This is a genomic window from Borreliella americana, assembly GCF_032595795.2.
GTDB lineage: Bacteria > Spirochaetota > Spirochaetia > Borreliales > Borreliaceae > Borreliella > Borreliella americana.
Genome location: NZ_CP132449.1, coordinates 692,057 through 749,727 on the forward strand (window position 1 = coordinate 692,057; position 57,671 = coordinate 749,727).

At 28.4% G+C, this 57,671-nt stretch carries 57 protein-coding genes, 3 tRNA genes and 1 pseudogene (2 of these 61 running past the window's edge); 48 read left to right on the top strand and 13 right to left on the bottom strand.

Features of this window, described 5'->3' with window-relative positions; all coding sequences use genetic code 11:
• The 3 genes in view from secD to QIA00_RS03300 are tightly spaced (at most 25 nt apart) and all read left to right on the top strand, a layout consistent with a single transcriptional unit that may run on beyond the window.
• A protein-coding gene (secD, locus tag QIA00_RS03290; protein WP_316257447.1) for a protein translocase subunit SecD crosses the window boundary here: on the top strand, nt 1–793 show its 3' end. 968 nt of this gene lie to the left of the window's left edge; only the last 793 of its 1,761 coding nucleotides appear in the window; its start codon lies beyond the left edge, outside the window; it ends in the stop codon at nt 791–793.
• A complete protein-coding gene (gene secF, locus QIA00_RS03295) occupies nt 777–1,676 on the top strand; it encodes a protein translocase subunit SecF (RefSeq protein ID WP_316257448.1) in 900 nt (299 codons plus the stop codon). Before secD ends, secF begins: the two co-directional genes overlap by 17 nt.
• Nucleotides 1,677–1,701: 25 nt before the next feature.
• Nucleotides 1,702–2,844 (top strand): hypothetical protein, encoded by a 1,143-nt coding sequence (locus QIA00_RS03300; RefSeq protein ID WP_316257449.1) that lies wholly within the window; start codon nt 1,702–1,704, stop codon nt 2,842–2,844.
• Here the strand turns inward: QIA00_RS03300 and QIA00_RS03305 are convergent.
• A complete protein-coding gene (locus QIA00_RS03305; protein WP_316257450.1) occupies nt 2,841–3,671 on the bottom strand; it encodes a DnaJ domain-containing protein in 831 nt (276 codons plus the stop codon). The two genes, QIA00_RS03300 and QIA00_RS03305, sit on opposite strands and share 4 nt — an antisense overlap.
• Before the next feature lie 108 nt (nt 3,672–3,779).
• Here QIA00_RS03305 and psgB point away from each other — a divergent pair, with 108 nt between their 5' ends.
• Nucleotides 3,780–4,913 (top strand): HemN-related non-iron pseudo-SAM protein PsgB, encoded by a 1,134-nt coding sequence (psgB, locus tag QIA00_RS03310; RefSeq protein ID WP_316257451.1) that lies wholly within the window; start codon nt 3,780–3,782, stop codon nt 4,911–4,913.
• Here the strand turns inward: psgB and rpiA are convergent.
• Nucleotides 4,900–5,586: a ribose 5-phosphate isomerase A gene (rpiA, locus tag QIA00_RS03315; RefSeq protein WP_316257453.1), complete on the bottom strand. Its 687-nt coding sequence runs from the start codon at nt 5,584–5,586 to the stop codon at nt 4,900–4,902. The two genes, psgB and rpiA, sit on opposite strands and share 14 nt — an antisense overlap.
• A 145-nt stretch (nt 5,587–5,731) precedes the next feature.
• Here rpiA and gpmA point away from each other — a divergent pair, with 145 nt between their 5' ends.
• On the top strand, nt 5,732–6,478 hold the full coding sequence (gpmA, locus tag QIA00_RS03320; protein WP_316257454.1) for a 2,3-diphosphoglycerate-dependent phosphoglycerate mutase: 747 nt from the start codon (nt 5,732–5,734) through the stop codon (nt 6,476–6,478).
• Between the two features lie 68 nt (nt 6,479–6,546).
• Here the strand turns inward: gpmA and lysS are convergent, their stop codons facing one another.
• Nucleotides 6,547–8,112: a lysine--tRNA ligase gene (gene lysS / locus QIA00_RS03325; protein WP_316257456.1), complete on the bottom strand. Its 1,566-nt coding sequence runs from the start codon at nt 8,110–8,112 to the stop codon at nt 6,547–6,549.
• Nucleotides 8,113–8,194: 82 nt separating this feature from the next.
• Complete coding sequence (gene era, locus QIA00_RS03330) at nt 8,195–9,067, bottom strand: GTPase Era (RefSeq protein WP_316257457.1); 873 nt, start codon at nt 9,065–9,067, stop codon at nt 8,195–8,197.
• Nucleotides 9,068–9,171: 104 nt separating this feature from the next.
• On the opposite strand from era, the gene QIA00_RS03335 reads away from it, so the two are divergent.
• From QIA00_RS03335 to QIA00_RS03345, 3 genes are read left to right on the top strand one after another with little or no spacing between them, the layout of a single operon-like run.
• Nucleotides 9,172–9,528: a hypothetical protein gene (locus tag QIA00_RS03335; RefSeq protein WP_316257458.1), complete on the top strand. Its 357-nt coding sequence runs from the start codon at nt 9,172–9,174 to the stop codon at nt 9,526–9,528.
• A gap of 9 nt (nt 9,529–9,537) precedes the next feature.
• The gene (locus tag QIA00_RS03340) at nt 9,538–9,948 is read left to right on the top strand and encodes a hypothetical protein (protein ID WP_316257459.1); all 411 of its coding nucleotides are present in this window, start codon (nt 9,538–9,540) and stop codon (nt 9,946–9,948) included.
• A 19-nt stretch (nt 9,949–9,967) separates the two neighbouring features.
• Nucleotides 9,968–10,417: a DUF192 domain-containing protein gene (locus QIA00_RS03345; RefSeq protein WP_316257460.1), complete on the top strand. Its 450-nt coding sequence runs from the start codon at nt 9,968–9,970 to the stop codon at nt 10,415–10,417.
• A gap of 8 nt (nt 10,418–10,425) precedes the next feature.
• Here QIA00_RS03345 and QIA00_RS03350 read toward each other — a convergent pair whose 3' ends face one another.
• Nucleotides 10,426–11,097 carry a hypothetical protein gene (locus QIA00_RS03350; RefSeq protein WP_316257662.1) on the bottom strand — a complete coding sequence of 224 codons (672 nt, stop codon included), beginning with the start codon at nt 11,095–11,097 and terminating at the stop codon, nt 10,426–10,428.
• Nucleotides 11,098–11,154: 57 nt separating this feature from the next.
• Between QIA00_RS03350 and QIA00_RS03355 the strand changes: the two genes are divergently transcribed.
• The 8 genes from QIA00_RS03355 (at nt 11,155) to QIA00_RS03390 (ending at nt 19,796) form a co-directional block, all read left to right on the top strand.
• Nucleotides 11,155–12,114 (top strand): glycosyltransferase family protein, encoded by a 960-nt coding sequence (locus QIA00_RS03355; RefSeq protein WP_316257461.1) that lies wholly within the window; start codon nt 11,155–11,157, stop codon nt 12,112–12,114.
• Nucleotides 12,098–13,105 carry an N-acetylmuramoyl-L-alanine amidase gene (locus QIA00_RS03360; protein ID WP_316257663.1) on the top strand — a complete coding sequence of 336 codons (1,008 nt, stop codon included), beginning with the start codon at nt 12,098–12,100 and terminating at the stop codon, nt 13,103–13,105. The genes QIA00_RS03355 and QIA00_RS03360 overlap by 17 nt, the downstream gene beginning before the upstream one ends.
• Nucleotides 13,095–13,646 carry a flagellar filament outsheath protein gene (locus QIA00_RS03365; RefSeq protein ID WP_316257462.1) on the top strand — a complete coding sequence of 184 codons (552 nt, stop codon included), beginning with the start codon at nt 13,095–13,097 and terminating at the stop codon, nt 13,644–13,646. The genes QIA00_RS03360 and QIA00_RS03365 overlap by 11 nt, the downstream gene beginning before the upstream one ends.
• A gap of 79 nt (nt 13,647–13,725) precedes the next feature.
• Entirely contained in the window at nt 13,726–14,736 is a 1,011-nt protein-coding gene (gene flaA / locus QIA00_RS03370) for a flagellar filament outer layer protein FlaA (RefSeq protein ID WP_316257463.1), read from the top strand.
• An 80-nt stretch (nt 14,737–14,816) separates the two neighbouring features.
• Nucleotides 14,817–17,411, top strand: a complete 2,595-nt coding sequence (locus QIA00_RS03375; RefSeq protein WP_316257464.1) for a chemotaxis protein CheW — start codon at nt 14,817–14,819, stop codon at nt 17,409–17,411.
• A 7-nt stretch (nt 17,412–17,418) separates the two neighbouring features.
• Nucleotides 17,419–18,819, top strand: coding sequence for a CheR family methyltransferase (locus QIA00_RS03380; RefSeq protein WP_316257466.1), 1,401 nt, complete (start codon nt 17,419–17,421; stop codon nt 18,817–18,819).
• A gap of 11 nt (nt 18,820–18,830) precedes the next feature.
• Nucleotides 18,831–19,316: a chemotaxis protein CheX gene (locus QIA00_RS03385; protein WP_002557258.1), complete on the top strand. Its 486-nt coding sequence runs from the start codon at nt 18,831–18,833 to the stop codon at nt 19,314–19,316.
• Nucleotides 19,317–19,355: 39 nt separating this feature from the next.
• A complete protein-coding gene (locus QIA00_RS03390) occupies nt 19,356–19,796 on the top strand; it encodes a response regulator (protein WP_002557259.1) in 441 nt (146 codons plus the stop codon).
• Between the two features lie 40 nt (nt 19,797–19,836).
• Here the strand turns inward: QIA00_RS03390 and QIA00_RS03395 are convergent, their stop codons facing one another.
• From QIA00_RS03395 to QIA00_RS03410, 4 genes are read right to left on the bottom strand one after another with little or no spacing between them, the layout of a single operon-like run.
• On the bottom strand, nt 19,837–20,352 hold the full coding sequence (locus tag QIA00_RS03395; protein WP_316257468.1) for a hypothetical protein: 516 nt from the start codon (nt 20,350–20,352) through the stop codon (nt 19,837–19,839).
• Nucleotides 20,349–21,395, bottom strand: coding sequence for a hypothetical protein (locus QIA00_RS03400; RefSeq protein WP_316257469.1), 1,047 nt, complete (start codon nt 21,393–21,395; stop codon nt 20,349–20,351). The genes QIA00_RS03395 and QIA00_RS03400 overlap by 4 nt, the downstream gene beginning before the upstream one ends.
• Entirely contained in the window at nt 21,389–22,252 is an 864-nt protein-coding gene (locus QIA00_RS03405; RefSeq protein WP_316257471.1) for a hypothetical protein, read from the bottom strand. The genes QIA00_RS03400 and QIA00_RS03405 overlap by 7 nt, the downstream gene beginning before the upstream one ends.
• Nucleotides 22,249–22,911 carry an HAD family hydrolase gene (locus QIA00_RS03410; protein ID WP_316257472.1) on the bottom strand — a complete coding sequence of 221 codons (663 nt, stop codon included), beginning with the start codon at nt 22,909–22,911 and terminating at the stop codon, nt 22,249–22,251. Before QIA00_RS03410 ends, QIA00_RS03405 begins: the two co-directional genes overlap by 4 nt.
• A 258-nt stretch (nt 22,912–23,169) precedes the next feature.
• Here QIA00_RS03410 and QIA00_RS03415 point away from each other — a divergent pair, with 258 nt between their 5' ends.
• From QIA00_RS03415 to QIA00_RS03435, 5 genes are all read left to right on the top strand, one after another.
• Nucleotides 23,170–24,780, top strand: coding sequence for an ABC transporter ATP-binding protein (locus QIA00_RS03415; RefSeq protein ID WP_316257474.1), 1,611 nt, complete (start codon nt 23,170–23,172; stop codon nt 24,778–24,780).
• Nucleotides 24,781–25,932 carry an ABC transporter permease gene (locus QIA00_RS03420; protein ID WP_316257476.1) on the top strand — a complete coding sequence of 384 codons (1,152 nt, stop codon included), beginning with the start codon at nt 24,781–24,783 and terminating at the stop codon, nt 25,930–25,932.
• A complete protein-coding gene (locus QIA00_RS03425; RefSeq protein WP_316257478.1) occupies nt 25,904–26,830 on the top strand; it encodes an ABC transporter permease in 927 nt (308 codons plus the stop codon). Before QIA00_RS03420 ends, QIA00_RS03425 begins: the two co-directional genes overlap by 29 nt.
• Nucleotides 26,831–26,984: 154 nt before the next feature.
• On the top strand, nt 26,985–29,249 hold the full coding sequence (locus QIA00_RS03430) for a methyl-accepting chemotaxis protein (RefSeq protein WP_316257480.1): 2,265 nt from the start codon (nt 26,985–26,987) through the stop codon (nt 29,247–29,249).
• Between the two features lie 30 nt (nt 29,250–29,279).
• Nucleotides 29,280–31,181 (top strand): methyl-accepting chemotaxis protein, encoded by a 1,902-nt coding sequence (locus tag QIA00_RS03435; RefSeq protein WP_301427433.1) that lies wholly within the window; start codon nt 29,280–29,282, stop codon nt 31,179–31,181.
• Nucleotides 31,182–31,222: 41 nt separating this feature from the next.
• On the opposite strand, the gene mnmA is transcribed toward QIA00_RS03435, so the two are convergent.
• Entirely contained in the window at nt 31,223–32,290 is a 1,068-nt protein-coding gene (gene mnmA / locus QIA00_RS03440; protein WP_316257483.1) for a tRNA 2-thiouridine(34) synthase MnmA, read from the bottom strand.
• Between the two features lie 93 nt (nt 32,291–32,383).
• Here mnmA and QIA00_RS03445 point away from each other — a divergent pair, with 93 nt between their 5' ends.
• From QIA00_RS03445 to mvk, 6 genes are read left to right on the top strand one after another with little or no spacing between them, the layout of a single operon-like run.
• Nucleotides 32,384–33,607 (top strand): hydroxymethylglutaryl-CoA synthase, encoded by a 1,224-nt coding sequence (locus QIA00_RS03445; protein ID WP_316257485.1) that lies wholly within the window; start codon nt 32,384–32,386, stop codon nt 33,605–33,607.
• Nucleotides 33,591–34,655, top strand: coding sequence for a type 2 isopentenyl-diphosphate Delta-isomerase (gene fni / locus QIA00_RS03450; RefSeq protein ID WP_316257487.1), 1,065 nt, complete (start codon nt 33,591–33,593; stop codon nt 34,653–34,655). Before QIA00_RS03445 ends, fni begins: the two co-directional genes overlap by 17 nt.
• A complete protein-coding gene (locus QIA00_RS03455) occupies nt 34,645–35,913 on the top strand; it encodes a hydroxymethylglutaryl-CoA reductase, degradative (protein ID WP_316257489.1) in 1,269 nt (422 codons plus the stop codon). Before fni ends, QIA00_RS03455 begins: the two co-directional genes overlap by 11 nt.
• Nucleotides 35,897–36,835 carry a diphosphomevalonate decarboxylase gene (mvaD, locus tag QIA00_RS03460; protein ID WP_316257491.1) on the top strand — a complete coding sequence of 313 codons (939 nt, stop codon included), beginning with the start codon at nt 35,897–35,899 and terminating at the stop codon, nt 36,833–36,835. Before QIA00_RS03455 ends, mvaD begins: the two co-directional genes overlap by 17 nt.
• Entirely contained in the window at nt 36,826–37,779 is a 954-nt protein-coding gene (locus QIA00_RS03465) for a GHMP family kinase ATP-binding protein (RefSeq protein WP_316257492.1), read from the top strand. Before mvaD ends, QIA00_RS03465 begins: the two co-directional genes overlap by 10 nt.
• Complete coding sequence (gene mvk, locus QIA00_RS03470) at nt 37,769–38,665, top strand: mevalonate kinase (RefSeq protein WP_421114408.1); 897 nt, start codon at nt 37,769–37,771, stop codon at nt 38,663–38,665. The genes QIA00_RS03465 and mvk overlap by 11 nt, the downstream gene beginning before the upstream one ends.
• An 8-nt stretch (nt 38,666–38,673) precedes the next feature.
• Here the strand turns inward: mvk and QIA00_RS03475 are convergent.
• Nucleotides 38,674–38,747: transfer RNA gene (locus tag QIA00_RS03475), tRNA-Val, on the bottom strand.
• A gap of 42 nt (nt 38,748–38,789) precedes the next feature.
• The gene (locus QIA00_RS03480; protein WP_316257495.1) at nt 38,790–39,257 is read right to left on the bottom strand and encodes a BB0689 family surface lipoprotein; all 468 of its coding nucleotides are present in this window, start codon (nt 39,255–39,257) and stop codon (nt 38,790–38,792) included.
• A gap of 84 nt (nt 39,258–39,341) precedes the next feature.
• On the opposite strand from QIA00_RS03480, the gene napA reads away from it, so the two are divergent.
• From napA to rnc, 14 genes are all read left to right on the top strand, one after another.
• The gene (gene napA, locus QIA00_RS03485; protein ID WP_316257496.1) at nt 39,342–39,878 is read left to right on the top strand and encodes a neutrophil-activating protein NapA; all 537 of its coding nucleotides are present in this window, start codon (nt 39,342–39,344) and stop codon (nt 39,876–39,878) included.
• Between the two features lie 73 nt (nt 39,879–39,951).
• Complete coding sequence (fusA, locus tag QIA00_RS03490; RefSeq protein WP_316257497.1) at nt 39,952–41,961, top strand: elongation factor G; 2,010 nt, start codon at nt 39,952–39,954, stop codon at nt 41,959–41,961.
• Nucleotides 41,962–42,238: 277 nt separating this feature from the next.
• Nucleotides 42,239–43,447, top strand: a complete 1,209-nt coding sequence (gene badR, locus QIA00_RS03495; protein WP_301427443.1) for a host adaptation transcriptional regulator BadR — start codon at nt 42,239–42,241, stop codon at nt 43,445–43,447.
• Between the two features lie 62 nt (nt 43,448–43,509).
• Nucleotides 43,510–44,844 (top strand): signal recognition particle protein, encoded by a 1,335-nt coding sequence (gene ffh, locus QIA00_RS03500; RefSeq protein WP_316257499.1) that lies wholly within the window; start codon nt 43,510–43,512, stop codon nt 44,842–44,844.
• A gap of 12 nt (nt 44,845–44,856) precedes the next feature.
• Nucleotides 44,857–45,117, top strand: coding sequence for a 30S ribosomal protein S16 (gene rpsP / locus QIA00_RS03505; RefSeq protein WP_316257500.1), 261 nt, complete (start codon nt 44,857–44,859; stop codon nt 45,115–45,117).
• On the top strand, nt 45,118–45,366 hold the full coding sequence (locus tag QIA00_RS03510) for a KH domain-containing protein (RefSeq protein WP_002557283.1): 249 nt from the start codon (nt 45,118–45,120) through the stop codon (nt 45,364–45,366). It abuts the gene before it with no gap.
• Nucleotides 45,367–45,369: 3 nt separating this feature from the next.
• Entirely contained in the window at nt 45,370–45,870 is a 501-nt protein-coding gene (gene rimM / locus QIA00_RS03515; RefSeq protein ID WP_316257501.1) for a ribosome maturation factor RimM, read from the top strand.
• Complete coding sequence (gene trmD / locus QIA00_RS03520) at nt 45,867–46,586, top strand: tRNA (guanosine(37)-N1)-methyltransferase TrmD (RefSeq protein ID WP_316257502.1); 720 nt, start codon at nt 45,867–45,869, stop codon at nt 46,584–46,586. Before rimM ends, trmD begins: the two co-directional genes overlap by 4 nt.
• Nucleotides 46,564–46,929 carry a 50S ribosomal protein L19 gene (rplS, locus tag QIA00_RS03525; RefSeq protein WP_002557286.1) on the top strand — a complete coding sequence of 122 codons (366 nt, stop codon included), beginning with the start codon at nt 46,564–46,566 and terminating at the stop codon, nt 46,927–46,929. The genes trmD and rplS overlap by 23 nt, the downstream gene beginning before the upstream one ends.
• Before the next feature lie 370 nt (nt 46,930–47,299).
• Nucleotides 47,300–47,839 carry a hypothetical protein gene (locus QIA00_RS03530; RefSeq protein WP_316257504.1) on the top strand — a complete coding sequence of 180 codons (540 nt, stop codon included), beginning with the start codon at nt 47,300–47,302 and terminating at the stop codon, nt 47,837–47,839.
• A gap of 1 nt (nt 47,840) precedes the next feature.
• On the top strand, nt 47,841–48,332 hold the full coding sequence (gene coaD, locus QIA00_RS03535) for a pantetheine-phosphate adenylyltransferase (RefSeq protein WP_316257505.1): 492 nt from the start codon (nt 47,841–47,843) through the stop codon (nt 48,330–48,332).
• Between the two features lie 63 nt (nt 48,333–48,395).
• Nucleotides 48,396–48,578: a 50S ribosomal protein L32 gene (rpmF, locus tag QIA00_RS03540; RefSeq protein ID WP_231014686.1), complete on the top strand. Its 183-nt coding sequence runs from the start codon at nt 48,396–48,398 to the stop codon at nt 48,576–48,578.
• Between the two features lie 23 nt (nt 48,579–48,601).
• Nucleotides 48,602–48,844, top strand: a complete 243-nt coding sequence (gene acpP / locus QIA00_RS03545; protein ID WP_004789379.1) for an acyl carrier protein — start codon at nt 48,602–48,604, stop codon at nt 48,842–48,844.
• On the top strand, nt 48,844–49,581 hold the full coding sequence (rnc, locus tag QIA00_RS03550; RefSeq protein WP_231014685.1) for a ribonuclease III: 738 nt from the start codon (nt 48,844–48,846) through the stop codon (nt 49,579–49,581). The genes acpP and rnc overlap by 1 nt, the downstream gene beginning before the upstream one ends.
• On the opposite strand, the gene QIA00_RS03555 is transcribed toward rnc, so the two are convergent.
• Nucleotides 49,552–50,787: a CCA tRNA nucleotidyltransferase gene (locus QIA00_RS03555; protein WP_316257507.1), complete on the bottom strand. Its 1,236-nt coding sequence runs from the start codon at nt 50,785–50,787 to the stop codon at nt 49,552–49,554. The two genes, rnc and QIA00_RS03555, sit on opposite strands and share 30 nt — an antisense overlap.
• Before the next feature lie 115 nt (nt 50,788–50,902).
• Between QIA00_RS03555 and QIA00_RS03560 the strand changes: the two genes are divergently transcribed.
• The 7 genes and pseudogenes from QIA00_RS03560 to rpoD form a co-directional block, all read left to right on the top strand.
• Nucleotides 50,903–52,675, top strand: coding sequence for a hypothetical protein (locus QIA00_RS03560; protein WP_316257508.1), 1,773 nt, complete (start codon nt 50,903–50,905; stop codon nt 52,673–52,675).
• 5 nt (nt 52,676–52,680) lie between these two features.
• Nucleotides 52,681–53,004, top strand: a complete 324-nt coding sequence (locus QIA00_RS03565; protein WP_301427453.1) for a hypothetical protein — start codon at nt 52,681–52,683, stop codon at nt 53,002–53,004.
• A gap of 87 nt (nt 53,005–53,091) precedes the next feature.
• A tRNA-Thr gene (locus QIA00_RS03570) sits at nt 53,092–53,165 on the top strand.
• A 5-nt stretch (nt 53,166–53,170) separates the two neighbouring features.
• A tRNA-Tyr gene (locus QIA00_RS03575) sits at nt 53,171–53,252 on the top strand.
• A 211-nt stretch (nt 53,253–53,463) separates the two neighbouring features.
• A complete protein-coding gene (gene mltG, locus QIA00_RS03580) occupies nt 53,464–54,495 on the top strand; it encodes an endolytic transglycosylase MltG (RefSeq protein ID WP_316257509.1) in 1,032 nt (343 codons plus the stop codon).
• A gap of 5 nt (nt 54,496–54,500) precedes the next feature.
• Entirely contained in the window at nt 54,501–56,282 is a 1,782-nt protein-coding gene (dnaG, locus tag QIA00_RS03585; RefSeq protein ID WP_316257510.1) for a DNA primase, read from the top strand.
• Between the two features lie 3 nt (nt 56,283–56,285).
• Nucleotides 56,286–57,671: pseudogene (gene rpoD / locus QIA00_RS03590) on the top strand (RNA polymerase sigma factor RpoD) (it continues 509 nt past the right edge of the window).

The following is a 57,671-nucleotide window of genomic DNA, read 5'->3' on the forward strand; positions in this document are numbered from 1 at the left end:
TGATGTTGATGGAAGCGAAAAATTTTTTAAATTTACTCAAAAAAATGTTGGAAAGTCTTTGGCTGTTGTTATGGAAGGTAAAATTAAGTCTGTGGCAGGAATTGGTTATGCTATTACTGGGGGCAATGTTTCAATTCAAGGTGATTCTTTTGATAAAAAGGAGGCCTTAGATCTTGCCTTGGTGTTTAAAACTGCAGCGTTTCCAGTTGATATTAAAATTGATGATTTGAGAATAATAGGGCCTACTCTTGGTGCTAGGACTATTGATCTTGGCATTAAAGCTTCTGCGCTTGCTCTTTGTTTGGTTTTTTTGTTCATGTGCTTTTATTATGGTTTGAGTGGCGTTGTAGCTGGATTTTCACTTGTTATTTATAATGTATTTTTAATTTTAGCAATATTGTCGGCCTTTAATTTTACTTTAACTTTAACAAGTATTGCAGGTCTTATTTTGACAATGGGTATGGCTGTTGATATAAATATAGTTATTTATGAGAGAATTAAAGAAGAAATTAGAGAAGGCAGAAGATTTGAAAATGCTTTTGAAGATGGTTTTAAAAAAGCATTTTTATCAATTATGGATGCAAATATAACGACATTTATTGCGGTGCTTTTTTTAACTCTTCTTGGGACAGGAGTTATTCAAGGTTTTGCGTGGTCTCTTTCTGTTGGAATTGTGGCATCTCTTTTTAGTAGTTTGATTTTTTCAAGATTTATTTTGGAATTTATCATATCTGTTAGAAAAAGCAAATTTATAAGTATATCTTGGAGTTCAAAATATGCAAAGAGTAATTAATTTTTCAAAATATGGAAGCAATGTTTTAATTGTTAGTTCCGTTTTGATTTTGGTTGGGCTTATTTATACTTTTTTTTATCATGGTGGATACAATTGGGGAATAGATTTTTCTTCTAGGGTTAATATTAATATTTCAATAGAAAAATCAAATATTAAAGAAAATGAAATTAAAGAAATATTCTCTCCGATTTATAAAACTTTAGATGTTAATAGCATTTTTTCACCAAATCAGAATAAAAGTGAATTTTCTATTATGGTAAAGTCTGATGTCATTGATTATGCTTTTAAAACAGAAGTTCAAAAAACAATATTAGATAAACTTAAAAAAACATTTGATGCTAATATTGAAGTTTTGGATTCTTATTTTATTGATTCAAGTTTTTCTTCTACTTTGAGAATTAGGTCAATATTTTTAGTATTAGGAACATTTATCTTAATTTTGATTTATATAACTTTAAGATTTAAACTAAGTTATGCTATTGCTTCCATACTTTCAATATTTCATGATATATTTTTTATAGTTGCTTTTTTAGGGGTATTTAGAATAGAGATTAATAGCTATATTATTGTGGCAATATTGACCATTATTGGATATTCTTTAAACGACACAATAATTATTTTTGATAGGATTAGAGATAATGTTAAGCGATTAACCGATAACACATTTTTAAATGTATTAAATATAAGTATTAGTCAAACTTTATCAAGAACTGTTTTGACGTCAGTTACAACATTTGTTGCAGTATTTTCTATTTATGTGTTTACTGAAGGATCTATAAAAGATTTTTCTTTGATATTTATGGTAGGGGTAATTGTTGGAACTTATTCTTCCGTATTCATAGCGTCTCCAATACTTTTAAATTTGTATAAAAAGATAAAGTAGATCTTAAATGAGATGATATTGTGGCATGAAATTTTTTGATTTTGGTTCATTAGGATTTTATAGATTTTTTGATTTTCAAAAATATCTTAATTTTAGTATTTTTAGGTATAGTTTAATAAATTATTATTCTTATCGAGAGCAGTCAAGCCTTATTAACGATGCTAATTTACTAAAAGATAAGCTTGTGTTTTTGGATAAGATTTATAGAGATTTTAATCCCAGTATTAATAAATCTTGGGGCGCCAATAAAGCTGTTTTTTTAGATACTTTACTTATTATTAAAAATTTGATTAGAAAATATCATCCCAATTCCCAATTTTTAGACATTCATGAAGATGAATTGTTAGAAGATGTTTCATATTTTAATAAATTTTTAGACAAGCTTAAATATTTAAATTTTAGAGTAGATCTTAAACAAAAAATTGAAAATTTTGAAAAAAAGAGCAAAGCTCCATTTTCTTGCATAAGAATCGCTACATTCTTTATTCAAGAAGAATTTTTAGATCGACTTAGTAATTCATTAGATTTTTTCTCCAATGAGGCCAATAGTAATAATTTAGATGTAATTAATAAAGAAATTAATGATTATTATGAAAAAGTAGAGCAAATTAAAAAAAGTAGCAATATTAAAGAAACCCATAAAAAATTTATCATAGATCACACAAAAGAGAGAATTGATAAAATCATGAAAGATCATAGTCTTGACATTTCTAAACTGCTTATAAAAATTGCTTTGCTTGAAATTACAATTCAATGTTTTGATAGCTATTATTTAAATTTATTAGAAATTTTACAAATTCTTTTATCTATTAATAATATAATTGAGATTGGTTTAAACGAATTACCAGACGCTATTTTTAATGAGTGGAATGAGCTTATTTATTTACGAAGAAAAGAGTTTCAAAAATTTGTTTTAATCTCCGATTATGTTTTCCAAAAAAGGATTGTATCTACTATAAATTCTGGAAATTGGAAATTTGCCTTTTTTACTCTTGCTCCCAGACAAGGAGATGTTTTTCAGTTTTCAGTGGATATTGCTAAGAATTTTGATAATATTGAGGATGGAATCAAAGAATATGAATCTAAAATAAATAAATTTAATGAATATAGGTCGGGTTGGGAAGCAAATTTAAAAAATTTTGGTCATTTATTTTCAGAAACACTTTAGCTGTATATCTCTTTTAATCTTTCGTAAATAGTTTTTACTTCATTATTTATTATTTTTGGAATTTTTACTATCAAAGTGACTTTAAGATCCCTTTTTGAACTGCTTCCAATTATGGGCATTCCCAATCCCTTTAAGTTCAAAATTTCTCCATTTTTTGCATCTGAAGGAATTTTAAGTTTTATTTTTTTTCCTTCAATTGTTTCAAATAACTTTTCGCAACCCAAAGCTATTTCCCATGGGTAAACCTCTATTGCTGTTTCTAGGGTTTTTCCATTCAACTTAAAATTTTTATAACTCGATATATTAAATTTAACTATTAAGCTTCCTTTTATTCCGGAAATTGGATTAATAGGACCTTTGTTGTTTATTTTTATTTTAGTTGTTTCTAATGTTCCTTTTGGGATTATTATCTCGATTTTTTTGTTGTTTATAAGTATTATTTTTTTACTTCCCATATAAGCATCATAAAGTGAAATATTTACAGTTATTTCTCTGTCTGCTGTTTTTCTTGAAGATCCTCCAAAGATTTTGGAAAAAAAATCTAAATCTTCAAAATTGCCAAATCTTGTGCTGCTAAATTCTCTTTCAAAATGGTCGCTGTTGTCATTAAAATTGGTGCTACCCAAAGAGTCGTAATTTCTTTTTTTTTCAGGAGAAGATAAAATTTCATAAGCCTCGTTTATTTCTTTAAATTTTTCTTCAGCTATTTTATTTCCCTTGTTTTTGTCTGGGTGATATTTTATTGCCAATTTTTTGTAAGCTTTTTTTATTTCTTCATTACTAGCATTTTTTTGTATTCCAAGTATATTGTAATAGTCTTTGGTCATTAAAAAATCTCCTTCAAATCTCCCTTATTTATTATATTTTTTAAATATGTTTTAATATTTGTACTTTATATATGTTATAATTAAACCTAAATTTTTAAAAGACCAATTATGAGAGTAGATCTTTTACCTCTTATCGAGTTAAGTCTTTATATTGATTTTTCATTTTGCTGTAAAGATTTTAACATTTTTAATAGAATTTTAGAGGAATTAAAACATAATTTAACCTTGTTAGGTCATCCAATTGTAAAAACACTTTACATTAAGCACGTAGATTTTTGTTTATGTAGGCAAGATAATTTAAAATTTATTTTCACTTCTTTGTTTCAATTTATTAATTTGGCTTTATTAGAAGAATTTACTTTAGAAATTATTCCGGGTTATGTTAATTTTGAAAAATTCAAACTTTTGAATGAATTTTGTGTTACTAGAATTAATCTTAATGTTCAAAGTTTTTCTTTAGAGTTTAGGAAGATTATGGGGATGCCCGAAATTTCTTATGAAAAATTAAATATTTTGATTAACAATATTAGAAAGTTTTCTTTTGATTTAAATATTGACATGACTATCAATATGCCTTTGCAAAAAAAATCTCATCTTAAGCGAGATTTGAAAGAATTGCTTTCATATATGCCCGAGCATATTTGTTTTAGCGATTTTATATGTGAAGAGGAAGGCTTTATCTTGAGAGATTTTTATAACGGTGTTGATTCTGAAAAGCTGTGGTTTTATGCCCTAGATTGCTTAGAATCTAGTGGCTACATTAATTATGAAATTACTAATTTTGCATTAAAGGGGCATGAGAGCAAACATAATAAGCTAAATTGGGAGTTGAAACCGTATTTAGGATTAGGATCGCATGCTGTAAGCTTACTTTTTTGCAGTGACAAGAATAATAATGTAAGAGCTTTGATTAGAAAAACTGGCAGTTTTGTTAAAGCAAATAATCATTTAGTAGCGTTTGAATTGTTAGAGGATTTGGAGTTTTTTGTTTATCATTTTATTCAAGGGCTTGGAACCATTCAAGGTGTCAGCTTGAGGGCTCTTAGGCTTAGATTTGAGTATAATGAAAAACAATTTTTGCAGTTTATTAATTACTGCTCGACTTTAAGTAGAAAATTTGTTTTTGATGATAATATTATACTATTAAGAGGAAGGGAAAGGTTTAAGTTAGATTTTTATTTAGTAAAAATTATAAACTATTTTAATGATAACTTTTTTAAAGTTAAGTTTAGGCTTCCTTAATTTGTTTGTCTTGATAATAAACTATTTTTGTGTTTTTATGGTTGAATATTCCAATCTCAAGTATACCTGGAAATAGTTTGAAGTATTTTTCTGTTCCTTCAGGATTTTCCACATGCATTTTTACATCTAAGATATAATTATTGTTATCAGTTATGGTGGGTCCTTTTTTCTCTTTACAAATTCTTAAGGTTGTCTCTAAATTCATTTCTTCAAGTCTAGTCATAATAAATCCAACAGCATTTTGGGCAACTTCTATGGGAATAGGTATTTTTGTTCCTAATTTTTTAACAATTTTTGTTTCATCTGCTATTATTAGCAATGTTTCTGAATTGTAGGCTATTACTTTTTCCATTAGATGAGCACCCCCCATTCCTTTTATTAAGCTTTTTTTTCCTAATAAGATTTCATCAGCTCCATCAATTGCAATGTCTAGATTTTTGTTAAGTTTTGAAAAATTTGATTCATAAGGAATTTGTTCTTTTGAGAGTAAATATTTTGTATCATTACTTGTTGTATAGAATTTTAAATTTTTTAAGCTACCCGATTTGATCTTTTCGCTTAAATATTTTATTGCATAATAAATGGTTGTGCCTGTTCCGATTCCAAGGTTCATATTGCTTTTGATGTAGTGATCAATTGCATATTTTGCTACCAAAATTTTTTGATTTTCCATAAATTCTTTTCCTTGCTTGATAACATTAAAGCTTAATTTATTTTAAAGTATATCATTATTTAATTAAGGTTGAAATCTTGACTAGATTTTATGCTAATTTATAATTATTAGTATTGGTAAATAAAATAATATGCTAGGAGATTTTATGTATAAATTAGTTTTAGTAAGACACGGAGAGAGTGAGTGGAATAGAGAAAATCTTTTTACTGGTTGGACAGATGTTAAACTTTCTGACAAGGGTATCGACGAGGCTGTAGAGGCGGGCTTGCTTCTCAAACAAGAAGGCTATTCTTTTGATATTGCTTTTAGTTCTTTGTTGTCAAGGGCTAATGATACTTTAAATATTATTTTGCGAGAATTGGGACAGTCTTATATTAGTGTAAAAAAAACCTGGAGATTAAATGAAAGGCACTATGGGGCTTTGCAAGGTTTAAATAAGTCAGAAACAGCTGCAAAATATGGGGAAGATAAGGTTTTAATTTGGAGACGTAGTTATGATGTGCCTCCAATGTCTTTAGATGAGTCTGATGACCGGCATCCAATAAAGGATCCAAGATATAAAAATATTCCCAAAAGAGAACTTCCTTCAACAGAGTGTCTTAAAGATACTGTTGCAAGAGTTATTCCTTATTGGACTGATGAGATTGCAAAAGAAGTTCTTGAAGGTAAAAAAGTTATTGTTGCTGCTCACGGCAATTCTTTAAGAGCGCTTGTTAAATATCTTGACAATTTAAGTGAAGAAGATGTTTTAAAGCTTAACATTCCTACAGGCATTCCTTTAGTTTATGAATTAGATAAAAATTTAAACCCCATTAAAAATTACTATTTAGGTGATGAAAGCAAAATTAAAAAGGCAATGGAATCTGTTGCTAGTCAAGGAAAGTTAAAGTAACGATTTATTTGTATTAAAGTGTTAATAAGTCATATAATTATGACTTATTTTTTTATTAATTTTAAGTCTTAAATGTATTTACTTATAATCTTTTCAAAGCGATCAATGCCAATTATTTTGATAAATCCAGCTAATTTGGGCCCTTTTTCTTTGTCGATTAAAATTTTATAAATTTGTTTAAAAAACAAAGCGGGCTCTATATTATTTCCTCTTGAAATTTTATATATTTCGTTTTGAATATCTTGTTCTGTGGCAATTTCAAAATTTTTCTTTAAAAAATCCAAAAGTTCATTAATTCCTTTTTTGCTATTTTCTTCTAGTATTTCTATATTGTCAAATTTAGATCTTAATGAAAATTTGAAATCTTCAGGTGCAAAATCTCTTATCCAATTAATTGCACAGTTTATTTTATTTATTAGCTTATCTTTTTGATCTTCTTGAATGTTTTTCAAGTAATTTAAAATTTTATTTACGTTATTTTCAAATATTTGGCAAATTACACTTAAATGTCTAAATCCGATTTGATAAGGGATTCTTTTGCTTGGCATGTATGGCTGAGATAGTTCGTAAATTCTTTTAAATGCTCTTTTTTTTTCTTCTTTTATATCTTCTACTCCATAGTAGATTCTTTCAAACTTGTCATAATCTTCATATATTTTAATCACGTCAAGATCAAATGAAATTGAAAATTCAGTATTTGGTTTTGTAGCGACAAATAAAAATCTTGTGACTTCGGGTGTGTAGATCTCAAGAACATCTTTAAGTGATATGACATCTCCTGATGAGGATGATATTTTTCCACCACGTCCTTTTATTGAAATAAAGTCATATTGAAATGTTACAGGAGGGCTGCCTTGAAAAATTTTTACAATATTTTTAGATGTATCAAAGCTGCCGCCACTGCTGTGGTGGTCTTTTCCTGCAGGCTCAAAGTCAACTTTTTCATATTTCCATCTCATAGGCCAATCTATTCTCCAAGGAAGTTTAATAGCCCATGTAGTTCTTATATCTAGAGATTCTTGATTTCCACACTCACAGGAGTATTCAACAGAGTAATGATTGTCATAATTATTTACAGTTGTTGTGTCTCTATTGCACTTTGTGCAAAATATACTGATTGGATACCAATTTTCTTCAAGCTTGGAAGTTCTGTATTCGTTTAATGCTTCAGACAGTTCTTTTTTATGATCAAGTGCAAATTTTATTTGGTTTGCATAAGCGTTGTTAGTATATTGTTTACTTTGGTCAATGAATTCAGGATTGATCCCCACTATAGGCAGATATTTTTCAAATTCAATTTCATTAGCCCTTGCATAACTTGTTTTGTAGCTTCTTGTGTCAGGAACCCTTGTTATTGCTTGCCTTAAATAGGTTGTAAGAAGTTCTTGCTCTGGCATATTTTGGGGAACTTTTCGAAATACGTCGTAATTATCCCAAGAATAAATAAATCTTACTTTTGATCCCGAGTCTCTTAGAGCTCTTGCTACAAGGTCTACCGAGATAACTTCTCTAAAATTGCCAATGTGTACAGTTCCAGATGGAGTAATTCCTGATGCTACTGTGTATAGGTTTTTTGGACCTTTTTCTTTTTTTATTTTTTCTGCGTAAAAATCTGCCCAGTGTGCTGTTTTCACATTTTATTCCTAATTTAAATTTAAGTAAATTTTAGCATTTTGTTTTTTAAGTTTCAAGAATTTAAGAAATTGTAGTTGGATCTTAATTTATAAGTCTTTTTATTAGCTTATCTTCTTTATTCCAATTTTTTTTAAGCTTTACCTGTAAGAATAGGTTGCATTTTGTTTCAAAAATTTTTGCAATTGTTTTTCTTGCTCTTTCTCCTATTGATTTTATTTCTTTCCCGTTTTTTCCTACAATTATTCCTTTTTGACTTTCATTTGCTACAAAAATATTTGCCCTGATAAAAAGACTTCCTTTTTTATTTTCTAAGGTATCAATATCTACATACAAAGAATAGGGAAGCTCTTCTTTTAGGTTTTCAATAGCTTTTTCCCTTATTATTTCACTAATTCTAAAATTTATTTCTTGATCGGTGTAGTATTCTTGTGGATAATAAAGTGGGCCTTCTGAAAAATTTTCATAAATTTTATTTTTTAGTTTTTCCGTGTTAATTTTTTTTTCAGCAGATATTTTAATTATATTGTTATCTTCTATTTCTTTTTCTTTTAGAAATTGCAATATTTCTTTTATTTTTGTATTTTTAAGGTCGATTTTATTAAGTATTACTAAAAATTTGATTTTAGAGTTTTTAATTATTTCTAACATTTTATTTTCTTCCTCACCAGGTTTGTCTTGAGTGTCTATTATGTATAAAATGAGTTCAACTTCTCCTATTGAAGAGTGGATGTTTTTCATCATTGCAATATTAAACTTTTTTTTACTCAAATGAAATCCTGGTGTGTCTATAAAAATAATTTGTCCTCTGTCGTCCGTAAAGATCCCTTTTATTTTATTTCTAGTTGTTTGCGGAATAGGGGATATTATTGATATTTTATGTCCACATATTGAATTTAAAAGGGTAGATTTTCCAGTTGATGGTCTACCAAGTATTGCTGCAAATCCCGATTTCATGCTTTAGTATTCCTTAAATATGTAATATTCATACATTTTTTATTATAATTAATTATATAGTATTTTAAATACTTATTTTTAAGTAAAATTTGAGGAATTTTCGTTTGGCAAAGGTAAATTTTGAAGTTTTTTGCGAGCAATGTGGTGAAAAAGTTGGACTTAATCGATCTATTTGTCCCAACTGTGCTGCTAAGCTTGGTGATATCGAATGTCCAAATTGTAGGCATGTAGGTCCAGTTTCTGCTTTTGGAGAAGGTTGTCCTAATTGTCATTACAGTCCTTTTCAAGAACTTAAAGAAAAACCTTTTAAAAGAAAAGAAAGAGTAAAAATGGTAAGTGATAGATCAACCTCTAAAGTCTTTGTAAGGCTTTTCTATTTTGGGATTAATGTTAATATTTTGCTTTATTTATTTTCAAGTTTTTTATTTATTATACTTTTTCTTTATATTGTTTATGGCTAAAGGCTTTGTATGGGTATTACAGTTTTTTATTTATTTTCTATTTTTACATCTTTTGTTATGGGTTCTAGCATGGAGTCTGTTAAAGAGAATATTCTCAAGAGTACTATTTTTTATTATGATGTTGAAGAAGTTGAATTTCCTTATGCTAAGAGGCAGACTTTACAATTTATTGCTAAAACTCATTTAAAATATGCTGTTTTTAATTTTGACAAAAATAAAATGTTTTCGTACACTTTTGTTTTTGATAAAAAATTAATATCTCAGTATGCAATTTTTATTGAGGTAAAGAAAAAGTTTGGCGAGGCTACACTGGTAACGCCTTTGAATTATTTATGGGATCTTGGTGATTGTATTATTGTTTTAAATAAAAATATTTTAAGAATGACTTTAAAATCTTATGTTTCAAATTATAATAAATGATTTTTAATAAGGCTTATAATTGAAAAAAATTTTAAAACGGTTTTTATTTTTAGTTTTGTCGATGTCTTTTTTATCTTTTACTGATCATTTTTACAATAAAGAAGTTGTAATAAATGGGGTTAAGTTTTTTGTAAAAATAGCATCTAATGAGTTTGATAGGGCAAAGGGCTACATGGGTACCCAAAAAGTTGAATATGGTAATGGAATGCTTTTTGTTTTTAAACAAGAGCAAAATTTATCTTTTTGGATGGAAAATACACCCTTGCTGCTTGAAATAGCTTATATTGATTCAAATGGAATTATTAAAGAGATTTATGATTTAGAACCGTACTCTAGGGTAAATGTTAATTCTCTTTATAAGGCAAAGTATGCTCTTGAGCTTCCAAGAGGCTCATTTTCTAAATTTCAAATAAAAATAGGTGACAAGGTACATTTTTGCTTTGATATTAATTCTTTATTGGTAGAATGATTTTGAAATTATTGAGCTTTGATTTCTTGAAGCTCTTCTTCAATTTGATCTTCTTTAAGGTCATTTTTATTAGATTCTTTTGTTGAATTTGTTTTTTTTTGCTTTAAGGGAGACTGTTCATTTGATTCATTTGTCTTGTTATTTTCTTCATTATTATCAGTGTTTTCGTTGTTGGTTGTTATTATTTTTTTAAAAATATTTATTGTTGAGGCAATCTCATCAATTGCATCAAGCAAAAATGTATCACTTGCAAATTCTTCTGCTTTTACAATATATACTAAAGAGTTTATTCCTCTTTCTGCATTATGAATAATCTCCCATGATCCGAATACTCTGTTATTATAACTATCGCTCATAAGTGAGTCAGATATTTCTTTTATTTTTTGTGTATTTATATCAAATACTTTTACAATTCCAAATATTTCTCTTATCTTTGAATTTTTATATGAGTTTAGTCTTGACCTGATTATTATCTCTTCTTTTTCGTTATTGTTTATATTCTTAAATGCTACAAAGTCATTTTCTGAGTCTATTTTATATTCAATTTTGTTTTTCTCTAAAAATTTTTTAATTCTCTTGTCGTATTGTATATTCTTATGATTACAAGAAATGAGTGTAAAAATGATAATAACCATGCCATAGAATAATGTATTAATATTCATTATTCTTGCAATTAACATTGTATTATGTAACATATGATTATTATAATTTAATTGTAAGGATTTTAAAAGTAATTTATGCGTCTTCCAGGTAGTAGCTATTCATATACTGTTATTCAATCTAAAAATAATTATTCACAAAAATCTTCTTTTGGAATTTCTTTTGTAATATTAAGCAGAGGAACAAAAATTTTTAGAGAAGATTTGTTTGAATTTTTATCAAATTTTGATTTTATAAGAGAAATAATTTCAATTGAAAAACAGAGCAATAGAAGTTCTTTGCAGTTTATCTCAGAAAGTTATGGTAAGTTAAAATTTATTTTACTTTCTGATGATTTAAATTCTGGAGAAAAGGTTAATTTAGCAATGAAAGAATCCAACTGTGATTTTGTTTTTGTTTTGCAAAGTGATATGTACCTGTTAAATCCTTTTTGGATTCCAAATATATTCGATGAAATAGTTAAAAAAAATATTCTTCTTGTTGGAGGTGAGTTTTTTGATAAAGAAGAGGATCTGATTCCTTCGATTTTTCTTCCCAGTATAGATAAAAAACAAAAGTTTAAGGTAATTTTAGTAAATTCTGAGAAAGACTATGAAAAAACTTTGATTACCATGGATTATTGCGGACTTTATTCTAAAGAGAAATTTTTGCAGCTTGGAGGTTTTGATGCAAGGATTAAAAATGAATACTTTCAGAGAATAGATTTTGGACTAAGGGCTGTTTATTTTGGGGAACATGTTTATATTTATAGAAAGCTGAGAATCCAGTATACTGCATTAAATTCACCAGAAAATTTGACCAAAAATAAAAGTTTTGTAATTTTTTTGCTTAAGAATTATGTTCCAATTTTTGTTGGTAATGGTGTTATTTTTTCTTTTTTAAGGTTTTGTAAAATTTGTTTAAAATACAAAATTAATCCTTTTCTCTTTCAAAAAGAATTTAAGGAGATAAAAGGTGAGATTATTAAAAATAGCTTAAGATTCAAAGGAGACTTAAAGAGTGCCATTGAGCTTTGGGAAAATGATATTATTTATTGATTTAATTTTGTTTCCATATTTAAGCTTGTATTCTAAGACCCCCGATTATTTAAATGTTCTTGATTTTTTTGATACTAATGTTTTTAGGTTTGATTTTAACATTGAAAATGATGTTTTTACAATTGAAAATGATAAGGGGTATTTGAAGTTTAGGGTAGGCTTTGAATATGCGCTTACATCTTCTGGTTATTATATGTTTATAGACCCAATTATTGACATTCGTGGAGAAATTTTAATAAGTCAAAAGGTATTAAAACAAATTGAAAATTATTTCAGCTCTCTTAAAGATTATAATAAACCCAGAATTACTTCAATAATCATTGATCCTGGACATGGTGGACATGATACTGGTGCGGTTGTAACTTTAAAGATAAATGGTTATGATGTTGTGCTTCAAGAAAAAGATTTTGCATTAACCTATTCTATATATTTGTCTAAAATTTTAAGTAATTATTTTGTAAATAAAAATATTTTGTTAACTCGTATAAATGACGTTTATTTGACTTTAAAGGAACGTTCGGAATTTGCAAATGCAATAAAGCCAAATTTTCCCAATAATGTTATATTTTTATCCATACATGCTAACGATGCTCCAAACAGTGAAGCTAGAGGAGTTGAGTTTTGGTATCTTCCTAAGGATTCCAAAAGAGAAGTTATTAAAGATTTTAAAGGATATGATATTAAGGGTAATAGATACTTAAGCGAGCTTAATGATATACTAGATATTAAATATAAATATGAATCAAAAAGATTGGCTGAAATTTTGTATAAAGTGTTTAAAAATGAGCTAAACGAAACTAATATTAGGCCAATCAGAGAAGAGCAATGGTTTGTAATAAAAAACAGCAGTATGCCTGCTGTGTTGATTGAAATGGGGTTTTTGTCCAATATTTTAGATGCTAAATTAATTTTGGATTATAATTACATGAGCAAGTTTAATATTCTAATACTTAAAGCTTTAATGGAATTTATAAGTTTTTATGAAAAATAATATTTCGGATGTATTTTTTAAATATAATGCAATGATTTATAAATTTTTTAATTCTAAAAAAGAATATATGGTTAGAGTGCTTTTGGGGCTTTTAGCAGCAAGCTTTTTGTTTTCTATTTTCATGATTTTTTTAAATTATGATAATCTTTTTTCAAAAAAGGTTTTTTATTTTCATTCTAGCAAGGGGTTTGTTTCTAATTTAAGATACTTAAGAGATGAAAAAAATTTGAAAGGTAATTTAGATCTTTTAGTAAAAGATTTCCTTTTAGGAAGCAATGAAGGTTTTTCTTTTGGATTTTTATTAAGTGATACAAGATTTTTATATTCTTTTTTAAAGAATGGAGTTTATTATATAAATCTTTCAAAAGAATTTTATGATTCTTTTAATAATGGTGATTATAATGAATCTTATGAATCTTTTGATGTTAAGATTAATTTTTTTGCTATGTCTTTAATAAAAACAATGCGCTTTAACTATCCTGGTAAGATAAAAAAGCTTGTTATTCTTGTTGAAGGGTGTATCTTGAAGGAGCAAAGTTGATAAATTTAATTTTACTAATAACAACAATTAAAAAACTAAAATTTTATAAAAGATTTATATATATAAGGAGTTGGTTTACATGAAAAGGAAAGCCAAAAGTATTTTATTTTTTTTATTATCCACTGTTCTTTTTGCTCAAGAGACTGATGGATTAGCAGAGGGTTCCAAAAGGCCAGAGCCTGGAGAATTGGTTTTAGATTTTGCCGAGCTTGCAAGAGATCCAAGTTCAACTAGACTTGATCTTACAAATTATGTTGATTATGTATATTCGGGCGCTTCTAGTATTATTAAGCCGGAAGATATGGTTGTGGATCTTGGGATAAATAATTGGAGCGTTTTGCTTACTCCTTCTGCAAGGTTGCAGGCCTACGTTAAAAATTCAGTTGTTGCGCCTGCTGTTGTTAAGAGTGAGTCAAAAAGGTACGCAGGTGATACTATTTTAGGAGTAAGAGTTTTATTTCCAAGTTATTCTCAATCGTCTGCTATGATTATGCCACCATTTAAAATTCCTTTTTATTCGGGAGAAAGTGGAAATCAATTTTTAGGAAAAGGTCTTATTGATAACATTAAAACCATGAAAGAAATTAAAGTATCTGTTTATAGTTTGGGATATGAGATAGATCTTGAAGTTTTATTTGAAGATATGAATGGCATGGAATATGCTTATTCCATGGGTACTTTAAAGTTTAAAGGGTGGGCTGATTTAATTTGGTCAAATCCCAACTATATTCCTAATATATCATCTAGAATAATTAAAGACGATGTTCCAAACTATCCTCTTGCTTCAAGTAAAATGAGATTTAAGGCTTTTAGAGTTTCAAAGGCACATAGTTCAAAAGAGCAAAATTTTATCTTTTATGTTAAAGACCTAAGAGTTCTTTATGATAAGTTGAGTGTTTCAATAGATTCTGATATTGACAGTGAGTCTGTATTTAAAGTTTATGAGACTAGTGGAACTGAATCCCTTCGTAAATTAAAGGCACACGAAACTTTTAAAAGAGTTTTAAAGCTTAGAGAAAAAATTTCTATGCCTGAAAGCTCTTTCCAAAACTTTGTAGAAAAGGTTGAGAGTGAAAAACTTAAAGAATAATCTCCGAAAAATTAGGTTTAAATTAATATGTAAAGCTACCTAAAGGTTGGCTTTACATATATAAGATAATAGGAAATAGTATGGAAATATTAGATTTGGAAAATGAAGAGCTTTTAGGAGTTTTTTTTGAAGAGGCTCAAAATCTTGTAGATATCCTTGAAGAGAATATTATGTCACTAGAGGATGATCCTAATAATTCTGATACTATTGATGAAATATTCAGGGCAGCTCATACTTTAAAAGGAAGCTCTGCTTCTCTTGATATGATGGAGCTATCTGATTTTACTCATATTGTTGAAGATGTTTTTGATGCTATTAGAGATGATAGGGTAAATATAAATAATGATCTTGTTGATCTGCTTTTAAGCTCATTAGATGTTATTAAAGAAATGCTTGCGCTTCGTCTTGATGGCAAGGTTTATTTGAATGACATAAGTGATCTTAAAAGCAAATTAAAGCAATTTTTAGTAATTGATGATCAGGCTTTTATTAAGAGATTTGACGAAAATTCAACTAAGAACAATTTTTGTCTTTCAGAATCAGATCTTGAGGAGATAAGAGAAGGGCTAGGAATTGGACAAAAGGTTTTAAGGATCAGCGTTGTTTTTAATGCAGATAGCGATTTTGAAGTTGAAAATGGTGGACTAAAAATATTTAATATTTTAAAAAATTTAGGATCTGTACTTCATACAATTCCTAAATATGAGCAAATCATAGAGGATAAATTTTTAAAAAGAGTTGATTATTATCTGATATATTCAGATATAGAGAGCGTGAAAAAAAGTTTAGATTCTTTAAGTTTAATTGAAAGCTATTTGGTTGATGAATTTAACGTAAAAGAAGAATTAAAAAAGTTTGCAGATAAGGAGATTAAAGATATTGGCTCAGATTCCAATTTTGTTTTAAATGATAATTTTGATTTTACAGAGGATGAGATTTCTGATTTATTTCTTGAGGTTGAAAATCAAAAATTATTTAAAGTTAGATTGGATTTTGTAAAAGACAATCCTATGGCTACTATTAGTGGGCTTCAAATGCTTCAAGCATTAAAAAGTCTTGGTAAAATTTTTAAGTCTCTTCCAGATTCTAGCGAATTATTGGCAGATAAGTTTTTTGATTTTGTAATATATTACTTAATATCAAATACCAGTGAAGAGAGTATTTCTAAAAAGATTAATTTACCAGATGTTGTTAGTCATTTTGAAATCAAAAATATTAATTTAGAATCTTTGAAGAATGTAAAGCTAAAAGAAAACCATGAAGAACCTCTTAAGGAAAATAAAAATATTAAGAAAAATAGTCCAATTAGTGTTAATTTAATTAGAATAGATAGTAAAAAAATAGATTACATATTAAATCTTGTTAGTGAGGCTGTAATAAGTAAATCATCTTATAATCAAATAAATTCAGAAATGATTACATTATTTTATAATTTTAATTATTTTTATGATTATCAAGAAAGTTTTCAGAGAAACTTTTTAATTGATTTAAAGATAGTTTTCAAAGATGCAGGTTTAACATTAGAAGATGAGATCGAATCACATATTAATTCTTTGATGAGTTCTAAAATGGAAAAGACCCTTAATGATATATCTGAATTGAGAAATTCTTTTTTCAGGCTCCTTCAAAATTTTAAAATGACCTCTGGTCGACTGTCAAGAATAATTACAGATTTGCATGAGAGTGTTTTAAAAACTAGAATGTTGCCAATATCTAATATATTTTCAAGGTTTACAAGAGTTGTCAGAGATCTTTCAAAGAAATTAAATAAGATTGTAAATCTTAAAATGGAAGGAGAAGAAACTGAGCTTGATAAGTCTGTTATAGATGACCTTGTAGATCCTTTGATGCATTGTGTTAGAAATTCAATGGATCATGGCCTTGAAACAGCTGAAGAAAGAGTTAAAAAGGGAAAGAGCAAAGCGGGTACTATAATTTTGCGCGCTAAGAATGAGGGTAATGTAATATCAATTGAGATTGAAGATGATGGGATTGGTATAGATCCAAAGGTCATTAGGCGCAAATTAATTGAAAAGGGAACAATAAAAGAAGATGCAATTTACTCTGATTTTGAACTTATTAACTTAATTTTTTCTCCTGGGTTTTCAACAGCAGTTCAAGTGACAGAACTTTCAGGTAGGGGAGTGGGTCTTGATGTTGTGAAAAAAAGTATTGAAAAGCTTAATGGAACTATTTTAGTGGAATCAAAAATTGGCCTTGGAACAATTTTTAAAATTAAACTACCGTTGACGTTAGTGATTATACAAGGTCTTTTAGTAAAGTCGGGGTCTGAAACTTATGTTATTCCTTTAAATAATGTTCTTGAAACTCATAGAATAACTGAGCATGATATAAAATTGCTTGAAAATTATCATGAAGTTTATAATTTAAGAGATGAGGTCATTTCTGTTCTCAGGCTTGATAAACTTTTTAACATAACAAGAGATGATTCATTAATAGAAAAATTTTTAATAGTTGTTAATACTAGCAACATAAAGACAGCAATTGTTGTAGACTCTATTCTTGGTGAGGAAGATTTTGTAGTAAAGCCTATTAAGGATAAATTTTCATCAAGCGCGGGCATAGTTGGGGCTACTACGCTTGGCAATGGTAAGGTTGTATTGATAATTGATGTTTTTAAACTTTTTGATTTACAAAAGGATACTAAGGAGTGAATCTCTTGTGCAGATAAAAGAAATTTATTTTGGACCCAAAATTTTAGATGATAAAAATTCTAATTCTAAATTGACCAATTTTGATTTTAAAGTTGTTTCTTTTGAGCTTGGTTCGGATCATTATTTAGTAGACATTATGCAGGTTAAAGAAATTAGAAAATCTAGTAATTTTACTTATGTTCCAAATGCTAAAAAGTATGTAGCTGGGCTTGATAATTTACGGGGCGAAATAATTCCCATTATAGATCTTAGAATAATGTTTAATTTAGAATTTAATAAAAAAGATCTTGAAGATATTATGGTTTTAAAAAACGAAGACCTTCTTATAGGGGTAATTGTTGATAAAATTAATAATGTTTTTTCAATAGATTCTAGCCTTATTCAAGATCCGCACCCAGTTTTATCTCAGGATTCTTTAATAAACTATATAAAGGGCATTGTAGATTATAACGAAAAGCTTTATATACTTCTTAATGTTTTTAAAATTTTTAATTATGGTGAAGAAGAAAAGTTGTTAAAACCCGGTCAAAATTTTGTTGAAAAAAGCGACTTTTTAAGCGATTGTGATAATTTAGATATGCTGGAAAATTATAAGAGTGATTTTCTCAATAAGGTTTCTTCAAAAAATGATGACAACAATGAAAATTCAACTCTAAGCAATACTGCAACTTTTAATTTGGAAAATATTAAAAAAAATCTTTTGAAATATTCGTTTAATGCTTCTTTAGTAAATGATGTGTTTTTGGAAAAAGTTGGAGTAAAATTTAATATGGTTGATGCTGATTACTTGCCTTACGATAGTTTTTTAAATGAATTTTATTCAAAATCATCGGGAAATTTGTGGGGAGCTGATTGTTTGGAAGAATTTAAAAATGAAATTGTTATGAGTCGCTTAAATTTTATGAATAACTTAAATTCTATTTTCAATGTATTGGAAATTGGTTGTGGTAGTGGAAAGGAGACTATGGCTTTAGCCAATGCTTTGTCTGAATATTATGTAAAACCTTTTAAGTTGACAGCCATTGATAATGATTTATCAAAAGTTGTTGAAACTTCTAAGTTGATGTTTTCAGAGCCAGAAATTAGCATTAGTGAAATTTACCGTAAGAACTCTTTTGAACAAAGTCCTGGAGTTTATAAATTTAAGTCAGAAATTCTAAGTAATGTTTTGTTTGAATATTCCGATGCTCTTTTTTCAGATTTGCCTGATAATTTGGGAATGATTTTTTTAAAAGATGTTTTATGTTTCTTGGATAGTAAAGATCAAATTTTAATTTTAAATATCATTGCTTCTAAAGCTATTAAAGAGGCTCTTTTGGTTTTGGGAGATAACGAAGAGCTTAAAAATAATGATGTTTTTATAAAAGAAAAATCCACAAAATATTTTAACTTGTACAGGAAAGTCTAAAGGAGAAATTAATGAGAATAGATTATATAGAGCCATTTTTGGATGCTGCTTCTTCGGTTTTAAGAGATATGTTGCTTGTTGAGAATATAGAAATGGGTAAACCCGGTCTTAAGTCAATAAATCAAAAGATAAAAGGTGTTTCTGTAATAGTAGGACTTGCTGGGTCTGTTGAGGGTAGTATAATTATTGATATGGATATAGAAACAGCTCTTTTTGTTGCTTCTAAATTAAATTTTGAAGAGTATGATGATTTTGATGATGAAGAAACAAAAGAGATGGTTGCTGCAACTCTAACTGAGGTTGGCAACATTATTGCTGGAAATTTTGTTACTACTTTGCATGCCAAAGGTTTTGTATTTGATATAACTCCTCCAGCTTTTATTTATGGAGAAAATATGAAAATAAGTAATAAAGGTTCTGAGGCTTTAATTGTTCCTTTTTCTTTGCCTGATGGTAAAATTATAGAAGTTAATATTGCAATAAGAGAGAGGGTTTGATATGAAAAAAATTCTTTTTATTAGAAAAGAGAGGTTAATATGATCCAAAAGACTACAATTGCTGCAGATTCTTCATCTAAGCCTAGGGGAATCAATTATGATACAGGCATTCCTTTTAATGTTTTAATTGTTGATGACTCTGTTTTTACTGTAAAGCAGCTTACTCAAATTTTTACATCAGAGGGCTTTAATATTATTGATACGGCAGCTGATGGAGAGGAGGCTGTGATAAAATACAAGAATCATTATCCTAATATTGATATTGTCACTCTTGATATTACCATGCCAAAAATGGACGGAATAACTTGTCTTTCTAATATTATGGAATTTGATAAAAATGCTAGAGTGATAATGATATCTGCTTTAGGAAAAGAACAATTAGTTAAGGATTGCTTAATAAAAGGAGCAAAAACATTTATTGTTAAACCATTGGATAGGGCAAAGGTTCTGCAAAGAGTAATGTCTGTATTTGTTAAATAAATTATTTATAAAAAAAGTTCATACTTTAATTTTATTATTTTCATTCCCTTGGGAAAAAAATCATTTCATTACTTATTTTATCTAAATTCTTTAAAAAATAAGTAATGTTAAGGTTAAATATTTTTAGAGGTTCTGCATTGTTTTCTATGTAAAGCTCTAATTTATAAAATCCTTTTTTTGTGTATATTAGTGAATAGCTTTTAAAAATCCCATTTATATTTTTAATTTTAAATATTTTATATTTTAAAAATTTTTTATCAATAAGTTCGCTTTGAATTAGATATTTATTTACTTCTTTGTAGTTTGAATTTAATAGGCTGTAATTAGTTTTATTGAGCATTATGCTTTTTACAAAATGTTCTGTTAGTTTGTAAATATTTTTTTCTATTTCGCTTGTTGGGAAATTGGTATAGTATTCTTTTTCTAAAATTAAATTGTAAGACGAATATTTTTTTATTTCTTCATCTGCTCTTTTTTCAATTGAGAAGTCCAAAAGTCTGGCGTTAAGTTGAAAATTCAACAATGTAAGTAGTACTATAATTATTTGAATTTTCATTTTATTTCCTGGTTTTTATTAATTATTTTTTTTAATTTTTCAATTTCTAAAGGTATTTTGCTTTTTCGCTTTGCGTTTAATTTTTCTTTTAGTAAAAGATTGTTAAATGATTTTACAAGTTCATATACTTTTTCTTCGCTTAAAGTAAAAGGAATTTGAATTTTTCGATATTCTAATGGGTCTTGTAAAATTTTTGTCATTAAAATAATGGGATTTAAAAAACTTGCTTTAAAAAATTTATAAAAATTCATTAAAAAAATAGTAAATGATGCAAACAATGTAAATAGAAAAATTCCAAGAATAGAATCGCTTTTTCTTTGCAAATATTTATCTATATAAAATTTTGTTTTCTCTATTTCTATTACTCTGTATTCACTAGGACTGTAGTAAACAAATATTTCGTCTGATTTTGAGTATATTATGTCATCTTTTTCCTTAATTATTAAGATGAAGGGATATTTTTCTTTAATGTAAGCTTTTTCATTTATTATTGATATATTTTTAATAATATTAAATTCTTGTTTTTCTGGTATTGAATTTACAATTTTTGAGCTTGATATTATTATAAAAAATGTAAATGGTAATAATAAACTCATTGAAAATGTTCTAGCAAATGCTATTAGTATTAGGTTCTTTTCTTTTGAATTATAATATATTTCTATTATTAGATCATTAAACCTAAGGAGTCTTAAAAATCTTAACTTGAAAAGTGATAGCATTATTGGGTTTAATATTGTTTCATGAGCGACAATTATGTTTTTAAGCTGATATGAGCTATAAAATGCTAAAGGGATAAGGCAGTGAATTATATCGAAGAATAGATTGTTTCTGACATAGATTTCTAATCTTTGAGAAAGGTAAGCCTTGGTTATTTTGTATAAAAAAATGAAAATAAAAATTGTGTCAAATAGGAAACCAAGAAATATTAGTGCAAATCGTATTTTGTATGGTAAAAAAAGAATTATTGAGAGCTCTTCGATTAAAAGTTCAAATATTGAAAAAATTATTATTGCTTTTAAGAAAATTGAAAATTTTTTTACCATTTATTTCCCTTGGCTATTTCTGATAATTCTTTTATGATTCTTGAATCATATTCTTTAGAACTCGATTGTTTTATTGAAAACCAACTTTCATCATATCCAATAAAACCTTTAATCGGATTATTTTTATATTTTGGAGTTCTTGCTCTGGCTGAAAAAATGGCAATTAATGTTGAAATTGGGGACATTGTTTGTAAAGTCTCATATTTGAAAAAGCTTTCAATTATAAGCTTGGCTGTTTTTTCGTCTAGAAAATCAGTATCATTGCTTATTGCTTTTGAAGTTGATTCAATGTTTTTAGTAGTAAGCTCTATCCCTTTTTCAAAGCAGTATTTAATTACCAATACTTTTAAGAGAAGTAGTATCTTTATATAATTTTTTATGATGTCTGATGAATAAAGTGCTTTATTTTCCTTTTGTATTAAATATATTGTATAAGAGTTTTTTCCTTCAAATAGCTTGTTTATATAAAAGGTAATGTATCCATTGCTTATAGCATTAAAATTATAAAAGAATTCTTTTCTTAAAGACGAGTTGACTTTGACAAAGTTAAATATTAAATTTAAGTCGTTTTTTGTCAATTCTTTACTAAAAAGAGGTTTTACAATGTTAAAATCAATAGCTTCAATACCAGATAAAATAAATGGTGTGATCATTATATCTGTTTTATCTTTGACGTATTGAATTAGGTCTTTTATTTCTGATTCAAAATCATTTTTAATGAATGTAGCAATAGTTTTTTTGTTTTCTTTTAAATAGTTAAGCATTTCAATTTCTTTTTCTATGGCAGATAAACTTCTTATGCTTTCATGATTGAATAGATAATGATATAGATAAGGAAAATATGGTTTTGTATTCATTTTATTAGGTCCAATAGTTCAAGTGGGTTGTGTATTATATGTTTTGCTCCACTTTCTTTTAATTCTTGAACACTTCTAAATCCCCAAGAAACCCCTATTGGTATAAATCCAGCGTTTAGTGCAGTTAGCATATCCACATCGCTGTCTCCAATATATGCAATTTCTTCTTTTTGGACATTTAATTCTAATATCATATCAAGGGCATTCTCAGGATCTGGCTTTGGTGGAAATTTTTTTGAATAACCCCTGATTTCAAAAAAAGATATATTTCCAAAAATATTTTTTACCAAATTTATTAATTCTTCGTGGTTCTTATTACTTAAAATTCCAATTGGAATGTTAAGTTTATTCATAGTTTCTAAAAGGGATTTTATATTTTCATATGGTTTTGTTTGGAATGAAAGGTTTTTATTGTATTCTTTAACAAATTCTTTGTAAAGTTTTTCTTGTAAATTAGGATTATTATGTTCAAGAGATAATAGCTTTAGAGTGTCTATTACAAACTTGTTAAATCCTCTGCCAACAAGGGCATTGAATTTGCTTAGTTCTATTTTACTGTATCCTAAGTTTGAAAGAGCAGAATTCATTGAGAATGCAATATCCATTATGCTATTTACCAGTGTTCCATCCATATCAAAAATGCAGGCTTTGATTTTCATAATACTCTCTTTTGTAATAATTTATTTATTCTTTTATTTTAACATTAATTTGCTCTCTTTATTAAGGTTTTTATATTTTAAGCATTTTTCATTTATTAGCAATTAATTTTTATAAATAATTAATTTTTATAGATAATTTATTTTGTTTATTAAAATTTAAAATGCTATTGAAAATATAAATTTTAAGCTTTACAATGTTTCATTAGAATAAAATATTGTAAGTCGTTTGTGTTTGATATTTATTAGGGCTAAAGCTTGATGAAAGAAGATGTACTAGTATTAGAAAATATTACAAAAAGGTATGGTGATTTTATTGCCAATGATAATATTTCTATTAAATTTAAGTCAGGCGAGGTTCATGCTATTCTTGGAGAAAATGGTGCCGGAAAGACTACCCTAATGAAAACTATTTATGGGATTCATCAAATAAATAGTGGCCGAATTATTTTAAAAGGGCAAGAAATAAGCTTTAAAGATTCAAGCGAAGCTATTCGAAATGGTATTGGAATGGTTTTCCAGCATTTTATGTTAATTCCGCAATTTACTGCTGTTCAAAACATTATTTTAGGATATGAAAATTCCAAATTTGGTTTTCTTGATTACAAACAAGCTAGAAAAAAGATAAGTTCTCTCTCGGAAAGGTATGGTTTAAAGGTAGATTTACAAAAAAAGGTTGAGGACTTAAGTGTTGGTATGGAACAAAAAATAGAGATATTGAAAGTTCTTTATCGAAATGCAGATATTATTATTTTTGATGAACCTACAGCAGTGCTTGCTCCAAGTGAAGTTGATGATTTTATGAATATTTTAAAGGTGCTCACGCAAGAGGGGCATACTGTAATACTTATTACTCATAAAATAAAAGAAATTAGATCTATTGCAAAGAAATGCACAATTATGCGTCTTGGTAAGGTTGTAAAAACTGTTAATATTGCTGAGATTGATGACAAAGATCTTACAACATTAATGATAGGAAAAGAAGTTGCACTTCGCTCATCTAAAATTAAATTTGAAAATCATTTTAATGTCCTTGAAATAAAAAATTTAAGTGTTAAAGATGAGAGAGGAGTTTTGAAAGTTAAAGACGTTAATCTTGATCTGAGAAATGGAGAAATTCTTGGGATATCAGGTATTGAGGGAAGTGGTCAGGAGGATTTAGTTGATGCAATTTTGGGTTTGAAAAGCATATTTAAGGGTGATATTTTGAAAAAAAATTCTTCAGGGAGTTTAGAATCTTTAAAAGGTTTAACTATTAAACAAAGAATAGATAAAAAAATTGGAAATATTCCTTCTGACAGGCAAAAACACGGCCTTATTTTAGAATTTAATGTTATGCAAAATATTGGACTTAAAAGTTTTGATGATCCTGATTATTTGAGATTAAAAAAAATTAATTCAAAGAATAATTTTGATTTGAAATTCAATTTTTTCAATTTTATTAAAAATCAATTTGATAAGGTTAAAAGACAATTTGTGGGGTTTGATCTTAATATTTTAAGGAAATTGAGCAATCAACTTGTAAGTTATTTTGATATTAGACCAAGAGATATTTTAAACAAGGTAAAGTATTTATCTGGGGGCAATCAGCAAAAAGTTATTGTTGCTCGTGAGATTAATTTAGAGCCAGATATTCTTTTGGCTATTCAGCCCACAAGAGGCCTTGATGTTGGGGCTGTTGAGAATATTTACAAAAGAATAATAGAGCAAAGAGATGCAGGCAGATCTGTTTTATTGGTTTCTCTTGAGCTTGATGAGCTTGTTAATGTTTGCGACAGGATAGCTGTAATGCATGACGGAAAGATAGTGGGTATCTTAGAGGACAATTTTGATATTGATGTTATTGGTAAAATGATGATAGGTTTAAACTAAATGAAAATTAGTAAAAACGTATTTAGTAAATTTATGTTGAAGTTTTTAAATTCTTCAGCATTTGTTAGTGTATTTGCTCTATTTTTTGGATTTTTAATTGTTGGACTAGTGGTGATGGCGCTTGGTCATTCTCCTTTTAGAATGTATTTTATAATATTAGAGATTATATTTTCTTCTCCCAAACATTTAGGTTATGTTTTAAGTTATTCAGCTCCCTTAATTTTTACAGGCCTTTCTATTGCTATTTCTTTAAAAGCGGGTCTTTTTAATATTGGGGTTGAGGGGCAGTTTATATTAGGATCCATTGTTGCTTTAATGGCATCAGTTTTGCTTGATTTGCCTCCAATTTTACATGTAATTGCTATTTTTATTATTACTTTTTTAGCGTCAGGCAGTTTGGGAATTTTAATTGGATATTTAAAAGCTAAATTCAATATTAGCGAAGTGATTTCAGGAATAATGTTCAATTGGATATTATTTTATTTGAATAATATAATTTTAGATTTTAGTTTTATTAAAAAAGATAATAGTGATTTTTCGAAACCCATTAAAGAAAGTGCATATATTGATTTTTTAGCTTCTTGGAAACTCTCCCCAGAAGGGCTTGCTTATAGGTCTTCTCATCCGTTTGTTAATGAGCTTTTAAAAGCGCCTCTTCATTTTGGGATAATTTTAGGTATAATTTTTGCTATTTTAATATGGTTTTTGCTTAATAAAACTATTATTGGATTTAAAATAAATGCCACAGGAAGCAATATTGAAGCTTCAAGATGTATGGGGATTAATGTAAAAACTGTACTAGTTTTTTCAATGTTTCTCTCAGCGGCTATTGCAGGCCTTGCTGGTGCTATTCAGCTTATGGGTGTTAATAGAGCTATATTTAAGCTATCTTATATGGAGGGAATTGGTTTTAATGGGATAGCTGCTTCTCTTATGGGAAACAATTCACCAATTGGCATAATATTTTCAAGCATTCTTTTTTCTATGTTGCTTTATGGAAGTAGTAGGGTTCAAAGTTTAATGGGCCTTCCATCTTCAATTGTATCTTTGATGATGGGAATAATTGTTCTTATAATTTCTGCTAGCTATTTTTTAAATAAAATTGTTTTAAAAGGTGTTAAGCGTGTCAAATATAATAATATTCTTGATTAGTGAAACTCTAATAAATTCTCAAACCTTGATTTTAGCTGGTCTTGGGGGTCTTATAAGCGAGAAATGTGGAATTATTAATATTGGGCTTGAAGGAATAATGACAATAGGAGCATTTTCAGGAGCTACAGTTGCATATTTTACAAATGATCCGTTATTTTCAATTTTTGCTGGTGGACTAGCGGGGCTTATGCTTGCTATTTTGCACGCTGTTTTTACAATTTTTTTAAAATCGGATCAAATTATAACTGGAATGGCGCTTAATTTTTTAGGACCTGCTATTGCTGTTTTTATAAGTACTTTGATTTTTTCTTCTATTTCAACTCCACCTATAGAAATAAAGTTGCCGATACTTTTTGATGGAATTTTAAGCAAAAAATCTTTTATTTTCCAAATTTTTGGTAAAAGATATTCCGTATACATAGCAATCATAAGTGTAATTTTATTTCATATTGTTTTCAAATACACTAAAATTGGGCTTAGAATTAATGCTAGCGGGGAAAATCCAGAGGTGTTAGAATCTGTGGGAGTTAGTGTAAAGAAAATTAGATTTTTTTGTGTTCTTTTAAGTGGTTTTTTAGCGGGAGTTTCGGGTGCTGTTCTTACAACAGTGGTTGCATCAAGCTATGTGCAAGGGGTTACAGGGGGACAGGGTTTTATTGCTATTGTAATGTTAATTTTTGGAAAATGGACGCCTTTGGGAGTTTTAATGGGCAGTTTTTTGTTTTCATTTATGAAAACTTTGTCAATTGTCTTGGCTCAATTGCCCTTTTTGTCTTTAATAATGCCTCCCAAAATGTTAGTTATTACTCCATATTTAATTATTATTTTAAGTCTTATCTTTTTTTCAAAAAGAAATTATGCGCCTAAATTCTTAGGAGTGCCCTATAAAAAGCATTAGCAGTTAATAATAGTTTATAATTTGTTTTTCATATTATAAAAATTCTTTTAATTTTTTAAGAGTTTTTGATTTTTTGCTGTAAGTTTTTTTTTGATACCCTTTAGTCTTGAGTTTGTTTGATTAAATAAGTAGATGATTTGTGAGGTAGTTTATTATGTTGTTGAAGCTTAAATACAGTTTTGTTGGATTTTTATTATTGTTTTTAATTTTTATACTATTGCTTTTTTCCATGATTTTTAACTTTGTTTTATGTGGTTATTTGGAAGATTATTATAAGCAGCTTACAAGGGCACAAGTAAGAAGGGCAGCTTTTTCTACGCAATCTTTTTTAGATACTTTGTATGTCATAATTAATGGTGCGGCTTCTAATTTGGCACTCGAAACCATATCAGAATTTGCAATTTCTGAGAATAGAGGGAAAGATTTCTCTGAGTCTGAATTGATAGATTTAAGAAAAAATTCAAAATTTGTTATTGATTCTGTAAAGGTGAGTAAAAAATATCGACAACATTTATATAATTTTATGTCCAATCTTAAAAATGATACCTTTTTTGAAGAATTCGCTTTTTTTGATTTTGAGGGAAGAATAATTGTTAGCACAAGGCATGAGAATAATATGGATTTTGGCCATTCTGAGGCCAATACCAATTATTTTAAAAAAGCTGTTGAGGATTATAGACAAAGCCAATTAAAATTTATAGGCTGGTATTCAAATCTTTCTGAAGGAATAGCCGCAGAAGTTGCTATCAGGTCTAGACAAAGCGAAAAAAAGGCTTTTGCAATCATTGTGCCTGTATACTCTCCAGAAGATAAGCTTGTTTGCGGGTATTTAGCTGGATATCTACTTAATGATGTTTTAGCAGATAGTTTTGATAGATTTAGATTCGGTTTTTATAAAAGAGGTAATTTTATTTATGTGGATCCTAATAATATAGCAGTTAATCCTTTTGAAGAATACAATGAAACCAGCAGGGTTAGTTCTAAATTTTTAAATGTTCTTAAAGATGTTTTTTCTAAGCCGCCTCTTTTATCAAATATTCCCACCGAAGTGTCGGTTTATACCATTGATAGAATATTTTTGTCCGAAATGGGAGAAGAGTGTTACTATGCGCTGTTGCCCATAGGTAGTAAGTTGGGAGAGAAGAGCGGAGTACTTATTGCTCGACTTCCCTATAAAGATATTTATGGAGTAATATCTAGTTTAAGACTTCAGTATGTCTTATATTCTGTCTTAGGTATTATTGTGTTAAGCTTTGTTCTTTTAACAAGAATAGATAAGATTATTAGTTTTCGTTTAAATACAATTAGAGTTTTAGTTCAAGATATGGTTAAAGGGAATTTAAATAAAGATTATGCTCTTGATGATGATAATGTTTTTGACGAGCTTGGAATGTTGAGTCTTCAGGTTGTGAAAATGAAAAAAGCTATTTCTGTAGCGATTGCAAGTGTTTTGAGAAATATTAGTTATGTAAATAAGGCGAGCTTAGAAGTTGCCAGCTCAAGTCAAAATTTAAGCTCTAGCGCGTTACAGCAGGCATCTGCTCTTGAAGAGATGTCAGCTAATGTTGAGCAAATAGCTTCAGGTGTTAATATGAGCGCTAATAATTCTTATGAAACAGAACAAATAGCTTTAAAAACGAATGAAAATTCTCAGATAGGCGGCAAGGCAGTAGAAGAATCTGTTATTGCTATGCAAGATATTGTAGAGAAAGTTAGTGTTATTGAAGAAATAGCTAGAAAGACCAATTTACTTGCTTTGAATGCAGCTATTGAAGCTGCAAGGGCAGGTGATGAAGGCAAAGGATTTGCTGTTGTGGCTAGTGAGATTAGAAAGTTGGCCGATCTTAGTAAAATTTCAGCTCTTGAGATTGGGGAATTAGTTGAAGATAACTCTAGGGTAGCAACCGAGGCGGGGGTAATATTTAAAGAAATGTTACCTGAAATTGAAGAAACGGCCAATCTTGTTAAGAAAATTTCAGAAGGTAGCTCTAAGCAAAGCGATCAGATTGCTCAATTTAAAATGGCTTTAGACCAGGTTGGAGAAGTTGTTCAGTCTTCAGCTTCAAGTAGTGAGCAACTTTCTAGCATGTCCGATAAAATGTTAGAAAAATCTAAAGAGCTTAGAAAATCTGTATTATTTTTCAAAATTAAAGATTCTACGATTGAGAATCTGGAAGAAGACGATTATGACTTTAGGTTAATGGATTGTCCTGAAAATTCTTTTAATAAAGATGAAAATCAAAATTTGAAAAGTAATGAAATTTCTACTTCAAATGGAAGTGGTGGGCATAATAATTATTCTTTAGATATTGAGAACGAGCCTTCTGTAAGAAGTATTAATAAGCGAGTTGATCCTAAAAAAGCTATTGATATTGCTGATAAGGATTTAAATTTTGATGATGATTTTTCAGAGTTTTAGAATTTATTTTTTGTGAAAGAGGTGGTTAGTATGAAGCTGAAAGCTAGGATGTTGCTACTTGTTCTTGTTCTTATAGCATTCTTTATATCAATTTTGTTTTTTATTTTTGGAATGATGATTAATAGTAAATTAGTAGATCAGCAGTTTGATCTTATGATGAATCTTATTGGAAACATTAAAAATTCTTTTAACCTTTATATTTCTTCAATGGAAGAGAAAGTTAGGGTTAGTTCTATGTATTTTAACTCTGTTGAAAAATTTAATGAAGCTAGTAAAATTAAATCCAAAAGATTGAGTTTTATTTCAGATCAATCTGAAATTCTTGTTCAAACCGGCAGTAATATGATGGTTACAAACAAAGAAGGTAAAATAGTTTTTACTACGGCTGTTAAGGATAATAGCGATTTTGGCAAATCTATTGGGGATAGAGAATATTTTACAAAGCTTAAAGAGTCTCAAAGTATTGTTTACAATTCCTTTGTCATGTTGGCAGATCCTGGGTCTATTGAGGAGTCTTTAGTTAAAGATATCTCCAAGATAAAAAATAAAAAAGGCCAGATTCCTTACATATTAATAGGTATCCCATTAAGAGATTTTGAAACAGATGACATTTTTGGTTATTTTATGTTTTTTTATTCAATGGATTATATACATAGGTCTTTTAGGGGAATTAATTTTGGAATACTCTCTAGCGGTCGTGCACTAGCTTATGATACTACGGGTAGATTATTGGTTCATCATACAGTATTGCCAGGCGATGTTTTGACCGATATTAGTGCTTCTTATTCCAATATTATTAAGAAAACATCTGAGGATTTGTTGCAAAAGAATAAAGAAATTTCAACTGTATATTATTATGATCCTAATAGCAGTAAGAAATATGTGGGAATTAGTCAAAAGGTGTTATTAAAATTGTCTAACAATAGATTTATTCTTTTAATGAGAACTTCAGAGGATGATTTTAATTACATGTCTCGAGCTACAACTATAATCTTAGCAATTAGTTTTGTATTTACATTGCTTATGCTTGCTATTGCAACTCTTTATCTTGTGAAAAAGTTAAGCTCTTCTTTGAACAAGATACTAGAATATTCTGAGCGACTTGCTTCTGGTAATTTTACTGCTGATATTAATTTTGGTAAGTGGGATACTGTAGAGCTATATAGTTTGTACGAAGGTCTTGAGCAATTGAGAACCAATTTTTCTTCAGTTGCAAAAGGAGTCATTGAAAATCTAGATTACCTTTATGAAAATGCGATTCAAATAGCAAATGCAAGTCAGAATTTGAGTTCTGGTGCTGTTGAGCAGGCTTCTACTTTAGAGCAAATGACAGCAAATATTGAGCAAATATCACAAGGTGTTTCTGAGAATACTGAAAATGCATCTACTACTGAAAAAATTGCTGTTAATACTAATGAAAGGACTAAAGAGGGGCATAAATCTGTTGTTAAAGCTATTGAGGCAATGACTGTAATTACTGAAAAAATTGGAATTATTGATGAGATAACAAGACAAACTAATTTACTTGCTTTAAATGCCTCAATTGAAGCTGCACGAGTTGGAGAAAAAGGTAAGGGGTTTGAAGTTGTAGCTGCTGAGGTTAGAAAGCTTGCAGATCAAAGCAAAGAATCAGCAAAAGAGATTATTGATATTGCAAACAGAAGCTTAACTGTTGCAAGCCGTGCTGGGGAAAATTTTGAACAAATAGTTCCTGGTATGGAACAAACGGCCAGACTTGTAAAAAATATTTCTAATGAAAGCTATAAGCAAAGTGTTCAAATAGAGCAATTTAAAAATGCAATAGAGCAAGTTAGCCAGTTAGTTCAGACTACAGCTTCAAGTAGTGAAGAGCTTTCTGCAATGTCTGAAAAGATGTTAGAGAGTGTAAAAGATTTAAAAGAATCCGTTGATTACTTTAAGATCGAAAAGTAAGTTGAAGGTTTTAAATTTTTTCTAACTTTTTGGGAGGATTATTATTCTATGATTTTTAAAATTTTAGCACCTCCCAGGCATTCTGTATTTTTATAAAAAATTGCAAATTGTCCTGGAGAGATCCCACGGTCTTTTTTGCTTAAAGAAATTTCCATTAAGTTGTTTGTAATAAGTTTTAATTTGCATGAGTATTTCTTTTCACCATGCCTTATTTTAATTTTTAAATTTTCAAAGTTTGAAGGTGTGTCGTTTATCCAATGTATTTCGTGAACTAAAAATTTGCGTTTTGCTTGTTTTAAATAATTTTCATTATGGGATATGTATATAATATTTTTTTCTAAGTCTTTTTCTATAACGAACCATGGTCCGTTGCTAAGCTTTATTCCCCTTCTTTGTCCAACCGTAAAAAACCAATATCCGTTGTGAATTCCTATTATTTTTCCTGTTTCTTTTTCAATTATATTCCCTTTTTTCTCTCCAAGATGGTATTTGATAAATTCGTTATATTTAATTTTTCCTAAAAAGCAAATACCTTGACTATCTTTTCTATCTTTGTTGGGTAAATTTATGCTTTTAGCCATTTGCCTTACTTCGCTTTTAAGTAATGTGCCCAAGGGGAAGTATAGTCTTGACATTTGTTTTTGAGAGAGATGAGATAAAAAGTAGCTTTGGTCTTTAATTTTATCTTTTGCCTGTTTTAAAAAAAAATTATTATCTTTTCTTTGTATTTTAGCGTAATGTCCTGTTACAACCAAATCATATTGGCCATTGATTTTCTCAAAAAATACTCCAAACTTTATCCTTTGATTACAAAAAATATCTGGACTTGGGGTATTGCCATTTTTAAGTTCTTCAATGGTATAGCTTACTACTTTGTTATAATATTCTTTTTGAAAGTTTATTATTTCATATGGTACATTAAATTTGTTGCATATAGCTTCAACATAATTTAAGTCTTCTTGCCAAGGGCAGTTTCCAATATAAGACAGTTCATCTTCAACCCAAATTTTTAAATAGTAGCATTTTATATTTGAATATCCTTTGTTTATAATTCTATAAAGGGCAACAGAGCTGTCAACTCCTCCAGATAAAAGTACGGCTATTTTCATAAACTTCCATTTTTAGGTTTTATTATATAAGATTTTGCTAATTTTTGTAAATTGTAATATAATATTTATGTCCATTAATTCATTGAGGCATATATGAAAATAGGTATTAGTGATATTAGAATTTTTCTACCTTTAAATTATTTAGATTTTTCTGTTCTTTTGAAAAATCCTTTATATTCTTCTAATGAAGTTTTTTTTAAAAAAATCAATAGAGCAATAGATGCAACTTTGCAAAAAGGTTTTAGGTTTACCAGTCCTAATGAGGATAGTGTAACTATGGCAAGTTCTGCTGTTAAGCTTATTTTTGACAACAATAATCTTGATTTAAACAAGATTAGAATGCTTTTAGGTGGAACTGAAACAGGAGTTGATCATTCAAAGGCCATTTCTTCTTATGTTTTTGGAGCTTTAAAGCAGTCTGGTATTTGTCTAGGAAATAATTTTCTAACTTTTCAGGTTCAGCATGCATGCGCTGGTGCTGCTATGTCTTTGCACACTGTGGCAAGCGTTTTAAGCCATTCTAATAATTCTGAATACGGGATAGTTTTTTCTTCAGATATTGCACATTATAGCAATCTTACTACGGCTGAGATTACCCAAGGGGCTGGTGCAACTGCGATTTTGATTGAAAAAAATCCAAAACTACTTTCAATCAATTTATCTGAATTTGGGGTTTATACCGATGATGTTGACGATTTTTTTAGGCCTTTTGGAAGCGTTGAAGCTAAGGTGCGAGGTCAATATTCAGTTGAATGTTACAATAATGCAAACGAAAATGCTTTAAGAGATTTCGCTTTTAAAAAGCAACTTAGTATGAAAGATTTATTTTCTAATTATAGGTTTGTTTTGCATGTTCCTTTTGCTAAAATGCCAATAGACTCAATGCATTATATTTTGAAAAAATATTATAGCGATGATGAATCTGTTAGAAATGCTTATTTAGAATCAATAGATTTTTACGATGGAGTTGAAGCTGCTATGGAAGTGGGGAATTTGTATACAGGTTCAATTTTTCTATCTTTAGCATTTTATTTAAAAAGAGTATTTTCCAAGAAAGATATTACAGGAGAAAAGATATTGTTTTGTTCTTATGGATCTGGCAATATTATGATTATTTATGAACTTACCATTGAAAAGAGCGCTTTTGATGTTATTAAATTGTGGGATCTTGATGGGCTTATAAAAAATAGAAATAATGCAAATTTTGAAGAATATAAAGATTTTTTTCAAAATAAAATAGTTCCTGGTGAATCCAGAGGATTTTATTTAAAAGAACTAAGGAATGATGGATACCGAGTTTATGGGTATCGAGCCTAATATATTAGAAAATAAAAAAAGGCATATTGAGATTTGTTTAAATAAAAACGATGTTAAAAGTAGCTGCAATTTCTTAAAGTTTATTAAGTTAAAGCACAATGCTCTTAGTGATTTTAATTTTTCCGAGATAAACATAAAAGAAGAGATATTTGGATACAATATTAGTATGCCTGTTTTTATTTCTTCCATGACAGGAGGCAGTAAAGAAGGCAATAACTTTAATAAATCTTTAGTTAGAATTGCAAATTATTTAAAAATTCCTATGGGCTTAGGTTCTTTTAAGCTTTTGTTTAAGTATCCTGAGTGCATAAGAGATTTTACTCTTAAAAGGCATGCTCATAATATTCCTTTGTTTGCCAATGTTGGCGCTGTTCAGATTGTTGAGTTTGGTATTTCTAAAATAGCTGAAATGATCAAAAGATTAGAAGTTGATGCAATTATTGTTCATCTTAATGCAGGACAAGAATTGATGAAGGTTGATGGAGATAGAAATTTTAAAGGAATAAGAGAGTCAATAGCCAAATTGTCTGACTTTTTAAGTGTTCCATTAATTGTCAAAGAGACAGGTTTTGGAATTTCACCGAAAGATGTTAAGGAATTATTTAGTCTTGGCGTTTCTTATATTGATCTTGCGGGGAGTGGTGGAACTAATTGGGTTTTAGTAGAAGGCATGAAGAGTAATAATCTAAACATTGCATCTTGTTTTTCTGATTGGGGCATTCCTTCTATTTTTACTTTACTTAGTGTTGATAATTCTTTAAAGGCTAATATTTTTGCATCTGGTGGATATGAGACGGGTATGGATATTGCCAAAGGTATTGCTCTTGGGGCTAGACTTATAGGTGTTGCAGCGGTTGTTCTTAGGGCTTTTTATGATTCAGGAGAAGATGCTGTATTTAATCTTTTTTCTGATTATGAACATGTTTTAAAAATGTCTATGTTTTTAAGTGGAAGCAAAAGTTTATCAGATTTTAGAAATAATAAGTATTTTTTGAGTAGTTATTTGCTTGATGAACTTGGAGTCTTTAAGCAGTTTTATGGAACTTAGTAAAAATTTTAGACATAAAAGTGTTTTAGAAAAAAGAAAAGAGATAAAAAGTTTTTTGGAATTATCCTTTAAAGATTTTTTTTATAATAATGCCAATGAAGATTTTCTTTTCAATATGATAGAAAATTATATTGGATATTTATCTTTTCCTATTGGAATTGTAAAAAACTTGAAAATAAATGGCAAATACTATTCTTTGCCAATTGCAACAGAAGAATCTTCTGTTGTTGCTGCCCTAAATTTTGCAGCAAAGATTCTTGAAAATGCGGATTTAAGGTATTCTTTGGGTGAAGTATTGGGAATTTCTCAAATTTATATAAAATCGGAAAAAGATTTAAGTAAAATTTTTGTTGACCTTGATGATAGAATTAAGACTTGGATTGAACCTCTTTTAACCAATATGAATCAAAGGGGGGGTGGATTTAGAAGGTTGTCAACTAGGCACATTAAAGAGCTTGGTATTCAAAAATTAAATATTTATGTGGATACTTGTGATGCTATGGGTGCTAATTTGCTAAACTCAATTGCAGAGCGTGTAGCAGAATTTATTTTTTTAGAATTCGGATATGAGTGTGTTTTAAAAGTTTTAAGCAATGATATTAGTGAATTTACAGCCAAAGCCCACTTTGTTTTAGATTTAAAGCATCTGTTACCGGGCAAAGAGGATTCTTGGAATTTGGCTAAAAAAATTGAACTTATTTCTAGTATAGGTTTTTACGAAGAGGAGCGAGCTGTTACTAACAACAAAGGCATTATGAATGGAATTACAGGGGTGTGTCTTGCGACTTTTAATGACACAAGAGCTCTTGAGGCCTCTGTCCATAGATTTGCTTCAAAAAGCGGCAAATATCTTCCCCTTAGTAAATTTTATGTGACTGACAATGCTTTGTTTGGAGAAATTGAAATTCCTTTGCAAGTTGGAACTAAGGGTGGAGTTATGTCTTTTAGTGAAGCGTCGATTTTAAGTTTTAGAATTATGAATGTAAATAGCAAGAGTGAATTTATTGGCATTCTTTCTTGTGTTGGACTTGCTAGTAATTTTGCAGCATTAAGGGCTCTTGCATTTAATGGGATTCAAAAGGGTCATATGAGATTACATGTTAATAAAATACTCCACCTTTTAAAGACAAAATATAATATTTCTGATTTCGAGAAAGACAAATTATTATTGGAAATGGAAAGAATGAATGTTTATTCTTTTGATTTTGCTTTTAAAATTTTGAAGAAAATAAGGTTAAAGAATGAAAATAAGGTGTAAAGCTCATGCAAGTTTAGCTTTAATTAAATATTGGGGCAAGAAGGATATTTTTTTAAACATTCCAGCGACTTCTAGTCTTGCTGTTAGTGTTGATAAGTTTTATTCAATAAGCGAGCTTGAACTTTCAGATCGAGATGAAATAATTTTAAATTCAAGGTCAGTTATATTAAAAAATAGAGAAAAGGTGTTTTTTGATTATGCAAGAAAAATTCTTAATGAACCAAATGTTAGATTTAAAATTAAAAGTAAAAACAATTTTCCAACAGCAGCAGGCCTTGCAAGTTCAAGTTCAGGTTTTGCTTCTATTGCGGCTTGTATTTTGAAATATTTTAATAAATATTCTTGTAATAGTGCATCTAACCTTGCAAGAGTAGGATCAGCTTCTGCGGCAAGGGCTATTTACGGGGGGTTTTCTATTTTAAAAGAGGGTTCAAAAGAATCTTTTCAATTAAGAGATCAATCTTATTTTAATGATTTGCGAATAATATTTGCCATAATCGATAGTAATGAAAAAGAATTGTCTTCAAGAGCTGCAATGAATATTTGCAAACGACATGAATTTTATTATGATGCTTGGATTGCTTCTAGTAAAAAGATTTTTAAAGATGCTTTATATTTTTTTTTAAAAAAAGATTTTATACATTTTGGAGCAAACGTTGTAAAAAGTTATCAAAATATGTTTGCCTTAATGTTTGCATCTTCTATTTTTTATTTTAAAAATAGTACAATAGATTTAATTAGGTATGCCGCTGATTTGAGAAATGAGGGGATTTTTGTATTTGAGACAATGGATGCGGGCCCCCAAGTAAAGTTTCTTTGTTTGGAAGAAAATTTAAATACTATTTTAAAAAGACTTAAGCAAAATTTTACTGACATTGATTTTATTGTTTCAAAGGTTGGGCGTGACTTAGAATGGATTTGATTAGGTTTTCTGTACCCGGAAATTTACTTTTAATGGGGGAGTATACTATTTTAGAGGAAAAGGGATTGGGGTTGGCAATTGCCATCAACAAGAGAGCATTTTTTTCTTTTAAAAAGAGCCATTCTTGGCGCTTTTTTAGCAAAAAGAAAGAGATAGGCGATTTTTCTTTAATAGAAAATAGGAACGATTTTGTTTTTAAAATGTTTGTCTACTTGAGTCAAAATTGTTTTTTAAATCTAGAGAATTTTGCATATGATGTATATATTGATACGAGTAATTTTTTCTTTAATGATGGAACTAAAAAGGGATTTGGCTCAAGCGCTGTTGTTGCTATTGGCATAGCGTGTGGGCTTTTTTTAATTTATAACGCTACTAATGTTATTGATAAGGATAAAATTTTTAAATATTGTTTGGAAGCTTACAGACATTCTCAGGGAGGAATAGGTAGTGGATATGATATTGCTACTAGTATTTTTGGGGGTGTTATTGAGTTTGAAGGCGGTTTTAATCCTAAATGTAGACAGCTAGATGCTTTAGAGTTTAATGATTTTTATTTGATGCAGGGTTTACAAGCAATTAAAACCACTGAGTCTATTTTTAAGTATAATAAACACAGAGATTCTATTTTAAATTTTATATTGAAATGTAATTTAGAGATGAAAAAACTTGTTTTAAATGTTAGCAATTCTAAATACGAATTAATTACTAGTTTAAGAAGGGCTAAAGAATTGGGATTGGCAATTGGGGAAGTAATAGGAGTTTCTGCAGCTTTACCCTTAAGTTTTGATCACTTTGTGGATCAATGTGATTTGATTAAAGCTTTGGGAGCTGGAAATGAAACTTTTTTAGTTTACAGGCCCAATATTAAAGCTTTTGATTTGTCAAAAATTGTTCCAATTGTTTTAGAGCATGAAGGCATTAAGTTTGAAAGCGATAAATGCTAAGATAAGAAAGCCTGCTAAAATATTGTTCTTAGGCGAACATAGCGCTGTTTACGGGTTCCCAGTTATTGGAGCTACAGTTCCAATTTATATGGATCTGGTTTATAGTGTTTCTAAAAATTGGAAATATTTGGGAAAACCCAGCACAAGATTAAATAGCCTTATAAATTTTATTGTTTCAAATTATAACAAAGTTAATCCGATTGAGTTTGCTATAATTTCTGAAATTCCTATTGGAGTCGGACTTGGTTCTTCTGCCAGTCTTAGTTTATGCTTTGCAGAATATATTACAAGTCATTTTGAATATAAGAATTGTAATAAAATTTTGTTGGCAAATCAAATTGAAAACATTTTTCATGGCAAATCTTCTGGAATGGATATTAGACTAATTGATCTTGGTGGAACTTTTTATTTAGAGAAACAAGAAGATGTTTTGCATTCAAAAAAAATAAAAGATTCTGGTTTTTATTTTTTAATAGGAGCGATAAAAAGAGATTTAACAACTAAAGAAATAGTTATTAATTTAAAAAAACGTCTATTATCCAATGCCGATTTATTTTTTTTTATTGAAAAGCTTGGTCTTACCGTAAGCAAATCTTATGTTTCTTTTCAGAATAAAGATGTGTATTCTTTAGCTAATGAAATGAATGTTGCACAATATTGTTTAAAGCGTTTGGGATTGTCTAATGATACTCTTGATTGGCTGATAAGTAGGGGGATCAAATTGGGCGCCCTTTCTGGAAAGTTAAGTGGCGCTGGTAAAGGAGGAGCGTTTATTTTTCTTTTTGAAAGTCTAAAAAAAGCTAATACAGTGCAAAAAGAATTAAATAACATGCTTAAGAATTCTAAAATAAAATTACTTTTAGAACTAAAAGTAATTGAAGCTTAAATTATTTTTGGGCCCAGAGAGATTCGAACTCCCGACATCCTGCTTGTAAGGCAGGCGCTCTGACCAACTGAGCTATGAGCCCTTTTACTACTAATAGTAGTATACAGTATAAGCTTTAATGGTGTCAATTCTTATATGTTCTTTTTCCAAAAAGAACTACAAATATATTTATATTGTCATGCGTTTTTAATCTATAGCCACCCATTTTATCTGTATCTGTATTAATAAGAGCTTCTTTGTGGCTTGGACTATTAAGCCATGCATTAACTACTCTGTTAAGTTCAATTCCTGATGCCAGTATTTCTCTTGTTAAAGTAAAGGATTGGTCGTATTTATGTATTCTTTCCATTGGGGTTGTGCCAAAAAGGGTATGAGTTAGCGTTCTATTTTCACCCAGTTTAATAGCATATTCTTTTGCAACTTTTTCAAGGGTATCATCTATTTCTAAATGGTTTAGATTTAAAGTTTTTCTCAATCCAGCAATTTCTGAATATAAAATTTTTATATCTTCTTTTGTATCTATTGGGTGGATTGTATTTAAATTGCATGCTTGAGATAAAAGCAGTGTAAAAATTGTAATCAATTTTTTCATTAAATATCCTTTTTGTTTATTATGGTATCAAAACCATAATTATATCTCATTATGTATTATAATAATTATATAAAGGAGATACCTATGGAAAAGTATTTAAGCTATATAAAAAAGGATGATTTAGAAGCAATACAATTAAAATTACAAGAATTGTTAGCAAGTTTGCATATTTTTTATTCTAATTTAAGAGGTATTCATTGGAATATAAAAGATACCAATTTCTTTGTTATTCACAAAAAAACTCAAAAACTTTATGAATATATTGAAAAAATTATTGATATTGTTGCAGAGCGCTCAAGAATGCTTGGATATGATTCTGAATTTAGATATTCTGAGTTTATGAAAAAATCCTTTATTAAGGAGCTTGATATTGAATCAACTTCTAATTTTTTACCCTCAATGCAAAGCATTGTTTGCAGTCTTGCTGAGATTTTGAAAAATATTTTTGGGATGAGAAAATTGATTGATACTGCTGGTGATTATGGTACTGCTAATATTATGGATGATATCATGAGTGATCTTGAGAAATATTTATGGATGCATAAGGCATTGCTTGAAAATTGTGATTGTTTTTGTCACGATGAGAATGAAAGTAAATGTTGTGAGTGCGATGCAAAATAGCAATTTTATTAAAAGGTTTAATTTGTGCTAATGAGTTTATCTGTATTGAGGCTGTGGTAGTTGTTGGGGATTTATGAGTATTAGAAATATTGGAATTATGGCTCATATTGATGCTGGAAAAACTACTACTACAGAAAGAATTATTTATTATACTGGCAAAAGTCATAAAATGGGGGATGTAGATTCAGGAAATACTATTACTGACTGGATGCCTCAAGAGCAAGAAAGAGGAATTACTATTAGTTCAGCTGCCATTACTTGCCATTGGAAGGATTGTCAAATAAACATTATTGATACTCCTGGGCATGTTGATTTTACAGCAGAAGTTGAAAGATCTCTTCGAGTTCTTGATGGGGGTGTTGTTATTTTTAGTGCTGTTGATGGAATTCAAGCTCAAACAGAAACTGTATGGAAACAGGCAGAAAAATATGAAATCCCACGACTTGCTTATATTAATAAGATGGATAGAATAGGTGCTGATTTTTTTAAAGTTGTGGGAGATATTGAAAATAAATTTAAAACCACTCCTTTAATTTTGCAAATTCCAATTGGAAATGAAAGCAATTTTGAAGGAGTAGTTGATATTATTTTAAATAAAGAACTTCATTTTTCAATGGAAAATGGAATTCCAAAATTAACTTATAGTCAAATTAGAGAAGAATTTGTTGAAAAAGTGATTTTTTTTAAAAAAAAAATAATAGACATTCTTAGCCAATTTAGTGAAGAAATTACTCAATTGTTTCTTGAAGATAAAGATATTAGTTTAGATATTCTTAAAAAAGAAATTAGAAGAGGCACTATTTCTAGATTTATTGTTCCTGTTTTAATGGGAACTAGTTTAAAAAATATTGGGATAGAACCTTTGATTGATTCGATTGTAGATTACTTGCCAAGTCCTTTTGAGAAAAGTTTTAGTGCTTTTTCTTTAGATACAAATAAAAAAATTTTAGTTGATCCTAATGAAAATAAAAAATTGTCAGCTCTTGTTTTTAAAGTTCAATATTCAAGCGTAATTGCTTCTCACCTGTATTTTGTTAGAGTTTATTCTGGTGAGATTAATTCTAATAAAAAAATTATCAATGCTTCAAATGGTAAGCGTGAAAAGTTTACGAAAATTTTTAGAGTTTTTTCAAATAAAAATGAACAAATAGATTTTGTAAAAACAGGCGATATTGGTGCTGTCTTGGGATTAAAGTTTTCTGTTACAGGAGATACCCTTGTTGAAGAGAACAATAATGTTTTACTTGAATCTGTTATGTTTCCAGAACCGGTTGTTTTAATGTCTGTTGAGCCTGAAAGATCATCAGATGAGGTTAGACTAAAGGAAATTTTTGAAATAATAGCTAAAGAAGATCCTACCTTTAGTTATTCTGAGAGCAAAGAAACAGGGCAATTGATTATATCTGGAATGGGGGAATTGCATCTTGAGATTATTTTGACAAGAATTAAAGATGAATTTAATCTTAATGTATATACAGGAAAACCTCAAGTAAGTTACAGAGAAAGTGCTGGTAAAATTGTAAAAGAAGTTTTTGAGTTTAACAATATTTTTGCTGGCAAAAATATTGATTTTAAAATTGGAATGATCATTAAACCTTTGTCACGAGGCGAAGGAAATAAAATTGATTTTGAATGTAGTGTTGAACCTGTAATTAAGTCTGCAATATTGAGGGGAATTACATCCGCATTTGTAAGTGGAATTTTTGGATATCCTATTATTGATATTAATGTTAGTATTTTTTCTATTGTTTGCGGGGCTAATAAGATTAGCGAGAATGCTTTTGAGTCAATTTCAGGATTTGCCTTTCACAGTATTTTTCAAAAATCAGAGCCTATTAAACTTGAGCCAATAATGTTATTAGAAATTAGAACACCCATTGAGCATACAGGAGAAATTATTTCTACATTAAATGTTATAGGGGGCGTCATTCATTCGGTTAGCAATATTGGAGAGTATGATTTGATAAAATCAGAGGCGTCGTTTGAGAAACTTTTTGGGTATGCTTCTATTTTAAGAAGTTCTACTAAAGGACGGGGCAGCTTTACTATGGAATTTTCTTATTTTAAAGAAAAAGTAAGTTAAAGTTATTAGTTTTTAAGGCAAAATGGCTTTTCTTGTGTTTATTATTTTTAAACCCAATTAATTTTATTGATGAGTTTTTATATAAAAATGATTTTATTCCCTTTTTTGTTAAGCTTTAAGTTTTTGATATTTTATGAATGTTATATTATGATGTAAAATATTTTTTAGCCTTATAAAGGCATGTTTGTCTTTATAAGAATAGATAGAATATTGTATTGGTTTTTTTGATATGATATTTTATAATATTTTTTTATTTTAAAAATAAAGGAGGTGTATTATGCAGGGTGAAAATATGGTTTCAATTAGAGGCGGAAATAGAAGAAAAATTCTTCTTAGTTTGAAAAATATGCAATATTCAAGAACAGACTTGGCTCGTAAGTTAAGCTTGACAAATGCTGCAGTTACTATTTTGACTAATCAAATGATAAAAGAAAATCTTTTGATTGAAGTTGGTTCTAGGGTGTCTGATGTTAAAAAACATGGACGAAAAGAAATACTTCTTGATATTAATAAAGATTATGCGTATTCAATGGGAGTTATTATTTCTAGCAATTATTTTCAAATAGGTATTGCTAATCTTAAATGCGAGGTTTTAATAAGCGAGACGCATTCTTTTGAGCCTCCAGTTAGTGCTTATGATATTTTAGAAAAAATAAAAGATCATATGATAGAAATTATTTGGAAACACAATTTCTCAAGAGACAAGTTTATTGGCTTAGGCTTTAGTATTACGGGGTTAATAAAGGACAAAGAATTGGGCATTGTTAATGACAGTTATGGAGCATGGATTGAAAAAGATGTTCCTGTTAAGAGAATACTTGAGGAATATTTTTCACTTACAGTTTATATTGAAAGTTATGTTAAAAATTTATCTCTTGCCGAATTTATGGGTAAGAATATAGATAATATTATGTTTTTTGACTACACAGATACTGCTGAACTTTCAATTTGGTCAGGCGGCAATGTTTATCCTGGTTTTAATAATAAATCAGGTATGGTTAGTCACATGATAATTGATTATGAAGGAGAAAAAAATTGTCCAACTTGTGGTAATAAGGGTTGTGTCAATATGCTAATATCTAATTTTGCTTTGCAGAGATTGATTTCAAAAGAGTTTATGAATGGTGAGATTCCCGAGCTTTATGAAAAGTATGAGGGTAGATTGAAAAAGGTTACAATATATGACATTTTTTCTCTTTATGAAAAATATGATTTTATAAATAAAATTATGCAAGATACTGTTAAGTATTTGGCAATAATTATTATTAATATTCAAAGAATGCTTGATTTTAATTATTTAGTACTCTATGGGCAAAGTTTTAAATTAAAAGCTTTTTTTGATTTGTTAAAAGAAGAGATTAAAAAACTCAATAAAGAGAATATAGTATTAAATCTTAGTTCATTAGATACTGAAGTTTCTGTTGTTGGACCTGCGTCTAGTGTTATTTTTAATAAATTTTATTTGACTGGAGGAGATATTGATTAATATTGACTTTTTTTGTATCTTATATTTGACAAGATTATTTTTGAGAATAGGGGTTATTTTTAATGCTTGAAAGTTTGGGGTCGAATTTTAGAAATTTTATAAACTACCTTTCTGGAAAATCTACGATAAATGATAAAAACATTTCAGAGGCTATTGAAATTATTAAAAATTCTTTAGTTGATGCTGATGTTAATTTAAGAGTTATAAGGCGTTTTTTAAATTCTATAATTGAAGAATCCAAAGGAGTTAAAGTTTTAAGGGGTATTGATCCTAAGTCTCAGTTTATTAAAATTGTCAATGATAATCTTGTTAGATTTTTGGGAGGCAAAAGTTATGAGCTTAGTTTACATCCTGCCAATAAACAATCTTATATTCTTATGCTGGGGCTTCAAGGTTCTGGCAAGACCACAACATGTGCCAAGCTTTCTTTAAAGCTTAAAAAGGAAAATAGAAAAGTACTTATTGTAGCTGCTGATACTTTTAGAGCAGCGGCGGTAGAGCAGTTAAAAATATTGGGTGGTCAAGTGGGTGTTCCAGTATTTTCAATTGAAGGGGAAAAAGATCCTATTAAAATTGTTAAAGCGTCTATGAAGTTTGCCGAGTCTAATTTTTTTGATTCTGTAATAGTTGATACTAGGGGGCGACTTGAGATTGAATCTTTGTTAGTTGAAGAGATAAAAAAAATCAAGGGGATTTTGCAACCCACAGAAACCATTTTAGTGGTAGACTCTATGATGGGTCAAGTTGCTGTAAATATTGCTAAGGAATTTAATGAGAACGTTGGACTTACTGGTGCAATATTTTCTAAGTTTGATTCAGATACTAGAGGGGGAGCTGTATTATCTTTTAAAAGTATTTGTGCAGTTCCTATTAAATTTATTGGCGTTGGAGAGAAAGTTGAAGATCTTGATTCCTTTTATCCAGAAAGAATTGCTTCTAGAATTCTTGGCATGGGGGATGTTGTTAGTCTTGTAGAGAAGGTTCAAAGTGTTGTTGACAAAGAAGAGGCTATTAAGCTTGAGGAAAAAATTAAAAAAGCCAATTTTAATTTTGAAGACTATCTGAGCCAATTTAGGCGCATTAGACAAGTAGGAGGGTTTTCTAATTTTATAAGTTTTTTACCAGGTGTTTCAAAATCGATGCTAAATAGCAATAATTTAAATGAAGAAAGTTTTAATAAAGAAGAAGCCATTATTCTTTCTATGACCAAAAAAGAAAGAATAAATCCAGTGATTTTGAATAATCCCTCAAGAAAAAAAAGAATAGCCTTAGGAAGTGGAACAACTGTTTTTGATGTTAATAAGCTCATAAAAAAGTTTAGTCAAACAACTTTGATTATGAAAAAGATGAAAAATAAAGATTTTCAAAATAAGATTGCATCCCTTTGGGGAAAATAAGGAGGAATAAATTTGAGCGTTAAGATAAGATTGAAGAGAATGGGAGCTAAAAAAAGGCCTTATTATAGGATTGTAGTTATGAATTCTACTTCTCCTAGAGATGGTAGAGCAATTGAAGAACTTGGATATTATCATCCTGTTGAGAAGCAAAATCAAATAAAAATTAAGGAAGATAGAATTAAGGATTGGATAAGCAAGGGAGCAATTTTAAGTGATACAGTAAAAATGCTTTTAAATAAAAACAACTTGAATGTGAAAAGTCAGGAGGTTTAGATGAAAGAGTATGGGAATGAAATTGAGCTTATAGAGTTTATAGTAAAGTCTCTTGTAGATAAAGAAGATGAAGTAAAACTAAATGTAATTGAAGGGGAAAAATCAACTATTTTAGAATTAAGGGTTTCTCAAAGCGATGTGGGCAAGATAATCGGAAGACGGGGTCGTATTGCGCGGGCTATTAGAACTTTGCTTGGAGCTTGTGCTGCTAAAACCAACAGGCGAGTACAATTGGAAATTTTAGATTAATTTATGTTTATTAAAGGCGTTATATTATCGTCTTATGGAGTTGATGGGTATGCTAAGGTTAAAAGCATATCCAATAATTTTTGTGATTTTATTAATCTAAAAAACAATAAAGTTTTTTTAAAAAAAAACAATAGGCCTGCTATTGAAGTTAAGGTTGTAGATGTTAATATAAAGGGTAATTCCTTATTTTTGAAGTTCGAAAGGATTAATACCCCGGAGGCAGTTAAGCTTTTGATTGGTTTTGAATTGTGGGTTGATGATTCGCTTGCATCGAGTTTAAAAGAAGGCGAATATTATTTAGGAAAACTGATTGGATATGCTGTTGTTAGTAACAATAAAAAACTAGGAGAAGTTGTAGCTTTCTTTGAATATTTAAATAGTATATTTCTTGAGGTCAAAGTGGGTATTAAATTTTTCTTTATTCCCTTTTTGAATATATATATTGGAGATATAAATGCTCAAGAAAAAACAATTGAGCTTAAGGTTTTAGATCTTTTAAAATGAAATTTACGGTTTTATCCCTTTTCCCAGCAATAATTAAACCATTTTTTGAAAATTCAATAATGAAAAAAGCTATTAACAAGGGGATAGTAAGTTTTGAGCTTATTGATGTTAGAGATTTTTCAAAAGATAAGCATAAAAGATGTGATGATTTGCCTTATGGGGGCGGTGCTGGGATGGTATTGAGGGCTGAACCGATTTCTTTTGCTCTTGAGCATGTAGAATCTGCCAAGAAAACAACAATATTCTTAAGTCCTTCTGGAATAAAGTATAACCAAGAATTGGCGTATTTATTGTCAAAAAGAGAAGAAATTGTTATAATTTGTGGAAGATATGAAGGAATTGATCAGCGTATTATAGATTTGTATGTTGATTTTGAGATTTCTATTGGAGATTATGTTTTATCTTCAGGAGAGATCGCAGCTCTTGTTTTAATAGATAGTGTATATAGGTTGCTAGATGGAGTAATAAATCCTAATTCTTTATTAGAAGAATCATTTGGTGTAAAAAATGGATTACTTGAATATCCTCATTATACCAGGCCCTATAATTTTATGGGAATAAGGGTTCCAGAAGTTCTTGTTTCAGGGCATCATGAAAATATAAAGAATTGGAGGCTTGTTAAAGCTAGAGAAAAAACTAAGAAAAATAGATATGATTTATACCTTAAATATTTAGAGATAATAGGAGAAGATAATGGATTTGATAAGAAAAATTGAAGCTCAAAATAAAAAAAATGAGGCTTTTGTCTTTAATGTGGGAGATACTGTAAGGGTTGTTTATAAAATTATTGAAGGTAGTAATGAAAGGTTGCAGAGTTTTGAAGGGATTGTTATTTCTTTCCAAAACAAGGGAATTGGCAAAACATTTTTGATTAGAAAAATTTCTTCAGGAATAGGTGTTGAAAAAATTTTTCCAGTATATTCTCCTATTATAGAAAAGGTTGAAGTTTTAAGAAGGGGAAAGGTTAGAAGGGCAAAGCTTTATTATATGAGGAATAGAATCGGTAAAGCTGCTATGAAGATAAAGGAGCGTCTTAATATTAAAAAAGTTAAGCATTAGTTTTTAATTATTTTAAATATTTTAGCAAATTAGTTCATAAGATAAATCAAAATTAGATTGAGATTAAAAATTATTTTGATTGATCTTTTGTTTTGTAAATTTTTATTCAAGTTTTAGTAAGGTTTTGCTGTTTTGAGAAATAATTTTGGCAAACGGGGTCGTGCATTTATTATGATTGAGAGCATTAATTACCTATTATTATTAAATTTCAATGTAGGCTTAATTGTACTTTTGTCTTTAAAAAGCTAAAGGTTTAAAGTTTTGATTTTTTGAAAAATTTTCAGGTTATGTGAGTGATTTTGTTCTTAAATATTTGTTTTTATTTTTTTGAGAGTAAATATTTATTTTTTGTAGTTAAGGAGATTTGATTTTGAAATATACTCAAAGTAAGTTTAAGAGTAGCAATTTTCAGAAACACAATAAACGTTTTTATGGCTTTAAGAATAAAAGATTAAATTCTGATAGCAAAAGTCAAAATGTTGCTCCACCAAATAGTTTTAATAATAGATCGACTGTTTTGAATACAGATAAACAAAATCTTTTTAAAGGTAAATTTAGAAGAAAAAGTATAAGATTTAAAACAAGAATAAATCTTGATGTTTCTTGTGCTATTTGTGAAAAAAAAATAAATGATATTGTTTTTAGCATGTCTTTAAAGGTTGAAAATGAAGATAAACCTGTTCATTTTGATTGTGCTATCAATAAATTAACAGCTGAAAATAATCTTTCAAGTAATGAAAAATTGGTTTATAAAGGTGCTGGTAAATTTTTTATTGTAGATACATCTTCTAGAGGAGAATATTTATATTTTAAAATTATTAAAGAAATTGGATTTGAAAATTTAGAAGAACAACCAATATGGCGTAAAAAAATTCTTAAAGATGTTAATAGAGGGTTTAGGCTTTCTTGATATGAAGGTGGCAGTTTTTCCAGGATCTTTTGATCCAATTACTTGGGGCCATATTGATTTAATTAAAAGGTCGTTGGCTATTTTTGATAAAGTTGTTGTTTTAGTAGCTAAAAACAAATCAAAAAAATATTTGCTAAGTGATATCGAGAGGTTTAGCCTTGCAAAAGATGTCATTTCGTCTTTAAATTTTTCAAATGTACTTGTAGATAGGTATAGTGGGTTTATTGTTGATTATGCATTAATTAATTCTATTAAATTTATTGTTAGAGGAATTAGGGCTTTTAATGATTTTGATATAGAGTTTGAAAGATATCTTGTTAATAATAAGTTAAATTTTAAAATTGATACTATATTTTTACCAAGTAGTGCAGAACATTTATATGTAAGGTCGGATTTTGTAAAGGAATTAATGAGCAAAAAGGATGTTGATCTTTCTAATTTTGTTCCAGAATTGGTGTTCAATAGATTAAAATCTAAGTTTATTGACAAATGACTTAATTAATATATATATTATTAAGATAATTTAATGTAGTTTAAAAGTAGTTAGGAGAAAGTAATGGCTGTTCCAAAATTTAAGCCTTCAAAATCTAGGAGTAGAACAAGGCGTAGTATAAATATGAGGAAAAAAATTCCACAATTTCAAGAATGTTCTAATTGTGGTAACCTTGGAGTGAGACATAGGGTTTGTTTAAAATGTGGATATTATAGGAATAACCAATATCTAGAAATAGGTTTGTAGCTTGTAGTAAGGAAGGTGTATTCATGGATAATGATGAAATTTTTAGCAAGGTTAGATCTATTATATCTGAGCAACTTGATAAAAAAGAAGATGAAATTACTATAGACTCTAGATTTGTTGAGGATCTTAATGCAGATAGTCTGGATATTTATGAGCTTTTGTATTTACTTGAAGAGGCCTTTGATGATAAAATCCCAGAGAACGAAGCCAATGAATTTGAGACAGTAGGCGATGTTGTTAATTTTATTAAAAAGAGAAAAGGTTGATGAAGAAAAATTCTTCCGATTTTTGCCTGAGTAGTGAAAGAAAAGCTCAATTGAGTGAATTTTTAGAAAATTTAAGCATTGATTTTAGTAATTTTGATTTGTTAAATACAGCATTGAGCCATTCGTCGTATTCTAATGAGTTGGATCAAAAGTCTAGCAATAATGAGAGATTAGAGTTTTTGGGAGATTCTGTGCTTAATTTGATTATTACAGATCATCTTTATAAAACTTATCCAAATAAAAGTGAAGGAGAGCTCAGTAAGGCCAGATCTTATATTGTTAGCGAAGATTCTCTATCTAATATTGCTAGGGAGATTAATCTTGGTTCTTATATTTTGCTAGGTAGAGGAGAGGAGAGTAATGATGGTCGAAACAAAAAAGGTATTCTTGCAGATGCTATTGAAGCTTTTGTAGGTGCTATTTATCTTGATAGTGGGTTTTTAAGAGCAACAGAATTTGTGGTTGGGCTTTTTGATATGTATATAAGATTGATGTTTAATAGGGGTGATTTTAAGGATTATAAGAGTTTATTGCAAGAATATGTTCAAAAGAAATATAAAATCTCACCAAGTTATAAGCTAGACAAGGAAATAGGCCCAGACCATGATAAGGTTTTTTGTGTGGAACTTTATGTTGGGGAAAATTTTATATCAAACGGAAAGGGCAAATCTAAAAAAGAAGCCGAAATGAGAGCAGCTGAAGTAGCTTTAAAAGCCATGGAAAATATTAACCTTTAAGGATTTAATTTTTTTTATAAGATAATTTTTAGTATTAAGCTTAGGATTTTCAATTACACAGCCTAGTAGTATGTTTAAAATTGTACCTATATTTTTATTTTCTATTTGTTCTAAATTTTGAATATCTTTTCCGTTTATTTTTAAATCTTTTAAAGAGAGAGGATTTTTCAGCAATTTTTTTCTTTTTATGTTTTTTATTATAAATAAATATTTTTTCTTTTTTCCTTTGAGCGCTTTGTATATATCAATGATTTCTTTATAATGTTCTCTTGTGCTCTTGCTAAGCAAATACCTAATATCACTTAATTTTTTGACATTAAAAATATTGTTATTATCGATTATGCTTCTATAAAATAAAATTAGCTTAATTTCTTTATTTGAGAATTTAAGTAAAGTTAGTTTTTCTTTTAGTTCTTTTATAGGTTTTTTAATTGTCAATATTGTGATTGCCTTTAGATAAAATTTGTTTTTATCAAGTAGAGTAATTTTTTTGATTACTTTTGTTTTTATTTCTAGATTAAAAAAAATTTTAAAAAAATCAACTTTTTTAAGATAATAAATTCCTTTTTGTATATTGACGCCTTCTAACAATTTGTGAAATTCATTTTTTATTCTTTCCTTTGAAATCATTAAAATATTTTCTTTTTTATATTTCATTGAAATTAAAGTATTTTTTTCAATGTTAAAATTAAGTGTGGATGAAAATCTTGCTGCTCTAAGTATTCTAAGGGCATCTTCCTCAAGTCTTTTATTTGGATTTCCTATGCATCTTATTATTTTCTTATTAAGATCTTTTTTTCCATTATAGCAATCTATTATTTTGAAGTTGAAAATATCCATTGCAATTGCATTGATTGTAAAATCTCTTCTTTCAAGATCCTTAATTAAATTTTTAGTGTATTCTACTTGTTTGGGAGCTCTGTTGTTTTCATATTCTTTTTCTATTCTGTATGTGGTGATTTCAAAGATTTTTTTATTAAAAATAATGCCAATTGTGCCATGTTTTATTCCTGTTTTAATATTATTATTTGGAAATAATGTTATTATTTCTTCAGGAGTTGCATTTGTTGCAAAATCAAAATCGTAAGGTTGTTTATTAAGTAGTAAGTCTCTTAAAGCGCCTCCAACTAAATAAAATTCGTAGTTGTTTTTTTTAAAAATTCTACCAATTTTAATTATATTTTGATTGTTTTTGCCTAGATTCATATAAAATTATATTATAGTTTAAATATTTTTTTTCTAAAATTGATTTACAATTTTAATTTATTTGAAGTATGTTGTAAGTAGTACTTTATTTTTTAAATGGTTTTATTGGGGGTTTATGAGTGGTAATAACAATAGCGTATACAACTCTATAGGTCAACTTTCAAAAGAGACTAAAAATAGATTGATGAATGATATAAGAAAAAACTTAGGTTTGAATTCTTCCGATTTTGTTTTACCCAATAGTAGCAATGAGCCTTATGTTGATTCTCAGCTTGAAAAATTTCTTTCAGGGCGATTAATGGAAGAATCATTTCTTATTAGAATGTGGTTGACTATTTTAAATTTTTTTCAGAAAGATAAAAGTAAAGAAGATATATATAAAGCTTATGTTATAAAAAACCTGGAAAATCAAATTAATGAAATGTGCAAAAATCCGGTAATAGATTTTAAGAGAGAGTGTTTGCATATTGGTTTTGTAGAAATGTTTTTTAGTGTTTACCGATATTCAATAGAATTGAAAGAATTTTTTAGGAAATTAGAAAAAGGTGGCATTGTTGTTGAGCAAACTATTTTAGAAATTATTCAAAGCAAAATTATTAATTCTAAGAGCAATTTGGAGGATTTTTTAGATGAAGGCGAATATGCGCTATTCTTAAAAAAAGAAAAAACCCAAAACGATTTAGAAGAATCTCTTAAGGTCAAGATAAATGAGTATATTAATTCTATTCCATCTAATACTTACAAAATTGTCTCTAATATGTTTGAGTTTTATTATGTTTTTAATAGTTTGGCGTTTTTTCCTTACAAATCTTTTTTTTCATTTTTCAATGTAGATCTTTTGGATAATGCTGAAAATATTAGCATTGTTGATCTTGAGGTTGGATTTGGAACCAGTTTTTCAAGTGTTAGTAAGTATTTAAATTCTTTTTTTGACATTTTGTATACATTAAAAGATGTTGAGATAGATGAGAATATCGTTAAAAGCATTATATCAAATTATTTTTCAATATCTGATGATATTAGTAATTCAGAGATAATTTCAAAAGAAGATCACATATCTCGAGTAGAATATGTATTGAAAAATGTTTTATCGATTGTATCTAAGATTATTGGCTTGTCGCGGACTTTACCTTATTTAGATATTTTTAGAGTATATTGCAAAAATCCTGTTGCATCCCCTAAAAAATATGTACCCTTTTTTGATTTAAAAAATTTTTATGAGAACATTTTATTTTTAAATGTTATGGGTCAGGCTATTAAAAATCGTGATAGCTCTTTAAAAGTTCTTGTGATTAAAGAAATAAAAAGTCTTGTTAGAGATCCTAGTGTAATTTTAAATTTAAAAGGCGATATTTTTAATGAATTAAATCTTGGTCGTTATAGTTTTAAAAAGTTGTATTTTCTTAATGATTTTTTTAAAAACATATATGATGTTAGAATGATGGAAGTTTTAAGAACTATAAATAATGTCGTATTAATTAATAATCATGATTTAAGAAATATATATGTTGACATTGAAAATAATATTACTGCTTTGAAAAAAGAAATTTATAATATTTACTTTGAGATTGATTATAAAAATGAAGAGTTTGAAAGGCATAAAAGAGATGGTAAAGTTGATGATCCTTATAGGGAAAGGGTTTTTAAATGGTGCTTAAATGAATCTGTTTCTATTGATAAGGTTTCAAATAGATTTGTAGATTATTTTATTGAGCTTAAAAAGAGATGTTTGTCTTTATTGGAAAATCAGAATGTTTTTATTCGAAAATCTTTAACGGTTTCTTACAAATCAATGGTAACTGAAAATAAAACAATTACATTAGCCGATGTTATTGGCAATCTTTTGGAAATCATAAATCAGGCACTTTTTATAATAAAAAATTTATAAATTTCATGAAAGCTTTTAAAGTAAAAAATCTAAGACGTTTTTCAAATTTTATTAGAATTTTGGTTATTGTGTTGTTTTTAAATTCTTTGTTAAGTTTATTCGTGTTTTTGGCTGGTTCTTACAATGTTTTTGTTTACAATTTTCAGAAATTTTATCTTGATCTTACTATTATTTTAAGTTCTGTTTCTTTTGGTCTTGAATCTACCAGGTTGATATTTTTTTATTTTTTGAAAAAGAAAAAAATTAATTATTATTTAATTTTAATTTTTAGTTTTATAATTTTTTTTTGTGCTCTTGTTTTTAAAATTTTTCTTTCTGGTAATAAATAGATTGGTAGGAAGATTATATTAATTATTAATCAATATTCTATTGACTAATGAATTTTATTTTTATAAACTAACTATTAGTTTTTGTTTGCCGACTTAGCTCAGCTGGCCAGAGCAGCGGTCTTGTAAACCGCAGGTCGTCGGTTCGACTCCGACAGTCGGCTTTTATGGGGCGGTACCGAAGTGGTTAACCGGGGCAGACTGTAAATCTGTTGGCTTTGCCTACGTGGGTTCGAATCCCACCCTCCCCAATTTTTAGTGGAATTATAAGTTATTGCCTTTTTATAATTTTTGATTGTGATCTTTTAAATGTGTTATGTCGTTTCATTTTGGTGCTTGTATTTTTGTCTATTTAGAAAAGTTATTATTGGTTATAAAATATGATGTTGGCTATCAATTAAAAATTTTAATTGATAGCCAAAGTGTAATTAGCAAAGACTTTTGTTTAGCTAGGAGATTTTTGTGCTTATTAAAATTGGAAAAGTGTTTATTCTTTTTTTCTTTTTAGGATCTATTTTGTCAATTTTTATATATTTTTTAAATTTATCTTCTTTAGCAAATGGCTTAGTTTATGAATTTAATGTTGAAAAAGGTTGGGGAGTCAAAAAAATAGCTAAAGAACTCAAAAAACAAAAATTAATTAAATCCGAACTATTTCTTGTTTTTATTTCGTATATTTTAGGCAGTGATAAACAATTTAAAGAGGGGAGATATTTAATAAATGGTAATCTTTCCACATTTGAAATATATAAGGAGTTTTTGAAGGGATCTTCTAACGTAAATATTGATGTTACAATACCCGAAGGGTATACTAGCAGAAGAATTGCTTTAAAGCTTAAAGAATTTTCTGTTATTGATGATATTCAAGATTTTATTTTTTTAATAAACAAAAAATCATTTATTTATGAGCTTGGGTTTGATTACGACTCTCTTGAGGGATTTTTATTTCCAGATACCTATAAATTTTATAGGGGTATAGAAGTAAAGAATGTAGTTCGAATATTTGTTGACAATTTTTTAAGTAAGCTCAAATCCATAGGTGTTGTTCTTGGTGATTATTCAAGTAAGGAGCTTTACAATAGGATAATAATAGCATCTATTGTTGAACGTGAATATAGGGTTAAAAGTGAGGCCCCAATAATGTCTTCGGTGTTTTATAATAGAATAAAATCTGGTATGGCATTACAATCTTGCGCTACTATTGAATATGTTATTACAGAGGAGCTAGGACGAAGCCATCCTAAGAGAATTTATTTTGCAGATTTAGAGATAGATTCTCCCTATAACACATATATCCATAAAGGATATCCTCCTACTCCAATTTCAAATGCCGGTATTATTTCGCTGCAAGCAGCTTTTTTCCCAAAAAATACGCAATATTTATTTTTTGTGGTAAAAGACTCTAAGTTGGGTACACATCAATTTTCATCAGAATATTCTTCACATCTTTTAGGCGCAAAAGATTATATTAAAAATTTTATAACTAAGGATTAAGCAGTATGAAGTATTTACAAACTGCGGCCTCAATTAAAAGCAAATTTGATATTGTAGCTATTGTGGAGCAGTATATTAAGCTTGTTAAATCAGGATCTGCTTATAAAGGTCTTTGTCCTTTTCATGCTGAGAAAACCCCTTCTTTTTTTGTAAATCCTTTGCAAGGATATTTTTATTGTTTTGGATGCAAAAAGGGTGGAGATGTTATTGGATTTTTAATGGATATGGAAAAAATCAATTACAATGATGCTCTTAAAATTTTATGTGAAAAATCCGGCATTCATTATGATGATTTAAAAATAAGTCAAGAAAGTGAAAATAAAAATGAAAATAAAGACATGATTTCAAAAATTTACTCTTTGAATTCTAGGTTAATTAATACCATTAAATTTTTTTTGAATCAAAACAAAAAAGCTTTAGATTATGTTTTAAAAAGTAGAGGAATATCTAAGGAAATCGTTAATTTATTTGATCTTGGATATTTGCCATTTAACGTTAAAAGTGGTTTAGAGCTTTATGATTTTTTAGTTTCAAAAGGATACTCTTCTGAAGTACTTAGAAAAAGTGGTTTGTTCTCGAAAACGAATCCCAAAGCTTCTATTTTATCTCAAAGATTAATTTTTCCAATTAAAGACTTTAAAGGAAATGTTGTTGGTTTTGGGGGTCGAGATTTAGATGGGAAAGGTTCTAAGTATATTAATTTAAGTGAAACTGAAGTTTTTAAGAAAAGGGAACTTCTTTATGGATTTTATGAGGGTTTTGAGGAGATTAAATCTACAAAATCAGTTATATTGGTAGAAGGATATATTGATGTTCTTGCTTTTTTTACATCTGGAATTAAAAGAGCTGTATCTACTCTTGGTACTACTTTTTCAAAAGAACACTTAGCCTTGATCCAAAGATATGCTAATGAGATAATATTTTCTTTTGACGGTGATGATGCTGGACTTTCTGCAACTTTAAAAGCTTATCAAATTTGTTTGCCATTTAATATTAATGTTAGTGTTCTTAGAATGGATTTTGGTCTTGATCCTGCGGATATTCTTAAAAGTGAAGGTGCAGACTCCTTACAAAAAAATTTAAATAATAGGTGTGATGCTTTTGAATATCTTTTGGATGTTTATTCTAATAAATATGATTTAAATAAAACTGTAGATTTAAATACCATGATTAATTTATTTTTAAATTTGATAAATTTATCAAAAGTAGATACTCAGAAAAAAATTTTTTTAGACAAGCTAAGCAATAAACTTGGTGTTGGTGTGACAACTTTATTAAAAGATTATTATAGAATAAAAGAAAGATTTGTAGTTGACAATAATAAAAGAAATTTGTATGCTCATAATGATGATTCTTATGAGAGGTATCTAATAGTAGCTTTGTTGAAAAATTTTAGTTATTTTAGTATAGTAAGGCGCAATATCATTGATAGTGATTTAATTAATATCGATGCCAGAAAAGTTTTTATGTGCTTTGAAAATTTATTTGAAAATAATAAAGATTTTTCATTAATGGATTTAAAAAAAAAATTAAAGGATACCTATAAAGTTAGTGAATTTTTTTTTGAAGAAATTTTAAATTCTGAATTTGAAGTGGATGATGAGATGCTCATTCATATTTTACTTGCAATCAAGAGAAGAAAATTAGATTCTCGTGTTTTGCTTTGCAAAAAAAGATATGATGGGGACTCTTTGGTAAATGCTAAAATTCAAATAAATGAGTTAATGTTTTTAAATATGCAGAGAAAAAATTTAAAAATCTACATAGATGATGTTCCAGGGAGTTAGGTTTTGTCGGATTTGGAAAAGAAATATTCGAAGCTGATAGAGGGTATTATTACTCATTTGGGAGATAGAAAATCTCTTAGTTTTAGTGAATTATCAAATTTACTTCCCGATGACATATTAGAACCAGAGGTTCTTGATTGTATTTGTTCGGTACTTGAGGATAGGGGAATAAGATTAGTTAATAAAATTTCGGAATTAGATCTGGTTGTCAGCGAAGATGGAAATGATGAAGAGGAAGAAGTTGAAATTGAATCTGATAGAAATTTTATGATCTTAGATGATGGTTTTCAAAGTGATGAGGAAGATATTGATATTGATGTTAAGCTGGATGATTGTGACGAAGAAGATATTTCTGTTAAGGATGATTTAGGTTCAGGTTATATTAAAAGCAATGTTTTAAAGGATAGTCATTCAGAAGATCCAATCAAACTTTATTTAAAGGAAATAGGAAAAGAGTTTTTATTAACAGGAAATCAAGAAGTTGAACTTGCAAAGCAAATGGATTCTGGAGAGAGTATAATTGAAAACATTCTTAAGAATGAGGGACTTGTTATAGAGAATTATTATAATCTTGTGAATACTATTTACTCAAGGATGGAAAGAGAAGAGTTTTTTAAAAGAGAAAAAGATAAGGATAAAGAGAGTAGTCCGGATTATTATAATAAAAAAAAAAGAATTGCCTCTTTTTACAAAATTCCTTTAAAGCCAATTCAAGATCGTTTAATAAGTTATGTGGATAATAAGCATAGGGTGTATGATCTTGGGGGGGATATTTTTGAAAAAAATTTAAAAAAGGAAAGATTGGCCCTAAAAGAGCTTTTAAGAGACATTCCTTTGTATCAAGAGGAGTTAAGGATTTTTTCAGATGATTATATTGACTCTGCTAACAAAATAAAAGATTTACAAAGACAGCAAAGAATAATTTTGAGCAGACTGAAAATTGAAAAAATAAGAGATTTAAGGGTGCTTGGAAGAGATTTAACTATTACTGAAAAAAAAATAGAGATAGAAAAATCTCTCAAACTTAAAGAAGATGCTATTAAAGAGCAGATTACAGAGGCTCAGCTTGCTCAAAAAGAACTTGAGAGAATTGAGATGTATTATGAATATCCAACGGATAAAATAATAAGCATGTCAGAAGAGATTGCTAAAGGTAAGCAAATGATGCAGCATGCTAAAGATCAGTTGATTAAGGCTAATTTAAGACTTGTTGTAAGCATTGCTAAAAAATATGCAAATAGGGGTCTTCATTTTTTTGATCTTGTTCAAGAAGGCAATATTGGATTGATTAAAGCTGTTGAAAAGTTCGAATATAAGAGAGGTTTTAAGTTTTCAACTTATGCTACTTGGTGGATTAGGCAAGCCATAACAAGGTCTATTTCTGATCAA

Coding starts and splice junctions, on each gene's coding strand:
- secF (WP_316257448.1), top strand. CDS start 777: ATGCAAAGAGTAATTAATTTTTCAAAATATGGAAGCAATGTTTTAATT.
- QIA00_RS03300 (WP_316257449.1), top strand. CDS start 1,702: ATGAAATTTTTTGATTTTGGTTCATTAGGATTTTATAGATTTTTTGAT.
- QIA00_RS03305 (WP_316257450.1), bottom strand. CDS start 3,671: ATGACCAAAGACTATTACAATATACTTGGAATACAAAAAAATGCTAGT.
- psgB (WP_316257451.1), top strand. CDS start 3,780: ATGAGAGTAGATCTTTTACCTCTTATCGAGTTAAGTCTTTATATTGAT.
- rpiA (WP_316257453.1), bottom strand. CDS start 5,586: ATGGAAAATCAAAAAATTTTGGTAGCAAAATATGCAATTGATCACTAC.
- gpmA (WP_316257454.1), top strand. CDS start 5,732: ATGTATAAATTAGTTTTAGTAAGACACGGAGAGAGTGAGTGGAATAGA.
- era (WP_316257457.1), bottom strand. CDS start 9,067: ATGAAATCGGGATTTGCAGCAATACTTGGTAGACCATCAACTGGAAAA.
- QIA00_RS03340 (WP_316257459.1), top strand. CDS start 9,538: ATGGGTATTACAGTTTTTTATTTATTTTCTATTTTTACATCTTTTGTT.
- QIA00_RS03350 (WP_316257662.1), bottom strand. CDS start 11,097: ATGTTAATTGCAAGAATAATGAATATTAATACATTATTCTATGGCATG.
- QIA00_RS03355 (WP_316257461.1), top strand. CDS start 11,155: ATGCGTCTTCCAGGTAGTAGCTATTCATATACTGTTATTCAATCTAAA.
- QIA00_RS03360 (WP_316257663.1), top strand. CDS start 12,098: ATGATATTATTTATTGATTTAATTTTGTTTCCATATTTAAGCTTGTAT.
- QIA00_RS03365 (WP_316257462.1), top strand. CDS start 13,095: ATGAAAAATAATATTTCGGATGTATTTTTTAAATATAATGCAATGATT.
- flaA (WP_316257463.1), top strand. CDS start 13,726: ATGAAAAGGAAAGCCAAAAGTATTTTATTTTTTTTATTATCCACTGTT.
- QIA00_RS03375 (WP_316257464.1), top strand. CDS start 14,817: ATGGAAATATTAGATTTGGAAAATGAAGAGCTTTTAGGAGTTTTTTTT.
- QIA00_RS03385 (WP_002557258.1), top strand. CDS start 18,831: ATGAGAATAGATTATATAGAGCCATTTTTGGATGCTGCTTCTTCGGTT.
- QIA00_RS03390 (WP_002557259.1), top strand. CDS start 19,356: ATGATCCAAAAGACTACAATTGCTGCAGATTCTTCATCTAAGCCTAGG.
- QIA00_RS03395 (WP_316257468.1), bottom strand. CDS start 20,352: ATGAAAATTCAAATAATTATAGTACTACTTACATTGTTGAATTTTCAA.
- QIA00_RS03400 (WP_316257469.1), bottom strand. CDS start 21,395: ATGGTAAAAAAATTTTCAATTTTCTTAAAAGCAATAATAATTTTTTCA.
- QIA00_RS03405 (WP_316257471.1), bottom strand. CDS start 22,252: ATGAATACAAAACCATATTTTCCTTATCTATATCATTATCTATTCAAT.
- QIA00_RS03410 (WP_316257472.1), bottom strand. CDS start 22,911: ATGAAAATCAAAGCCTGCATTTTTGATATGGATGGAACACTGGTAAAT.
- QIA00_RS03415 (WP_316257474.1), top strand. CDS start 23,170: ATGAAAGAAGATGTACTAGTATTAGAAAATATTACAAAAAGGTATGGT.
- QIA00_RS03420 (WP_316257476.1), top strand. CDS start 24,781: ATGAAAATTAGTAAAAACGTATTTAGTAAATTTATGTTGAAGTTTTTA.
- QIA00_RS03430 (WP_316257480.1), top strand. CDS start 26,985: ATGTTGTTGAAGCTTAAATACAGTTTTGTTGGATTTTTATTATTGTTT.
- QIA00_RS03435 (WP_301427433.1), top strand. CDS start 29,280: ATGAAGCTGAAAGCTAGGATGTTGCTACTTGTTCTTGTTCTTATAGCA.
- mnmA (WP_316257483.1), bottom strand. CDS start 32,290: ATGAAAATAGCCGTACTTTTATCTGGAGGAGTTGACAGCTCTGTTGCC.
- QIA00_RS03445 (WP_316257485.1), top strand. CDS start 32,384: ATGAAAATAGGTATTAGTGATATTAGAATTTTTCTACCTTTAAATTAT.
- fni (WP_316257487.1), top strand. CDS start 33,591: ATGGGTATCGAGCCTAATATATTAGAAAATAAAAAAAGGCATATTGAG.
- QIA00_RS03455 (WP_316257489.1), top strand. CDS start 34,645: ATGGAACTTAGTAAAAATTTTAGACATAAAAGTGTTTTAGAAAAAAGA.
- mvaD (WP_316257491.1), top strand. CDS start 35,897: ATGAAAATAAGGTGTAAAGCTCATGCAAGTTTAGCTTTAATTAAATAT.
- QIA00_RS03465 (WP_316257492.1), top strand. CDS start 36,826: ATGGATTTGATTAGGTTTTCTGTACCCGGAAATTTACTTTTAATGGGG.
- QIA00_RS03480 (WP_316257495.1), bottom strand. CDS start 39,257: ATGAAAAAATTGATTACAATTTTTACACTGCTTTTATCTCAAGCATGC.
- napA (WP_316257496.1), top strand. CDS start 39,342: ATGGAAAAGTATTTAAGCTATATAAAAAAGGATGATTTAGAAGCAATA.
- fusA (WP_316257497.1), top strand. CDS start 39,952: ATGAGTATTAGAAATATTGGAATTATGGCTCATATTGATGCTGGAAAA.
- badR (WP_301427443.1), top strand. CDS start 42,239: ATGCAGGGTGAAAATATGGTTTCAATTAGAGGCGGAAATAGAAGAAAA.
- ffh (WP_316257499.1), top strand. CDS start 43,510: ATGCTTGAAAGTTTGGGGTCGAATTTTAGAAATTTTATAAACTACCTT.
- QIA00_RS03510 (WP_002557283.1), top strand. CDS start 45,118: ATGAAAGAGTATGGGAATGAAATTGAGCTTATAGAGTTTATAGTAAAG.
- rimM (WP_316257501.1), top strand. CDS start 45,370: ATGTTTATTAAAGGCGTTATATTATCGTCTTATGGAGTTGATGGGTAT.
- trmD (WP_316257502.1), top strand. CDS start 45,867: ATGAAATTTACGGTTTTATCCCTTTTCCCAGCAATAATTAAACCATTT.
- rplS (WP_002557286.1), top strand. CDS start 46,564: ATGGATTTGATAAGAAAAATTGAAGCTCAAAATAAAAAAAATGAGGCT.
- coaD (WP_316257505.1), top strand. CDS start 47,841: ATGAAGGTGGCAGTTTTTCCAGGATCTTTTGATCCAATTACTTGGGGC.
- rpmF (WP_231014686.1), top strand. CDS start 48,396: ATGGCTGTTCCAAAATTTAAGCCTTCAAAATCTAGGAGTAGAACAAGG.
- acpP (WP_004789379.1), top strand. CDS start 48,602: ATGGATAATGATGAAATTTTTAGCAAGGTTAGATCTATTATATCTGAG.
- rnc (WP_231014685.1), top strand. CDS start 48,844: ATGAAGAAAAATTCTTCCGATTTTTGCCTGAGTAGTGAAAGAAAAGCT.
- QIA00_RS03555 (WP_316257507.1), bottom strand. CDS start 50,787: ATGAATCTAGGCAAAAACAATCAAAATATAATTAAAATTGGTAGAATT.
- QIA00_RS03560 (WP_316257508.1), top strand. CDS start 50,903: ATGAGTGGTAATAACAATAGCGTATACAACTCTATAGGTCAACTTTCA.
- QIA00_RS03565 (WP_301427453.1), top strand. CDS start 52,681: ATGAAAGCTTTTAAAGTAAAAAATCTAAGACGTTTTTCAAATTTTATT.
- dnaG (WP_316257510.1), top strand. CDS start 54,501: ATGAAGTATTTACAAACTGCGGCCTCAATTAAAAGCAAATTTGATATT.